A 57,338-nucleotide genomic window follows, 5' to 3' on the forward strand; every position below is an offset into this window, starting at 1 on the left:
GGACTCAGCCACCCGCTGCGCCGGGCGAGCGGCCCAGGCGCTCCAGCGCGGCGGTGAAGCTGTCATTCCACAGCCCGAGGTGCGGCCACGCGTCCCGCACTCTGGCCGTCGCCTCCGCCGCCGGCAGGCCCTCCGTCCGGCGCAGCCACGCCCGCAGCACCAGCCCGGTGCGGGACGCCCCGCCGTGGCAGTGCACGAGCACCGGCCGGCCCTCGGCTCGCAGCGCCGCCATGTCGTCGAGGACGTCGGCCAGCACGGCGTCCACCTCACTGTTCGCGTCGTCGTCGGTCAGGTAGGCGTACCGCTGCACCTCGTGCCCGAACGGCTCGCCGGTGCGGCACAGCGAGACGACCGCGAAGTCCCGAGCGCTGATCCGCGCACCGTCCAGGTCGGCGGCCCACACACCCGGCAGCACCTCGCGCGGCTCGATCCGCGGGCTGCGAGCCGCGACGTGCCGGTTGGTCGGGGTGCCGTCCAGGGTCATGGCGAGGGCGTGCAGGTCGGCCAGGTCCCAGCGCTCGTCGGCGTAGCCCGGCACCCGGCCGTGGACGACGGAGGTCCAGCGCATCGGGATGCCGGCGATGCCGAACACCGCACCGGCCAGCCCACCGGCGACGGCGGCCACCGTGTCGGTGTCGCCACCGAGGTCGATGACCAGCCGCAGCACCCCGGTGAAGTCGTCCGCGTGCCGCAGCGCCCACACCGCGGAGCCGAGCGTCGGCCACACCGCGCCGTTGCTCTCAGTCGCCTGGTCCGGCGTCCAGTTCGGTGCCAGCACGGTCGCCCAACGGTCGCGGTGCTCGGGCGCCACGAGCTCCAGGGCCGCGGGGATCGCCGCCAGCGGGTCGCCGCCGTCCAGCGCCACGCGCAGCAGCTCGTGGAAGACCGCGCAGCCCTCACCGGCCGACGGGTCGCCGTGGGTGAGGGCGGAGATCCGCCGGGCGGCGTCCATGGTGGCCGCGGTGCCGGACCGGGCGAACCAGATCGCGGCCGGCGTCGTCCGCATCAGCGAGCCGTTGCCGGCCGCGTGCCCGGAGCGGGCGAAGTGCTCAGCCGCGGCGACGTCCCACGGACGGCCGGAACCGAGGACGGCGCGGGTCTGCTTCCCGGCGTCCGGCGGGTCGGCGCGCAGCCAGGTGCGGAACCGGTCGAAGAGGTCGGCCTCGTCCAGACCGCCCCGCTCGACCAGGGACGCCGCCACGAGCAGCGCCATCTGGGTGTCGTCGGTGAACTCGCCCGGCTCCCGGTCCAGCGCTCCGCCGCCGCACATCTCGGTGGCCACCCCGCGGGCGTCGCTGGGGAAGCGAGCGGAGAACCGGCCGGCCGGGCCGAACTCGAACGGGGCGCCCAGTGCATCGCCGACGGCGGAACCGATCAGCGCGCCGGCGACACGGTGGTCGCGCGGCATGAGTCCGGACATCTGGCCTCCCTCCCGGTGGCACGGCGTGCAACCGGCTACGAGTCAGCCGCACACACGCCCTACGGTCAACGGGTGAGTGACCAGGCAGAGCAGGACCGTTCATCGGGGGGCCACCGACGCCCGTCCGTCGCGGTGGACACCGCCGTCCTGACGGTGGACGTGCGCAACGGCGCCCTCGGCGTCGTCCAGCACCAGCGCCGCGGGGAGTGGGCGCTGCCTGGCACCTTCCTGCACGAGGGAGAGACGCTGGCCGACGCCGTCCTCCGCTCGCTGGCGGAGGAGGTGGGCTTCCGCGGGACGCGCCCGCAGCAGCTGCACGTCTTCGAGGACACCGAACGCGATGACCGGGGCTGGGTCCTCTGCGTCGCGCACGTCGTCCTGCTGCTCGCCGAGGACGTCGACCCGGTGGTGGCGAGCCGGGACGACGTCCGGGTCCTGCCCGTGGACGACGCCGTGGGGCAGCCGTTCGACCACGAGGTGATCGTGCGCCTGGCCGTGGACCGGGTGCGGCAGGACTACGCGCTGCAGCCCGACCCCGCCGGCCTGCTCGGCGAGGCATTCCCGTTGAAGGCCCTGCAGGCGCTGCACGACGCGGTGGCGCCACAGCCCGGCCCGGGGGAGAGCCGGCCGTCCATCGACACGTTCCGGCGCTACATGGTCGGCAAGGGGCTCATCCAGCCCACCGGCGAGTTCGCTCGCAAGGAGCGGCCGGGCGCCATGGGCAAGCCCGCCGAGCTCTACCGTCGCGCCGGGGACAGCCGGGACGCGACCGACGTCCTCGGCATCCGCCCGGTGCGCCAGGAACGCAACCGGGCCGAGCGGCCGGTGGACGACGCGGGTCCGGCCCGGACGTTCGGCGAGCTGGGCGCGCAGAACGTCGCGCCGGCGATCCAGCGGCTCGTGGACGAGGTCGGTGCCCTGGTGCCGTTGACCCTCACGGTGATGCCGCACTACGTGGCCGTGCGGCTGGTGGGGGAGGAGCGGGTCGCTGCCTACGCCCGGCCGCAGACGCTCTCCGTCGGACTCGACCCGGACGCCGCGGTGACGGTCGCAGAGGACGACCCGGACTTCCGGCTCGAACGCACCTCAGCGGCGACGCACCACCTGCACGTGCCCGCTGCTGCCCTGGACGAGCCGGCGCGCCGGCAGGTGGCCCGCGCGGTGCTGGAGCAGGCACTGGCCCGCATCGCCGGTGCGCGCTGAGCCTCGGGGAACCCGTCGGGCGTGAGTCTCGCCGTCCTGGGGCACAGGTCCGAAGATGCGCGGCCAGCACCGGCCGCTTCACCAGAGGGAGACCACCATGGCAGGCATGATCCGCAAGCTCCTGATCTCCGGCGTCGCGTCGAAGGTCATCCAGGAAGCCCGCAAGCCGCAGAACCAGGCGAAGCTCAAGAAGGCGTTCGCGGACTTCCAGGCCAAGCGCAGTGGCAAGGGTTCGGGCGGCGGCAGCCGCTACTGAGTCCGCTCCCGGCCGTACCGGCACGAGCGGCTCGAGTGCAGGGCCGGCGCCGCCGACCACCGCGGCGTCCGGCACTGGACTGTGGTGACTGCGGCCCGTCGACCGGCGCAGCCAGCGGCGCCCGGGTGCGGGTCATCAGCTCGATGAGTTCTCGCACCGCGGCCCGTGTCATCAAGACGCGCACTGCGCCGAGGACCTTGCGCTCGTCGCTGGCGATGAGTGGGCAGGAACAGCCCCCCATCGGCGGATGACCGGCGAGGATGACGGTGTGCCAGCCGACCACCGTCCGGCGGTGCCGCCGCTCGCCGGCGAGGAGCACGTCTGCCGGTCGTGCCCGTTCTCCTACGCCGATCACGACGTCGACCGCGCGTCGGCAGTCATCGCGGCCATCCCAGCCCGAGCCTGGGCGCTGTTCGGCTCCCTCGACGAGGCGACGTGCCGGCAGCCCGGCCCGGACGGCGCGTGGTCCGCGGTGGAGTACCTGTGCCACCTGCGCGACGTCTACGCCGCCTCCACCATCCGGCTGCACCGGGCGCGCACCGAGGACGACCCGGCCCTCGAACCGATGCTCAACGACCTGCGGGCCCGCCGCTTCGGCTACCGCGACGCCGCCGTCGAGCCTGCGCTGGACCAACTGCAGGCCCACGTCACCGGCCTTCTGGCAGAGATCATGCGAGTCGGGCCGGAGGACTGGGGCCGACCGGTGCACCGTCTCCCGAACGAGCACCGCAGCGCACGGTGGCTGGTCCGGCAGGCAGCGCACGAAGGCGTTCACCACCTCCGTGACATCACCGAGGTCTCGCGGCAGCACTGACGGCCAGTGCGGACGACGGTGACCAGCGTTCGGCCACCGGGGTCAGCAGGCGCGGGGCGGCAGTTGACGGAGCGCTCCGGTCCCGTAGGGCTACCGGCGGCGCCGCGGCCACATCCCGGTCTTCCGGCGCCCCTCGGACGCCTCCCCGCCGCCACCTGCGCCGAGAGCGCCGGCGGCGAGCCGGGCGACCTCACCCGGCCAGCCGTCGTCCCCGGCCAGCACCAGGAAGTTGCGGGCCACGATCGCGGCGACCTCCTCGTCGGGAAATCCCGAGCGGAAGAGCACGTCCCGCAACGCCCAGCCCTGCCCCGCCAGCTCGCTGGCCGCCACGGTGACCGCCAGTTGTTCCACCTGCGCAGCTGCCAGCCGCTCCGCCGCCCAGGGCAGGGCCGACCGCACCACGGACGGCGGGGCGGAGCCAGCGAGGGTCAGGAACCAGTCGGGGTCTTCCAGCAGCAGGTGCCCGAGCAGCGAGGCGGAGCTCGCCGGCCACTCGTCGACTCCCGCCCACTCCCGCACCAGCGCCTCCCGCACCACCGGCCGGCCCGTGGCCAACCGCGCCAGTCCGGCGAGGTCATCGGTCAGTTCCAGCAGCGCCACGGGCTGGGGGAGCGTCACCGACTCCTCGACGAGCGCGGCCGCGGCCCCGCCGACCTCGGTCAGTCGGCGGCCGCGCGCCAATTCGGCGACGAAGGCCTCGCACAGCTCCGCCCGGGTCAGCCCGGTGAAGCCGGTCGGTACGGCCGCCTGGGCCGCGCCGCCGAAGACGGCGGTCAGCGCGGCGTCGAGCTCCCGGTCGCGCAGCCGGTCCCAGGCATCGGGGTGCTGGGCGAGCGCCGTCCGCAGCGCCGTTTCGACCTCCGGGGACGACGCAGCCACCGCGCAGGCGACGTCCACGGCGTCCGGGGAGGACAGCCACCACCCGGCCTTCTCCGACTCCAGCACCCCGACCAACTGGGGCGGGGTCAGCGACGCAGGGTCCATCCCGGTCCAGGTGTCGGTGAACAGCCACCGGTCGAGGGTCTCCAGCTTGCGCACGTTGTCCGAGCACAGCTCCTTCTTCGCCGCCGCCTCCAGCAGCGCCCGCGCCCGCGCGGTGTCCTGCCCGTCGGGCACGACGTCGTTGGGCACGTCCGACCCCACGTGCACCCGCACCGGAGCAGCATCACCCGAGGCGGACGCCGTCCCCACGTGCAGGGCGACGGCCGAGGCCAGCGCCCGCGGCAGCACGTCGAAGACCGCCTCGGCGACGTCGCGCCCCGACGCCGTCCGGGCCGGCAACCCGACCACCCCCGCACCGGCGGCCACCGCAGCGAGCACTAGGGCCACGCCGGGCATGAGGGCGTCGACGTCGTCGGCGGTCAGGGCCGACAGCGACCGGCGGGCCGACGGCACCTCCACCGCCGGCACCTCCCGGGAGGGCTCGGCGTCTCCGGGCAGCTCGTCGAGGAACCCGTCGCTGTTCCGGAACGTCAGCACGTCCCGAGGCGTGACCCGGCCGTCGCTGTCCCAGAGCAGGTGCACCAGGTAGTTGCCCGGCCGGCCGAACGCATCGGTCCCGGCCGGGACCTTGCGGTAGGCGATCCGCCCGCCGGCGGTGTGCAGCAGGCCGAAGGACTCCCCGGCCCCCAGCCCGATCAGCGGGCCGAGCGTCGCACGGCTGTCGCCGACCTCCGCGGGCCAGTCCGGGGACAGCTGGACGACGCCGAAGCCCGGTCCCTCCAGCGTCCGGCTCGCCGACGTGTAGACCAGCTGCGGGCAGGTGGTCATCGGCCCAGCCGATCACCGGCGGCGCGGGGAGATGCGTCGTCGTCCAGGCCCTCGCTGGGCAGGAGGCCGTGCCGGGCCAGCAGCACCAGCAGCGGTTCCAGGCAGCCCACCGGGCTGATCGAGGGGTAGGCGCCCTCGCTCGCCTCCGACCCGGTCGCCGAGACGGCGTGCACGGTCGGGTCCGGCAGCCGGGTCAGCAACGTGGTCAGCAGGTTGCTGCCGCCGTTGGCCTCCAGGAAGTCGACCAGGCGGGCGCTGTTGTCCCGCACGTCCTCGAACAGTCGCGGCAGTCCGCCGAGGCTGATCTCCGGGTTGCGCAGCGTGTCGGCCGGGAAGTCCGGCCGGGCGAGCAGCTTGTCGGCCTTGCTCAGGACCACCCCGGTGGAGACCCCCTGCAGGAAGCCGTCCGGGCGCAGCCCACGTGAGGAGCGCAGCAGGTCGGCCAGGTTGACCAGCATCTGCGTCGGCCGGGCCATGCCCAGCGCGCCCTCGCCGGGGTCGGCCACCGCCTGCAGCCGGGGGAACATGCCGGGGGAGAGGACGACGAGCACTGCGCTCGCCTCGTAGAGGAACTTGCTGAACCGGCCCAGGTCCTCCTTCCGGTACAGCTGCTCCCCGGAGGCGTCGAACAGGACGAGGTTCATCGCCCGCTCCGGACCGCCCTGCGTCGTCCGCCGCAGCACCAGCGTCAGCGGCTCCGGAGACTCGCCCTCCTCCAGCAGCGGCGGGGTCAGCGGCAGCTGCCGGTGGTCGACCAGCAGCGGCTGGTGGTAGTGCCGCTCGAACCGGTCGGCGCTGTACTCGTCGAGCTCGACCGAGATGCCCAACGGCGCGAGCGCCCCGGCGTGCAGCGCGTCGATCAGCACCGTCAGGAAGGTGCTCTTCGAGGCGCCGGTGAGCCCCACGACGCCGACGACGACGGTCGGCCGCGCGGCGTAGTCCGGCGGCAGGCGGTGACCGTTCGGGCAGACCGGTACGGCGTCGACCGCGTCGGAGGCCGCCGCCCTCGCCGGGGACGAGGGGCCCGGCGCCGGCTGGCCACCCCACCGTCCCTCGCCGAAGCGCTGCCACGCCGAGCGCCGCTGGACCGGCATCGGCTCGAGCCCGCCGCGGGGACTGCGCAGCAGCGGCACCGGGAAGGACTCCAGGCACCGCGGGCAGACGAGGTCCTTCTTCGCCACCTCAGCCCACCAGCGCGAGGTAGCCGAGCACCGTCGTGATGGCGAACACCAGCAGCAGCACCCGCTGCCGCTGCAGGTAGCGGTGACGGCGGGCCTCCAGCGCTTGCTGGGCCCTCGCCCGCTGGTACAGACCGGACACGACGCCTCCTCGGATCAGACGATGACGTAGGTGAGGCCGGCGAGGACCATCGCGGTCACCAGCCCGAGCAGGACGGCGACCCCGATCGCGGCCGCGAAGCCGGTGGGGGTGTCGGCGATCGCCCGCTCCAGCCGGGAGAGGTGGTAGCGGACCGCCTCCCGGACGGCGGCGGTCGACCGCAGGTCCTGCAGCGCCGACCGGGGAGCCGGGATCTCCGAGGGCTGCTCCAGCCAGCGGGTCTGCTGCTCGACCTCGCGGGCCAGCTCCGCGATCGAGGGCCGCCGCTCCGGCGCGACCCGCAGCGCGTGCGACACCGGGTCGAGCAGGTTGGGCGGGACGGCGGCGAGGTCGATCCGGCCGTGCTGCAGTTCCAGCCAGTAGTCGGCGGGGCGCAGTTCGTCGTCCGGGTCGACCGGGTGCCGGGCCGCCGCGGCGTAGGCGACCACCATGCCCCAGCTGAAGACGTCGCTGGCCTGGGTCAGTGGCAGCCCCTGCAGCTGCTCGGGGCTGGCGAACAGCTTCGAGCCCAGGCCGGCCAGCGTGGTGGTGACCGTGCCGGCGGGCCCCTCGGAGCCGAGGTAGCGGCTGATGCCGAAGTCGACGAGGACGACGTCCCGCTCGGTGATGATGATGTTGGCCGGCTTCACGTCGCGGTGGACGACCGAGGCCGCGTGCGCGTCCCGCAGTGCCCGGAGCAGCCCGATGGCGATCCGGCGCAGCTCCTCGGCGTTCAGCCCGCCCTCCCGGGAGGCGAGGAACTCGTCCAGCGGGGTGCCGGCGACGTACTCCTGCACGTAGTAGGGGCTGGCCGCGTCGAGGTCCTGGTCGACGATCTGGGCCACCCGGGGACTGCGGATGCGGGCGGCGTTCTCGACCTCGCGGGCGAACCGCCTCCGGACCAGCTCCCCGGCACCGGCCGGCAGGCACTTGACGACCACCATCGGGTCGGCGGCATCGCTCCGGCCGACGAAGACGTCGGCACCCTGCCCGCCGCGCGGCAGCCGGCACAACAGCCGGTAGGGCCCGATCTGCGCCGGGTCACCGGCTTCCAGCGGGTGCACGCGGCGGTGCCCGAACCCGTCGGCCAGCCCCTCGGTGGGGGACGAGGCGTCTGACATCGTGCCGCGCCCCTCCCGTCGTCGGATCGACCGCGGCCCACCGTAGAGCCCGTACCTGTGCCTGCACCATGAGTCCGGATCGCTCCGCCGTGGCCGAGGTGGCCGGCATCCCGGCCGACGCCCGGGGCCTCACCCTCCAGAGGTAGCGGAACCGGCCAGTCCCGCCCGCACCGTCAACTGCGTCCACCACCGGACCGACCAACACCTGGTGACCTGGTCGACGGCGCCTGCGGTGGCGACACCCCGGATGATGGCGCGCGTCCTCGCGACCTTCTACGTCGCGGCCGGCATCGCCGGCATGCTCGCCGTCTTCGGTCCGGACGCCGGCACCGAGGGGCGCTGGGCGATCTTCGGCCTGGCCATCGTCGTCCTGGCGTGCGGCGCCGTGGCGTTCCGCTGGGGCCCGCACTGGCCGCGCCGGGTGTTCCACTGGCCGGTCGCGTCGGCCGCCGGGCTGGTCGCCTGCGCGGTGACGGTCAGCCCGGACGCCGCCACCGCGATGGCTGCGGCCTCGATCATGGCCTTCGTCGCCGTCGACGCCTGCTTCTTCTTCAGCTTCCCGCTCGCCTGGTTGCACATGACGTTCGGGATCACCGCGGTGACCGCCGCCCTGCTCGCCCAGGGCGACGTCCCCGGGGCGATCGCGCTGGGCCTCGACGCGATCATCGTCGCGCTCGGCACCGTCGTCCGCGGCCTGGTCATCCGGGCGTCGAGCGCCAGCCGCGACCCGCTCACCGGCCTGGCCAACCGCCGCGGTTTCGACGACGCCCTGCACGAGCTGCGCACCGCGTCGTCCCGCACCGGGGAGTCGCTCTCCGCCGCTCTCGTCGACCTCGACCACTTCAAGCAGATCAACGACACCGCCGGCCACGAGGCCGGGGACCGGGTGCTCTGCCGGATCGCCGACGTGTGGCGCCGGGAACTGCCGCCGACCGCCGTCTTCGCCCGGCACGGCGGCGACGAGTTCGCGCTGCTGCTGCCCGGCGTCGGTGGTGCCGAGGCGCTCACCCTGGTGCGCCGCATCGCCGGCGAGCACCCGGAGATCGGGATCTCCTGCGGTGTCGCCGAGCACCGCTCCGACGAGGGCGCCGCCGAGCTGATGCGCCGGGCCGACCGTGCGCTCTACGACGCCAAGGCCGCCGGCCGCGGCCGGTGCGAGCTCGAGGGCGGCAACGGCTCCGCGCTGGCCCGCGACCTCGCGGCTGCGCTCGCCGCCGGTGAGGTGGCGGTGCACTACCAGCCGATCGTCGCCCTGCCGGACGGCGTCGTCGTCGGGGTCGAGGCGCTGGCCCGCTGGACCCACCCCGAGCGCGGCCCGGTGCCGCCGGAGGAGTTCGTCGCGGTCGCCGAGCAGAACGGGCTGATCTTCGCCCTCGGGGCGCACGTGCTGCGCACCGCGTGCACCGAGCTGGCCGGGGTCCGCGCCCCGGCCGGCGAACAGGTCACCGTCGGCGTCAACGTCTCCGGCCGCGAGCTCAACGACCCGGGCTGCGCGCAGCGCGTGCAGGACGTGCTCGCCGCGACCGGGTTCCCCGCCCGCCACCTCGTCGTCGAGGTGACCGAGAGCATGCTGGAGGGCGAGTCGCCCACCGCCGTCGCCACGCTGCACGCGCTGCGCGCCGTGGGGGTGGTGGTGTCCATCGACGACTTCGGCACCGGCTACTCCTCGCTCAGCCGGCTGGACACGCTGCCGGCCGACGTCCTCAAGCTCGACCGCTCGTTCGTCGAGACCGTCAGCTCCTCACCGCGCCGGGCACAGATGCTGCAGAGCCTGGTGACGATGTGCCGCGGGCTGGGCCTCGACGTCGTCGCCGAGGGGGTGGAGACCGCCGAGCAGGAGGCCGCGGTCCGCGCCATGGGGTGCACGTTCGCGCAGGGCTGGCGCTACGGCCGACCGGTCCCGCTGCCCGACCTGCTCGCCGGCCTCGCGGACGACGTCCTCCTGGAGACGGCCTAACGTGGGTGAGGCAGCTGCCCGCTCCGGAGCAGGTCCGAGCGGAGGAGGCGACCTCGTGCGGCAGGTCCGGTCCCGGGCACCCGAGGTGGCCACACCGCGGATGACGGCGCGCATCCTCGCCGTCTTCTACGCCTTCGGTGGCGTCGCCGGGCTGCTCGCCGCGCTGGGGGCGACGCCGCATCCCGAGCGGAACTGGGCCGTCACCGGGGTCGCCACCAGCGCGCTGCTCGGTGCGATCGTCCTCGCTCGCTGGGGCACGCGCTGGCCACGCGGTGCGTTCCACGTCCCGGTCGCCGGGGCGACCGCCCTCATCGGAGCAGCGGTGGCGCTGGCACCGGACCCGCTGACCTCGCTGGCCATCGCGTCGATCGTCTCCTTCGTCGCGGTCGACGCGTTCTTCTTCTTCCGTCCTGGGCCGGCGCTGCTGCACCTGGGCACGGCACTGGTCGGCACCAGCACGGTGCTCGTCCTGCGCGGGGACGTCCCGGTGGCCACCGCGCTGGCGCTGGTCACCGTGGTCGTGGCGCTGGGCACGGTCACCCGCGCCCTGGCCTGGCGGGCGTCGAGCGCCAGCCGCGACCCGCTCACCGGGCTGGCCAACCGGCGGGGCTTCGACGCATCGCTGCAGGAGCTGCTCTGCGCCGCGGCCCGCCGGGGTGAGCCGCTGTCCGCGGCGCTGCTGGACCTCGACCACTTCAAGCGGATCAACGACACCGACGGGCACGAGGCCGGTGATCGGGTGCTGGTCCGGGTCGCCGAGGCGTGGGGAGCCGAGCTCCCTCCCCACGCCGTGCTCGCCCGCCACGGTGGCGACGAGTTCGCGCTGCTGCTCCCGGGCCTGACCGGGCCGGTCGCGTTGGCGGAGTTGGAGCGGCTGACCGCGCTGCACCCGGGCATCGGTGTCTCCTGTGGGGTCGCCCAGCACGCCCCGGGGGAGAGCGGGGCCCAGCTGATGCGCCGGGCCGACGCCGCTCTCTACGTCGCCAAGGACGCCGGGCGGGACCGCTGTGCCCTCGATGGCGCCCGCGGCACCCAGTTGTCCACCGAGCTCGCGGCGGCCGTCGCCGCCGGGCAGCTCGGGGTGGCCTTCCAGCCGGTGGTCGAACTCGTCGGCAACCGGGTGATCGGCGTGGAGGCGCTGGCCCGGTGGGAGAGTCCCGGACGCGGCGCCGTCCCGCCGGACGAGTTCATCGCCCTCGCCGAGCAGCACGGTCTGATCGCCCCGCTCGGTGAGCTGGTGCTGCGCACGTCGCTGGTGCAGCTCACCGCGCTCCGCGAGACGACCGGCGTGCAGCTGGTCCTCGGCGTGAACGTGTCGGTGCGCGAGCTGGCCGACCCCGACTACCCGCAGCGGGTCGCCGCGCTGCTGACCGAGTTCGGCTGGCCGGCCGACCACGTCGTCGTCGAGGTCACCGAGACCCAGCTGGAGTCCGACGTCGCCGTCGTCCGGCAGAACCTCGAGACGCTGATGCGGCTGGGCCTGGTCGTCGCCGCCGACGACTTCGGCACCGGGTACTCGTCGCTGAGCCGGATCGACGTGCTGCCCGTCCAGCACCTCAAGCTCGACACGTCGTTCATCGCCTCGATCACCACCTCCCCGCGCCGCGCGCAGTTGCTGGCCAGCATCGTCGCGCTGGCCGACAACCTCGGCCTGGGGCTGGTCGCCGAGGGCGTCGAGACCGTCGAGCAGGACGCCGAGCTCCGCCGGCTCGGCGTCCTGCTCGCGCAGGGCTGGCTCTACGGCCGGCCGATGTCGGTCACCGAGCTGGCGGTGTGGCTGGCCGACCGGTCGGTCGACGGCGCGTTCTCCATCGCGGGCTGAGCGAGCGGGGCGGCGCCGGGGCGGTGGTGGACCCGGGTCAGTCCCCGGGGACGACGACGGCGCGGCCGCGGAGCGTGCCGTCGTGCAGCTTCCGGTAGGCCTCCGGCGCCTGGTCCATCGAGTACCGCTCGACCTCGACGTGGATCGACCCGTTGCGCGCGAGATCGAGCACCTCCATCAGCTCTGTGCGGGTGCCCCAGTACGGCGCCCGGACCGAGGCGCCGAACGGGGTGGAGAAGAAGCCGGTGGACAGCACCCCGCCGCCGATCCCGACGATCTGCACGACGCCGTCGATCGCCACGGTCTGCCGGGCGATCTCCAGCGTGGCCGGCGCGCCGACGATGTCGAACACCGCCTGGGCGCCCACCCCGCCGGTCAGCGTGCGGATCGACTCGACGGCTGAGGCGTCGGAGGGGATCGCGTGGTGCGCGCCCACCTCCTTGGCCAGCGTCAGCTTGTCCTCGTTCACGTCCAGGGCGATGACGGTCGCGCCGGTGATCGCCCGCAGGATCTGGATCGCGACGTGCCCCAGCCCGCCGGCGCCGATCACCACCGCCGTGCTCCCGGCCTGCAGCGCCCCCATGCTGGAGCGGATCGCGTGGTACGGCGTCAGGCCGGCGTCGGTGAGCGAGACCGACGCCACCGGGTCCAGGTCGCCCAACGGCACCAGGTGCCGGACGTCGTCCACGATCAGGTACTCGGCCAGCGCGCCGGGTGCACCCAGGCCGGGCGGTGCGATGCCCAGCGCCGCCGCCCGGGTGCAGTAGTTCTCCGCGCCACGGGCGCAGGCGTGGCACTGCCCGCAGCCCCACGGGCCGTAGACCGCCATCGACTCGCCGACGCTCACCCCGGTGACCCCGTCGCCGAGCGCGTCGACCACCCCGGCCCCCTCGTGGCCGAGGGTGAGCGGCAGGCCGTAGGTGTACTGCTCGGCCGGCAGGCTCATCACGAAGGAGTCGGAGTGGCAGAGGCCCGCGGCGGTCACCCGCAGCCGCACCTGGCCGGGGCCCGGCTCCGGGGTCGGGATCTCGACCACCTCGGGGCTCCCGCCGATCGTCCGGTACTGCACTGCGCGCATGCGCCCGCCCGCCTCTCCGTGGACGCCGACCGTCGACGTCCACGGCCGAGGCTAGGGCTCTCGCAGCGGTGTGTGCTGCGGTCCGTGGGCACCGCGAGATGGAGGCGGACGACCCTGGCAGGCGCCTGCCGGCGGGCTCCATGCGACGCCACCGGCCGACGGGTGGGTACGGGAGCGACGGGGGAGGCGTCTGGCGGTGAGTCTCGTCTCGGACGGCCGGATTCGACACGAGGACGCAACGCAGCCGTGGGACGGTGGTGGTCGTGTCTGCCGCGCCGTCTGAACCCCAAGACACCCCGACCCCTCGCAGTGCCGAGCACGCGCGACTGGCCGAGTCGGCCGACATGGCCGCGCCATGGCGGATGTGGGGGCCCTACCTGGCCGGCCGCCAGTGGGGGACCGTCCGCGAGGACTACTCCGCCGACGGCGACGCCTGGGCGTCCTTCACCTTCGACCACGCCGTCGCCCGCACCTACCGCTGGGGCGAGGACGGCCTGGGCGGCATCTGCGACCGCTACGGCTTCCTCAACTTCTCCGTGGCGATGTGGAACGGCAAGGACCCGGTCCTCAAGGAGCGGCTGTTCGGCCTGACCAACGGCGAGGGCAACCACGGTGAGGACGCCAAGGAGCACTGGTGGCCCACCGACGGCACGCCCACGCACTCCTGGATGCAGTGGCTCTACCGCTATCCGCAGGCCGAGTTCCCCTACGCACAGCTCCGTGAGGAGAACGCGAAGCGCACCCGGCTGGAGCGGGAGTACGAGCTCGCCGACACCGGGGTGCTCGACGAGGACCGGTTCTTCGACATCCAGATGACCTACGCCAAGGCCGGCCCGGACGACGTCTGCATCACCGTCACCGCCACCAACCACGGACCCGAGGCCGCACCGCTGCACCTGCTCCCACAGATCTGGTTCCGCAACACCTGGTCCTGGGGCCTCGACGACCGCAAGCCCACGCTCGCCGCCCAGGACGAGGAGGTCGCGGCGGTCGTCGCCGAGCACGGCTACCTCGGTCGCTGGGTGCTCGCCGCCGACGGTAGCCCCGACGTCCTGACCTGCGACAACGAGACCAACGCCGTCGCTCTGTTCGGCGCCGAGAGCAACGCCAGCGAGTACACCAAGGACGGCATCGACCGCCGCGTCGTCCACGAGGACAAGTGCGCGGTGAACCCCGACCGGACCGGCACGAAGGCCGCGTTCTGGTACCAGTGGGACGCCGTCGAGCCCGGCGAGACCGTCACCGTGAAGCTCCGGCTGACCCAGGCCGAGCCCGAGCAGCAGATGTTCGGTGCGCAGTTCGACGAGGTCCTCGGCCTCCGGAAGACCGAGGCCGACGAGTTCTACGCCGGCGTCATCCACCCTGACCTCTCCGACGACGACCGGCACGTGGCCCGCCGCGCCTATGCCGGTCTGCTCTGGACCAAGCAGCTGTACCGCTTCGACGTCGCCCGTTGGCTGGACGGTGACCCCGACGTCCCGGCGCCCGAAGGACGCCGGGCCAAGGGCCGGCGCAACACCAGCTGGCGGCACGTCGCGCTCGCGGACGTGATCTCCATGCCCGACGAGTGGGAGTACCCGTGGTTCGCCGCGTGGGACACCGCCTTCCACACCCTCCCGCTGGCGCACGTCGACCCCGACTTCGCCAAGGAGCAGCTCGTGCTCATGTGCCGCGAGTGGGCGATGCACCCCAACGGGCAGCTGCCGGCCTACGAGTGGGCGTTCGGTGACGTCAACCCGCCGGTGCACGCCTGGGCGGCCTGGCACGTCTACCGGCTCGACGGCTACCGCGACCAGCAGTTCCTCATCCGGGTGTTCACCAAGCTGCTGATGAACTTCTCCTGGTGGGTCAACCGCAAGGACGCCGACGGGTCGAACGTCTTCGAGGGCGGGTTCCTCGGGATGGACAACATCGCGCTGTTCGACAGGTCCGCACCGCTGCCGCCCGGCTACCGGCTGGAGCAGTCCGACGCGACCAGCTGGATGGCGTTCTACTGCCAGCAGATGCTCAAGATCGCCCTCGAGCTGTCGCAGTTCGACCGGGCGTGGGACGGCGTCGTCACCAAGTTCTTCGAGCACTTCCTCGCCATCTCCGAGGCGATGAACGCCTTCGGTTCGCACGAGGTGTCGTTGTGGCACGAGGACGACGGCTTCTTCTACGACGTCCTGGTCGCACCAGACGGGACGACGGAGTCCCTACGGGTGCGCTCGATGGTCGGGCTGCTGCCGATCCTGGGCGCCACCGAGATCCCGGCCTGGGTCGCCGAACGGTTGCCGGACGTCGCCGAGCGGGTGCGCTGGCTGCAGAAGCGCCGGCCGGAGCTGATGGGCCCGCTGCGCAGCCGGCGGGCGCCGGAGGGCCGCAGGCTGCTGCTCTCATTGGTCGGTAAGGAGCGGCTGCAGCGGATCCTGCAGCGGATGTTCGACACCGAGGAGTTCCTCTCCCCGTTCGGCATCCGGTCGCTGTCGAAGTCGACCGGCCAGGTGTTCGCCAACGTCGGTGGCCGGGACGTGTCGATCGAGTACGAGCCGGGGGAGTCGCGCACCGGGCTGTTCGGCGGCAACTCCAACTGGCGCGGGCCGGTCTGGTTCCCGGTGAACGTGCTGCTGGCGGACAAGCTGCGCACCCTCGGCCGGCACTACGGCGACTCGTTCACGATCGAGATCCCGACCGGCTCGGGCACGCAGTGCACCCTGGTGGAGGCTGCGGACCTGATCGACAACAGCCTCACCCGGCTGTTCCGCCCGGTGGACGGCAAGCGCCCGGCCGACGGCGATCGGATCGAGTCCAGCGACTCACCGCTGTGGCGCGAGCACCCGACCTTCAGCGAGTTCTTCGACGGCGACACCGGCGAGGGCCTGGGCGCCACCCACCAGACCGGCTGGACCGCGCTGGTCGCCCACCTCCTCAACCCCCGCCTCCCCGCCGACCCCCGCTGGGCCTGACGCCCGGAGGGGCCAAAGTCACGACTTTGGCCCCTCAGCCGGGTCCTGCCTCCGGCTAGTGCGCCAGCTGGCCCGGGTACGGGGACCCCATGGGCGGGATCACAGCGACGACGTCGGTGAGCGGGAGCGGCTGCCGGCTGGAGTCGAAGGTCGTGTGCTCCCACTTCCAGCTCTGGATCCGCGGCATGACCCAGAACAGGTAGATGCCGAAGGTGATGATCGAGAGCAACAGCCACTTCAACCAGCTGAGGAACAGGCCGGTGGCCGATCCGGTGAAGACGAGCTGGAAGCCGTCGATGTAGGAGTGCTTGGCCCGCCAGCGTTCGCGCAAGACGAGGGCGAAGGGGTAGCAGATCCCGAAGGTCGCAACGGTGATCACCAATGCCAGCAGTGCGGTCCCGACATAGGTGGCTGCGCCACCGTCGAACGTGAAGCGCCCCGATCGCGCCATTGCACATCTCCCCGTCAGTAGGTCTTGGTCTTCCGAGTCCTCATCGGCCGTTTCATGCGCGGCCCTGACCGGGCTGCTCCTGGGGCGTGGGGGTGCGAGCTGCGTTGAAGTCGCGGGTCGACGTCGCTGTCCAGCTCGGGGCTCAGCACGCGCCACGACCTCGGTCGGCGCAAGGCAGTCCTGTCGGTGGACCTTGGTCTACTCCGCCTCTGGTCGCCGCCGGTGCGACCACGAGGTGAGGAGGATCGTTGAGCGAATCGGTCGGTGTGCAGGTCGGGCAAGAGTCTCCGTCGTGTGGCCGGGAGGACTCCGTCCCGCTGATCTGGGGGCTGCCTGATGAAGAGGGCATGCTGCTCGCTGAACGTGGCCTGGTGGCGCTGGGCGGCTGCCTGGTCGGACCCGACGTACCGGCTCTCGCCTGCCGCGGCTGCGGGCTGGAGTGGGGACGGGCCGAGTGAACCGTCCATCGATGCAGTTCAGCTGCCACGCTGCTAATCTGCATGCATGCCTGTCTCGATGACGATCCGCGACGTCCCCGATGAGACGCGCGACGAGCTCGCGGCCCGGGCCGCCCGGGCCGGTCAGTCGCTCCAGGAGTACGTCCGGGCTCAGCTGACCGCGCTGGCGCACCGGCCCAGCCCCGAGGAGCTGTGGGACCGCGTGCAGCAGCGGGTGCAGGAGACCGGTACTGCACTGTCGGCCGAGGTCATCCTCGACCTGCGGGACGCCGACCGCCGGTGACGATCGTCGTCGACTCCTCGGTCGTCGTCGCCGCCCTGGTCGACAGCGGATCGGATGGCTCCTGGGCACGGGCCGGCCTGCGCGGGCAGGAACTCGCCGCGCCGTCCCACCTGTACGTCGAGGTGTCCAACGTCCTCCGCCGCGCCGTCATCACCGGGCGGCTCGGCCGTGAGGCCGGGGCCATGGCGCACGCCGACCTGGTCCGCATCCCCCTGGCCAGCTTTCCGTTCGAGCCACTGGCCGAGCGGGTGTGGGCACTGCACGGCGCCGTCACCTCCTACGACGCCGCTTTCGTCGCGCTCGCCGAAGAGCTCGAGGCGCCGCTGTGGACTCTCGACCGCAAGCTCGCCACCGCCTCCGGCCCGCGCTGCACCTTCCAGGTGCCCGACCGCTGAGAGTCGGGCGCATCGGAGTGCCTGGTCAGCCGCTCGTCGCTCGGGTGCGGGACCCCACCGGGTGCGCGGTGGTGACCCGCTCGGTCAGGTGGATCTCGACGGTGTCGCCGGCCTGCTTGCCGATCGCAGCGCGGAGCGCGGCCCGCACCGGCAGCTTGTGCGTCCCGTCGCCGAGCGCCATGAACGAACTCCGGAACGGGTGTCCGTCGATCGTCCCGCTGACCTTTACGAGCCCCCGGGTGCCGAAGAAGGTGACCGAGTCCGGCCACACCAGATACGTCCATCCGCCGTCCGCCGGGCTTTTCAGCAACCGGGCCGTGAACCGCTCGTCGAGGGCGGTCATCATGCACCTTCCACCAGCACCAGGACGTTGCCGTCCGGGTCGCGGACGGTGAACATCGGCGGGGCCATCTCGCCCATCCGCAGCACCTCGGCGTCGACGTCCACGCCCCGCCCGCGCAGCTGAGCGTGGGCGGCGTCCGCGTCGGCCGTGCCCAGCCGGATGCCCGGTGGGAAGCCGCTGTCCGCCACGATGAGAGCGATCGACGTCCCCCCGCCGGCCGGCGCCACCTCGACCCAGCGCATGCCCGGACCCATCTCCGTGTCGCGGACGACCTGCAGGCCCAGGTCGTCCACGTAGAAGTCCAGGGCCCGCTGCAGGTCCGACACCACCACGGTTGTCGTGGCGACCCGGGTGATGCCTGTCGTCGTCTCGCTCATGACGTTTCCTCTCCGACCGGCGCGCATCGCCAGGCAGAGATGAAGACCCGGCTCGTCCCCGGAAGTCATCGCCGAAGCCGGAGAGGGGCCAAAGTCGCGACTTCGGCCCCTCAGGGGATGGGGGCGCCGAGGAGGGCGTGCGGGGTCCAGGTCCCGAGGGCATCGGCGTGGCCAGCGTGGCGGAACGCCAAGGCGGCGGCGCCGATCCAGCCGGCCTCGCTGCCCAGCTCGGCCACCCGCACCGGCGGGGCGGAACGCCAGGCCAGGCCGGCGGCCAGGCCGGAGCGGAGCGGCTCGAGCAGGGCGTCGCCAGCGGCGGTGAAGCCGCCGCCCAGCACGATCGTGGTCGGGTCCAGCAACAGCGTCGCGGTGACCAAGCCCTGGGCCAGCACGGCCATCGCCTCGGCCCACACCCGGTCGGCGTCCGGGTCGGCGCCGAGCCGGGCCACCACGTCCTCTGCCGGCAGCGGGACGCCGGAGAGGGCGGCGTAACGCCGGGCCAGGCCGGCGCCGGAGGCATAGACCTCCAGGCAGCCGCGCTGCCCGCACGTGCACGCCTCGCCGCCGGGCACCATCGGGATGTGGCCGAGCTCGCCGGCCGCCCCGCCGTCCCCGGTCACCGGCCGCCCGTCCGTCACCAGCGCCGCGGCCACCCCGGTGCCGATGGTCACCAGCACGAAGTCCTCGACGCCGCGCGCCGCCCCGAGCAGTTGTTCGGCCAGCCCCGCCGTCCGCACGTCGTGGCCGGTCACCACAGGCAGCCCGGTCGCCTCGGCCAGCAGCGCCCGCAGCGGCACGTCCCGCCAGTCCAGGTTGGACGCGTAGACGACGGTGCCGCTCGCCTCGTCGAGCATCCCGGGGGTCACCACGCCGGCGCCGACCACGTCCAGGTCCTGCTCACGCGCGGCGCCGGCCAGCGAGCGCAGATGGCCGGCGATGGCGGCCACGATGTCCGTCGCCGGGTCGGTGGGCCAGCGCTCGACCACCACCGGACGCCCGTCCCGGGTGACGACCGCGCCCTTCATCGAGGTGCCGCCGACGTCGATCGCCAGCACCGCAGGAGTGGTCGTCACGAGGCGAGCGCCGCGAGCACGGCCCGGATCGGCTCGGCGGAGGTCGCCAGCCGCGGGACGGCGTAGTCGACGTCGGTGGCCGAGCCGGCGGCCGGGGAGACGACCGGCGAAGCCGCCCGCAGGTGCACCTCCGGCACCCCGGTCTCCGCGACCAGGGAGGCCACGTTCGACCCGCGCACCGACCCGCCGGCGAGCACGGTGATCCGGTCGCCCGCCAACTCCACCAACGAGCGGAGCACCGCGGCCCCAGCGGCAGCGGTCGGCTCGCCTCCGGAGGTGAGCACCCGGCTCACCCCCGCGGAGATGAGCGTGGGCAGTGCGGCGGGGAGGTCGGGCAGCGTGTCGAAGGCCCGGTGGAACGTCACCGGGCACGGCCCGGCGGCCTGGACCAGCCGGCGCAGCACGGCGGTGTCGAGCGCGCCGTCTGCAGTCAGCGGCCCGACCACGAACCCGACCTGCGCCGAGGCGGGCAGCGCTCGGACGGCGGCGATGTCGGCGAGCATCACGTCGACCTCGGCGGGGGAGTACACGAAGTCCCCGGCGCGGGGCCGGATCAGCACCTGCACCCCGATCCGCGACACCTCGGCGAGGATCGCCGACACCAGCCCGATCGACGGCGTCGTCCCACCCTCGGACAGCGCCGCGCACACCTCGACCCGGTCCGCGCCGCACTCCTCGGCGATCGTCGCGCCGGCGACGTCGTCGATGCAGATCTCGACCGCGGTCACCGGCGTTCCAGCCACGCCACGACGTCGGCACCCGGCTCGATCGCACCGACCGGCACCCCGCCGCCGAGCACCGGGAGAGCGGTCAGGGAAGCCGCAGCGGAGACGTCCACGCCCAGCCCACCGAGCACGGTCAGCGCCAGCAGCGTCGTCGCCCGCGGGTTGCCGTCCACGATCTTCATCGCCACCGCCTGGCCCTCCGGACCGGCCACGCCGATCACGCCCTCCGCGCCGCCCTTGGCCACCGCACCCGGCACGAGCTCCATCACCGCGGAGTTCTGGTGCCCGGTGCCGCCGATGAAGAACGGGTGCGTCCGCATCGCCGTGGCCACTTCAGCGCCCGGCCCGTCCGTCGCCAGCGACAGCGCACGGAAGGCGGTGGCCAGGCCGCGCACCGTGGTGCCGAACAGCGGGGCGCCGCAGCCGTCGATCGCGTCGTGTCGCACCGGCGCACCGGTCCACTCCGCCGTCACCGCGCGCACGTGCTGCTGCAGCGGGTGCCCCGGGTCCAGGTAGGAGGCGGTCGGCCAGCCGTTGACCGCGCAGGCCAGCAGCATCGCGGCGTGCTTGCCTGAACAGTTCATCCGCACCGCGCTCCGCTCGGCGCCGGCCCGGATGAGGGCGACGCGGGTCGGCTCGTCCTCGGGCCAGTCGACCGGGCACTGCAGCGCCGACTCGTCCAGCCCGGCCCGGTCCAGCAGCCGGCGCACGACGTCGACGTGCGCGTCCTCGCCGGTGTGGCTGCCGGCGGCGATCGCCAGCTCCGGCCCGGTCAGCGGGGCGCCGGCGGTCAGGCAGGCCAGCGCCTGCAGCGGCTTGGTGGTGGAGCGCGGCAGGATCGTGGCGTCGGGGTCGCCGAGCGACAGCGCGACGGAGCCGTCGGCGTCCAGGGCGAGCAGCGAGCCCAGGTGTCGGCTCTCCACCAGCCCCGAGCGGCGGACCACGGCCAGTTCAGCGGACAACGGGGGTCTCCAGTTCACGGTCGGCGGCCTGCTCGGCGGGCCCGGACGGCGGCGCCACCTGGCGGCGGACCCGGGTGCGCAGCCGTGCGGCCAGGTAGGACAGGGCGCCGTTGAACACCAGGTAGATCAGCGCCACCACGAGGAAGGTCTGGATGAGCAGCCGGTTGTAGGCGCTGAGCACCTGGGCCCGGTACAGCAGCTCGGTGAAGGCGACGACGTAGCCCAGCGAGGTGTCCTTGATCAGGCTCACCAGCTGCGTGACCAGGGACGGCGTCACGTGCCGCAGCGCCTGGGGCAGGACGACGAAGCGCATCGCCTGGCCGCGCCGGATGCCCAGGCTCAGCGCCGCCTCGGTCTGCCCGCGCGGCAGGGCGAGCACCCCGGCCCGGACGATCTCGGCGACCACCGCGGCGTTGGCGATGGTCAGCGGCACGACGAGCTTCCAGAGCACCGGCAGGTTGATCCCGTACGCCGGCAGCCCGAAAAGCATCAGGTAGATCAGCAGCAGCACCGGGATGGTGCGGGCCACCTCGATGTAGCCGGTGGACAGCCAGCGCAGCGGCCGGTTCTGCGACAGCCGGCCGACGGCCAGCAGCAGCCCGAACGCCCCGGCCAGGACGGCGACCAGCGCGGCCGCCAGCGCGGTGCCGCGCAGCCCGACCAGCAGGTAGGACCAGATCGGCCAGTCGAGGAACGGCGTCCACCGGTCGGCGTCCAGCTGCCCGGTCCGGCCGAACTGCACCAGCGCGAGCGCGAACACACCGGCCAGCACCAGGGCGCTGACCACCGAGCCGAGCAGGATGCGCCGCCGGGCACGGGGCCCGGGGGCGTCGTAGAGGAACGCACCGCTGTGGCTCATCGGTGGATCGCCACCTTCTTCTCGATCCGCCCGGCGGCCAGCCCGATGGCCAGCGCGAGCGCCATGTAGGTGAGGCCGGCGGCGGTGAAGATCGGGATCGGCTGGGCCGCGACCAGGTTCACCTTGTTCACCGCCGAGGTCAGCTCGACCACGCCGACCGTGGCGGCCAGTGCGGTGTTCATCAGCAGCGCGATCATCACGTTGCCCAGCGGCTGGACGACGGCGCGCACCGCCTGCGGGACGACGACGAACCGCAGCGTCTGCGACAGCCGCAGCCCCATCGCCCGGGCCGCCTCGACCTGGCCGGCGGCGACGGTGTTGATGCCGCTGCGCACCGCCTCCGCGACGTAGGCCGCCTCGTAGACGGTGAGCACCACGATCACCGTGGTGGTCAGCGGCATCAGCAGCCCGGCGTCGGGCAGTGCGAAGACGGCCAGCAGCAGCAGCGCCAGCAGGGGGATGTTGACGAACACCTGCACGTAGGCCCAGGCGGCCCCGCGCAGCACCGGGATGGGGCTCACCCGGGCCACGGTGATCAGCACCCCGAGCACCAGGGAGCCGGCCGCGGAGATCACCAGGATCAGCACGGTCGTCCCCAGCGCCCTCAGCAAGGGGTCCAGGTTCTCGATCACTGCAGTCACGTCGTCGTCCTCTGCTGGCGCTGTTGCTGCCTCAGGGGTGCCGGGTCAGGAGCCCGGCACCGAGCCGATCTCCGGCGGCGTCGGGGCGTCGCCCTCGACGACCGTCCCGAGGGTCGCCTCCCAGATCTCGGCCCACGAGCCGTCGTCCTCGATCTCCTCCAGCCAGGTGTTCACGAAGTCCTTGAACTCCGGGTCCTCCGGGGGGAGGCCGATGCCGTAGGGCTCCTCGGTGAACGGCTGGACGGCGATCTTGATGTCGTCGTTGGCGTCCGCCGCGGCCAGCAGCAGGGTGTAGTCCTGCACGTAGGCGTCCCCGCGACCCTGCACCAGCGCCTGCACCGCCTGCGGGTCGGTGGCGAAGCTGGTCACCTCGGCGCCGGGGGCCACCTCGGGCACCGCGGTGACCGCCGGGGTGTTGGCGCCGACGATGACGTTCTTGCCGTCGAGGTCCTCGATGCTGGAGATGTCCTCGTTGTCGGCGGCGACCGCCACCGCGAGGCCCGAGGTGAAGTACGGGCCGGCGAAGTTGATCTGCTCGGCCCGCTCCTCGGTGATCGTGTAGGTGTTGAAGACGACGTCGACGGTGCCGTTCTGCAGCAGCGCCTCCCGGGTCTCCGACGCCGGCGGCACGATCTCGATGTTGGGCTCGCCCAGGATGTAGATGGCCAGCATCTTCGCCAGGTCGATGTCGAAGCCCTCGACGTCCTCGGGGTTGCTCGGGTCCTGCTGGGAGAGCAGCGGCGCGTCCAGGGCGGCGGCGACGCGCAGCACGCCACGCTCCTTGATCTCGGCCATCGTGGACTCCGGGAGGATCAGCTCCTCGTCGGCGACCGGCGCGTCCTCGTAGACGGCGTCCAGGCCGGAGGCGGCGGTGTCGTCGCCTCCGCCTCCGGGGACGGCGTCGGAGGAGGAGTCGGACGAGCCGCACCCCGCGACCGCCACCGAGGCGGTGGCCAGCACGGCGGTGATCAGCGGGAAGCGGCGCCTGGGAAGGCGGATGTCACTCATGCCTTGCCTTTCTGATCAGCCCGGCCGGGGGAGCGGCGCCGGGCGTGGGGTGGGCGGGTCCGCCCGGGGTGCGCTCGGCCGTCAGTGGGCCAGCACGTTGGAGAGGAACGAGCGGGCGCGCTCGCTCCGGGTGGCGTCGAAGAACTCCGCCGGTGGGGCGACCTCGACGATCTGACCGGCGTCCATGAAGACGACGCGGTCGGCGGCGCGGCGGGCGAAGCCCATCTCGTGGGTCACCACGACCATCGTCATGCCGTCGGCGGCCAGCGAGGTCATCACCTCGAGGACCTCGTTGACCATCTCGGGGTCCAGTGCCGAGGTCGGCTCGTCGAAGAGCATCAGCTTCGGGTGCATCGCCAGCGAGCGGGCGATCGCCGCGCGCTGCTGCTGGCCGCCGGAGAGCTGGGCGGGGACGCGGTCGGCCTTGTCGGCGATGCCCACCCGCTCCAGCAGTGCCATCGCCTCGGCGCGGGCGGTGGCCTTGCTCGCCTTGCGCACCTTCAGCGGCGCCAGCATCACGTTGTCCAGCACGCTGAGGTGGCCGAAGAGGTTGAAGGACTGGAAGACCATGCCGACGTCGGCGCGGAGCTGGGCGAGCTGGGTGCCCTCCGCAGGCAGCAGCTGGCCGTCGACCCGGATCTCGCCGGAGTCGATCGGCTCGAGCCGGTTGATCGTGCGGCAGAGCGTCGACTTGCCCGACCCGGACGGCCCGATGACCACGACGACCTCTCGCGGGGCGACCTCCAGGTCGATCGAGCGGAGCACGTGCAGCTCGCCGAAGTGCTTGTCGACGCCGCGCAGGCTGACCATCGGCGTGGTCATGGTCGGGCTCCTCCCGGGTCGGCGCTGAACGATGGACGAAGGCTAAGTGACGATCGTTACAACCAGAAGTCCATCAAGTATTTCCACTTCCGGACTAAGTGGCCATTGCTTCGAACGACCGGCGTTGCTTCACTGACCGGCATGCCCACCCCTGCCGGTGATCGGTCGGCCACCTCCCCGAGCGAGGTCCTCTCCCTGGTCCGGCTCGGCCGCGCCACCTCGCGGGCCGACGTCGCCCGGGAGACGGGGCTCTCGGCGACCACCGCGGCCGCTCGGGTGGAGATGCTGATCCGGCGCGGCTGGCTGGTGGAGACCGGCACCGGGCCCTCGGCGGGCGGTCGGCCGCCGCGCCGGCTGGAGATGCGTGGCGCGGCCGGCCTGGTGGTCGCGGTCAGCCTGGGGGAGCGGCACGCGGCGATCGCCGTCCTGGACGCCGCCGGTCGGCAGGTCGCCGAACGGCACCTGCCCATCGCGGTCTCCGACGGCCCGGAGGCCGTGCTGCGCACCGTGGTGACCACGGTCGAGGAGTCCGTCGCCGGGCTGGACGACGCCCCGCCGCTGCTGGCGATGTGCGTCGGCGTGCCCGGGCCGGTCAGCGCGCGCACCGGCCTGGTCGTCTCCCCGGCCCGGATGCCCGGCTGGAACGGTGCCGACGTGGCCGCGATCGTGCGGCAGTGGCTGCCCGTGCCGGTGATCGTGCAGAACGACGCGAACCTGATGGCGCTCGGCGAGCACGCCGCCGGCGGGGCGCCGGCCGAGCAGATGGTGTTCGTGAAGGTCGGCTCCGGCATCGGCTGCGGCGTCGTCGCCGGCGGGGTGCTGCACCGGGGGAGCGGCGGGTTCGCCGGGGACATCAGCCACACCACCGTGCCCGGCGCCCCGCCGGTGCCCTGCTCCTGTGGGCGGGTCGGCTGCCTGGACGCGGTGGCCAGCGGCGCCGCCCTGGTCGAGCAGCTCGCCGAGCGCGGGGTCGACTCCTCAGGCACCGAGGGGATGCTCGACCTGGCCCGGGACGCCCACCCGCTGACCACCCAGCTGCTGCGCGAGGCCGGCGGCAGCACCGGCACCGTGCTCTCGACCATCCTCAACTTCTTCAACCCGGAGCGGCTGGTGATCGGCGGGCACCTGAGCAGCGCCGAGGCCTTCGTCGCCGGGGTGCGCTCGGCGATCTACGCCCAGTGCCCGCCGATGATCACCGACGGCCTGGAGATCGCGGTCAGCCGCGTCGGCCAGCACGCCGCCGTGCTCGGCGCCGCCCGGGAGGCCCTGGACCTGGCCTTCTCCCCGGAACAACTGGCCGCGCGCGCCGCCGCCCGCTGAGGTCCGCTCGGTCCACCCGGTGCTGCCTGCGTGAACACCTCGTGACCGCTGTCGACTTGTCGGCATCCCTCGTTACGTTGGCTCAGCAACCGCACAGCCGGCCCAGCAGGGGCGGCTGACGAGCTTGGGGGAGATCGCGTGCGCAGACGGACGACGGTGACGGTCGCGGCAGCGGTGCTGGCGATGAGCGTCGGGGCGGTGACCCCCGCGGCGGCCAGCCCGGGCGGTCACGACAACGGCCATGGGAACGGCCACGGTCACGGGAACGGCCATGGGAACGGTCACGGCAAGGGGCACGGCGGCGGGCACGGCAAGGGGCAGAGTCTCGAACTCACCATGCTGGCCACCACCGACGTCCACGGCCGCGCGCAGGACTGGGACTACTTCCGCGACGCGCCGTACACCGACAGCGCCGGTGACGCGACGGGCCTGGCCCGGATCTCCTCGGTGGTCGACTCGGTACGCGCCGAGAAGGGCGCGGACAGCGTCTTCGTCGTCGACAACGGCGACTTCCTGCAGGGCACGCCGCTCACCTACCTCGCCGCCCAGCAGCCGCCGGAGGCCGAGCACCCGATCGCGGCGGCCTACGACGTCATCGGCTACGACGCCCAGGTCGTCGGCAACCACGAGTTCAACTACGGCCTGGACACCCTCGCCGGCTACGTCGACGACGTCGACCACCCGGTGCTCGGCGCCAACGTCATCGACGTGGAGACCGGCGAGCCGTACCTGCCGCCGTACACGCTGGAACGGATGAAGGTGCGCGGCGCCAAGCCGGTCACCGTCGGCATCATCGGCCTCACCACACCGGGCTCGGCGATCTGGGACCGCAACAACGTCGAGGGCCAGCTCGAGTTCCGCGACATGGTGGAGACGGCGGAGGAGTGGGTGCCGGTCGTCGCCGAGCAGGCCGACGTCGTCGTCGTCCTGGCGCACGCCGGAGTCGGCGGGACGTCGTCCTACGACGACCCGGCCGTCGGCACGGAGAACCCCTCCGACGTCATCGCCCGCACGGTGCCCGGCATCGACGCGATGGTCGTCGGCCACACGCACCGCGACGCCCCGTCCCAGGTCGTGGTCAACGAGGTCACCGGCGAGGAGGTGCTGCTCACCCAGCCCTACCGCTGGGGCGCCACGGTCAGCCAGGTCGACTTCGAGCTGACCAAGACCCGTGGTCAGTGGGACGTCACCGAGGCCACGGCCACCGCACTGCGCACCAGGGACTACCCGGAGGACCCCGACGTCCTCGCCGTCACCGACGAGGCGCACCAGGCGACCGTCGACTACGTCAACCAGGTCGTGGCCACCTCCACCGAGGAGCTGACCACGCTCACCAGCCGGTACGAGGACACCCCGATCCTCGACTTCATCCAGCAGGTGCAGACCGAGACCGTCGACGCTGCGCTCGGGGGCACCGAGTGGGCCGACCTGCCGGTGCTGTCGATCGCCGCGCCGTTCAGCCGGGAGGCGGTCTTCCCGGAGGGCGAGGTCACCATCCGGGACATCGCCGGGCTCTACGTCTTCGACAACACCCTGGAGGCGGTGGAGATGACCGGCGCCCAGGTGCGCGACTACCTGGAGGAGTCGGCGAGCTACTTCACCCAGGTGCCGGCCACTGGGCCGGTCGACCCGGAGACGATCACCAACGCCGACGGCACGCCGGACTACAACTACGACGTGCTCTCCGGCGTCGAGTACGACCTGGACGTCTCCCGGCCGGTCGGCGAGCGGGTCACCCGGCTGGAGATCGACGGTGAGCCGGTGGCCGACGACGCCCGCTTCGTCGTCGCGGTGAACAACTACCGGCGCTCCGGCGGTGGCGGTTTCCCGCACATCTCCACGGCCCCGGTGGTCTACAACGAGCAGCTGGAGATCCGTCAGCTGCTCATCGAGTGGGCCCAGGAGCGCGGCGTGATCGACCCGGCCGACTTCTACGTGGAGAACTGGCAGCTCGTCCGCGACGGCGAGCCGCTGCTCGGCTGACCCTCGGAGGGGCCGGGGTCGCGACATCGGCCCCTCCGGCACGGCGAACGCCCCGCTCCCCGGTATGGGGAGCGGGGCGTTCGTCGTGCGACTGCCCTCGGGCGAGCGGGTCAGACCAGCCGGCGCGCGGAGTTGTAGCCCCACATGGTGTCGACGTTGATGGTGCGGACGACGTCCCCGGCGGTGGGGGCGTGCACCATCAGGCCGTTGCCGATGTAGATGCCGACGTGGCCCACCGGGTCGTAGAAGAAGACCAGGTCACCGGGCTGCAGGTCGGCGCGGGCCACGGGCACGCCCATCGTCGACTGCATGCGGGAGGAGTGCGGCAGCGTGATGCCGGCGGCCGCGAAGGAGAACTGCGTCAGCCCGGAGCAGTCGTAGACGTTCGGGCCGGCCCCGGCCCAGACGTAGGGCTTGCCCTGCTGGGCGAGCGCCGTGTCGACGATGATCTGGGCAGCTGCGTTGGGAGCCGCGACCGGGGCCACCGGTGCCGCGACGGGTGCTGGGGCGGCCGCGCCACCGCCGCCGACCGAGGCCTGGGCGGCCATCGGCGTGAGGGCGACGCCCGCGCTGGCGAACAGCGCGATCAGTGCCCGGCGACCGGAACGGGAGGGACGACGGGCAGGGGACGTGCGAGTGGTCGTCATGGACGACGGGTTCTCCTTGTTCTCCTCAACCGCCTACCGAGTTAGCTGACGGGTTCGGGCGGGGAACTCGCCCGGCGCTCCGGCACTCGCGTGCCGTTGCGCTTCACCCCAAGACTGCGGTGGGTCCCCGGTCCGGGCGTCCGCGGCGACGATGCGGCGGTTGCCCGGTTCGGCGGTGCTCGCCGGTGTCACCGTGTGTGGTGACTCAGGGCCGGCAGGCGCGGATGACGGTAGGGCTGTCATGGATTTGTCACAAAGTGCCGCGCGTTGCGGTTCCGACACCCCGTGGGGCTGCAACACGCCCGGCCGGCGGAGACGACTCGCCGAGCTGACGTCGAGCAACGCCGGAGCGGGTCGTCGGCGAGGTCGGCTCTCGCCGGCTGTTTCCGCCGGGAATCTGATTTCTGGTCGGACGGCGGGTGTGCACGTTTCGTGTTCGACGCGACACGGCCCGCTGCCTGAAGTGCCGCGTGATCGGCTCTCCCGTCGACCAAGTCCCAGCACGGCGCTGGTCGCTGGCCACGTGCGCCGCACGTGCGGCCGGGCCGATCGTCGACGGGCCACGATCGACCGCGTCAAGGGGCTGTCGGGATCTGTGGACAAGCCTCTGACCTGCGGATTCGCCTTGCCCGTAGCTGGTGACGGCGGTAGTATTCGTACACATGTTCGAATACGTCGGGAGGTGTCCGTGAGCGAGTTGATGTCGGCTCTGGACGCCTTGGCGGCCGACGATCTCCATTCGTTCACGGACGGTCAGGTGCTGGAGCGGACGGCGTTCCTGGTGCAGCTGGTCAACCGCGCGTCGGCTGAGTTGACCCGCACCGTTCGGCGCGCGGACACCACCCAGGCCGCCGAGCACGACGGGTTGAAGTCGATGCGGTCGTGGTTGATCGGGCACACCCGGTTGTCCGCGAGTGACGCGTCGCGGATCCTGCGGTCGGGTCGGGCGTTGGAGCACTTCCCGGCGCTGGCGGCGGGGTTCGCTGAGGGTGCGGTGACGGCGGCGCAGATGGACGTGGTCGCCGCTGCGGTGGGGGAGCGGGAGCGGGCTCGAGCCGCCGAGCAGGGCATCGACCTGGCTCCCTTCGATCGGGTGTGGGCGCAGGTGGCGGCCGTATCGCCGCACCAGTCGCTGGTGGCTGCGGTGCAGGCGTTCGAGGACGCGCTGGACCCGGACGGCCCGGAGCCTGATCCGACGGAGGGCCGCCGGTTGACGATCGCGAAGCACTCCGATGGCAGCGTCACCGGTCGGTTCGACCTGGATGCCGTGGGTGGGGAGAAGGTGCAGGCGGCGATCGAGTCGATCGTGCAGGCCGACCGCCCCAGGGGTGATGAGCGGACCCGTGCGCAGCAGAACGCCGACGCGCTCGTGCAGCTGTGTGACAACCAGTTGGCCTCCGGTGATCTGCCGATCCTGCGCACCGTCAAGCCGCATGTGGTGGTCGGCGTCGATCTCGATGACCTCGTCGATCCGGCCACCGGCGCGGGTGCGGCGGAGCTGGGCTTCGGGGCGACGATCTCGGCAGCGCGGGCCCGCTACCTGGCCTGTGACGGCAGCATCTCCCGCATCGTCATGGGCCCCGACGGGGTCCCGCTGGACCTGGGCCGGGACCACCGGGTGGTCACCCCTGGCCTGCGCAAGGCGGTGGAGCGGCGCGACAAGTCCTGCGTGTTCGCCGGCTGCGGCGCCCCGTCCTGGTGGTGCGACGTCCACCACCTGATCCACTGGCTGCACGGCGGCGAGACCTCGCTGCAGAACTCAGCGTTGTTGTGCGAACGCCATCACAACAAGGTGCATCACGGGTTCCGGGTCGAACGACGACCGGACGGACGATGGCGCACCTACCGCCCCGACGACACCGAGATCCTCATCGGTCCGCTGCTGTAGCGCGGCAGGGATCGCGGGCCCCGCCGTCAGCAGGACGGCGGTTCCGCAGGCTGCGCAGGTCCGGGCCGATGTCCCGCCGACATCGGAGGCGGCCGGAGCAGCTCCTCAGCCCTCGTCGGTTCCCGGCCTGATCACCCTGCGGCGGGCTGGTCCAGGTGTTCCCGCACCACCGTGCTCGGCGGGACGGGCGGGGTGGGGACCGCGTGCAGGTCCGCGTCGCCGTCCGCCACCGCGGTCAGCCACTGACCGGCGCTCTGCCGGGTGATCCGGCCGGCCCGCACCGCCTGGGCCAGCGCCAGCTCCAGCGGCGGCATCAGCACCGGGTGCCGGCGGCGGTGCCCGAACACCGCCAGCGTCTGCTGGAACAGGTCGTCGCGGGTCATCCCGGCCACCGACCGGCACAGCGCCACCATCGCGTTGCCGATCTCCTCCGGCGGCACGTGCTCCAGCGCCCGGTCGGTGCTCGCCGCCTGGCGCCGGAACGTCGTCCACCCCGCCGGGTCCAGCGGCGTCCGGTCCGACGTCGCCGGCCACAGGAACTCCGCACCCGGCTCCGGCAGCAGCGCCAGGATCGACGCCATCCGTGCCGCGTTCACCCGCGGCACCCCGAACGCCGACGCGGTCAGCCGGGCCAGCCGCTCCCGGTGGATCGGCCCCTCCGCCCGGATCCCCGCCGCCAGCACCCGCCGCACCAGCCGGGCCGCCTCCGGGTTCGCCAGCTGCCGCAGCATCTGCGGCTCGCCCACCGGCTTCGGCGTCCACGCCCGGAACGGCACCTCACCCGCCAGCAGTGCCGGCGTCACCACCGGGTGCGCCGCGCAGCGCACCGGCTCCGCCGTCGACACCTCGTCCTCCACGTCGGGGGCGTCCGGGTCGAACGGGTCGATCTCCTCCTGCGGCTCGGCGACCTCGGCGACCGGGGCCGGCAGCGGCGGCAGCAACGGCGCCACCGGAGCAGCACCCGCCACCGCCGCGACCAGCCGGTCGAGCACCGTCTCCTCCTCGGCCAGCCACTCCGGCAGCCACACCCGCTCCACCGCCGGCCAGCCGCGCAGCTCCGCCAGCTCCAGGTAGGCCAGCTCGCGATCCACCGGCGCCCGCTCCGCCCACGCCGGGCCGTCCAGCAGCACCGCCAGCACCGGCCGCGCCGGCGCCTCCGCCCGGGCGACGGTCAGGTCGACCCGGAACGGGGAGAGCCCGACGTCGGTGCGCACCACGAGCCCGCGCCCCCGCAGCGCGGCGGCGACCTCCTCCCGGTGCGGGTCCGGCACCGCCCCGGAGCGCCGCGGGACCGTGTCCGTGCCGTGCACCGCCTGCTCCAGGTAGGTCCGCAGCCGACGCACCCCCGGCTGGGTCGTCGTCACCGGCCGCAGCAGCGACAGCCGGAACGACGCGAACACCACGACCTGCCGGCGGGCCCGGCTCACCGCGACGGTCAGCCGTCGCTCACCGCCGGCCCGGTTCAGCGGCCCGAGGTCCAGCGGCAGGCAGCCGCGCTCGTCGGCCGCGCACCCCAGCGACAGCAGGACGACGTCAGCCTCCTCGCCCTGCGCGGCCTCCACCTCTCGCACCCGCAGCTCGCCCCGATCCAGCGCCTCCGCCGCCCGGTCCCGGCCCACCCGCAGCAGGCCCTCGATCAGCCGGCGCTGCGGCCCGTGCAGCGTCACCACGGCCACCGAGGGCACCGATTCCGCCGACGCCGCGAACCGCTGTCGCAGCTCGGCGACCACCGCCTCCGCCTCGGCCGGGTTGGTGCCCCGCTGCTCGCCCGCCCGCAGGAAGACGCCGTCCACCTGCACCAGCGAGATCGCCGGCCCGGCCGGCGGGCCGGGCACCGTCGTCAGCCGGGAGCCGTAGGCCGCGACGTCGGCGAACGCGACCAGCGACTCGTCGGCGCTGCGGTGGTGCCAGGTCAGCTCCCGCCGCGGCACCCCGGCGCGCACGCAGGCGTCGAGCAGCCCCTCGTCCGGGACCTCGTCGACCGCAGCACGCGGCGGCAGCTGCTGGCGGTCGCCGACCACCACCGCCGCGCTCGCCCGGCCCAGTGCACCGAGTGCGTCGGTGACCCGCAGCGACGACGCGTCCTCGATCACCACCAGGTCGAACGAGCCGGCGGTCGGGGGGAGGAAGCGGGCGACGGCGTCCGGGGTGGCCAGCACCGCCCGGGTCCGGTCGCCCTCGGCGAGGGCCGCAGCCGCCTGGGTCCGGGCAGCCGCCGACGCCGCGAGCGCCCGGTGGACCGCCTGCTCCGCCGCCCGCGCGTCGGCGGCGCCGAGCCCGCCGGCCGCCGAGCGCTCGGCGAACGACGCCTCGGCCACCCCGCGGTCGAAGGCGGCGACGGCGTCGTCGGCGGGCACCGCTCCGGACAGCAGTGCGGCGCGCGCCTCGGCGAGCCCGGCGGCCTCCAGCAGGTGCAGGTGCCGCAGCAGGTCCAGCCAGTGCCCGAGTGACGGGACGCCGAACTGCTCGACGGCCCGCTCATCCTGGGTCGTGTCCCACAGCCGCACCAGGCCGGTGTCCCCGGCCCACGCGACGAGCTGGTCCAGCGAGCCCAGACAGGCCACCGGCAGGGCGGTCAGCGCGGCCCGCAGCTTCCGGACCGCCACCGCCCGGGCCGGGTCCGGTGCCGGCGAGGTGTCCAGGAAGCGGCGCATTGGGGGAGTGAAGGTCGGGTCGCCGTCCAGTGCGGAGCCGAGCCGGCGCAGGGCGGCGACCTGCCGTTCGACCAGCTGCGGGTCGGTCAGCGGGTTCCAGTTCCACGGCACCGCGAGCCCCGCCACGTCCGAGCAGCGCAGGGTCAGCTCGCGGGCCGCTCCCTGCACCTGGAGCAGCTCCGCGGTCAGCACCGGGACGTCGGTCGGCTCCACGTGCGCGTCCGGCCGCAGCGACGGGGTGAGCTCGGTGAGCACCGCCGCCAGCCGCTTGGCCCGGCCGAACCGCCCGGACACCGCCGCCTGCTCGGCGTCCTCGGCGATCCCGGCCAGCGGCAGGTCCAGCGCCTCGGGCAGGGCGACGTCGAGCCCGGGATGCGCCGCGGTGACGAACGCGGAGATCTCGGCGAGCAGCACGGCGACGTCCTCCGCCCACTCCGGGGTGCGGACGGCGTCCACCGCGGCGAGCGGAACGTCCGGGCCGGCCAGCACGGTGGCGACCGCGTCGAGGTCCTCCGGGGTCCGCGCCGCGGCGATCACCCGCGCCAGCGGCCCGGCGGGCGGCAGCGCGCGCAGCGCCGTGTCGACGGCGAGCACCGCGGCGTGCACCGCCACCGGGTCGGCGTCGGCGGAGTCGAGGAACCCCCACGGGTGCCGCGGCCGCGGCCGGGTGCGCGCGGCGACCTCGGGGAGGGTGGTGAGCAGCTGGTGGACCTTGGCGGTGGTGCGCGCCGACGCGGTGGCGACGAAGGTCGTCGCCAGCGGCAGCGCCGGGGTGCCGGGCACCGCGGAGAGCACGCCGGCGCGGGCGGCGTACAGCGACAGGCCGGCGGAGTTGGGGGCGTGCAGCCGTTCGGCGTAGCCGGCCAGCTCGCGCCGCGCCGTCCGCAGCTCGTCGGGGAACGCAGGGAGGGCGGCGAACGCCGGGAGGTCCCCGGCATCGGGCGGGACGGCGGCGGGACGGCGCAGGCCGGTGACCAGCCCGCCGAGCCCCACGCCGTCGAGCCGCCGGGACACCGCGTCCAGCGCGGACTGCTGGGCGGCGAGGACCAGCACCCGCTGACCGCCGGCCGCGGCCGCGGCGACCAGGTTGGCGACCGTCTGCGACTTGCCGGTGCCGGGTGCACCCTCGAGCACGAAGGTCCGCCCGGCGGTGGCGTCGGTGATCGCCTGCAGCTGGTCGGTGTCGGCGGGCAGCGGCAGGGTCGCGGCGAGCTCGGCGAGGTCGGTGGCCAACGCGCTGCCGGGTGCCGGCACGGGGTCGACGAAGGGCTGGCCGGGGCGCAGCAGCACCGGCACCAGCGGGTTGCGCAGGGCGGCCGCGCCGAGCTGGTCGACGTCCTGCCGGATCCGGGCCGACGCCGCGGGCAGGACCGCCAGATCGGCGGTCGGCTCGACCCGGTGCGGCAGTCCGCGCTGGGCCAGCTCCTGCCGCAGCGCCGGCAGGACGACGGCCAGGTCGGGGTCACCGCCGTCGTCCAGGGCCGGCACGGCGACGCCGGTACGGCGATGCAGCTCGGCCAGCAGGTGCCCGTTCGGGCCGATCGCCCCCGCCGGGTCGGCGGTCAGCCGGTAGGCGCCGGTGCTCGCCACCCGGGAGAGGAGGACCGGCACCAGCACCAGCGGCGAGCGCACCGGCCGGCCGTCGAGCTCCCAGGTCACCGACCCCAGCGCCAGGTACAGGTCGCCGGTGCCAGTCTCCTCGACCAGCGCGGCCGCCCGGTCGGCGAGCCCGGCCAGCCGGCGCGCGTAGTCGACCGAGCCCAGCTCGGCGTACAGCCCGCCGTGCTCGACGAGCAGCTCGCCGAGCTGGTGCGGTGGCAGGTCCCGGGCCGACCGGATGCCACGCCGCCGGGCCGCGGCACCGAGCTGGTCGGTGGGCACCAGGGTGAGCGCGGCGTCGGCGGCCAGCCGCTCGGCGAGGACGGTCAGCCGCCCGGGCGGCACGGTGAGCGGCACGACGCCGCCGTCGGCCCGGTCCAGGTCCAGCAGCGCGGCCGCCGTCCCCGTCGGTCGGGCTCCCGTGCGGGTCGGGCTCCCGGTCGGGCGGCGGTCGGGCAGCCCCGGCAGCGGGAGCGGGTCGACGCCGTCCAGCCGTGCGCGGTGCACGTCGGTGACCCCGAGCACCCGGTGCAGGTCACCGGCGAGCCAGGCGGCGGCTGCCGTGCGGTGCAGGTCGCCGAAGGTCGCCGGCTCCGCGGCGATCCCCAGCATCGTGGTCTCCACCAGGGCGATCGCGCCCTGCTCGACCAGCTCGGCGAGCCCGGAGACCTCGGTGGTGGCCGCGCTCTCGGCGCAGCGTTCGACCCGCCAGTAGCCGAGGAAGGCGTGCCCGGGGCAGGTGGCGCCGTCGGCGGCGATCCACAGCAGCGGGCGGATCCCGGCGTGCTCCAGCGCGGCGGCCAGGGTGAGCACGGTGTCCAGGCTGGTGCCGGCCCGGTCGTCGAGCACCTGGTCGGGGGTGCGCACCCGCTGTGGGACGTCGGCCCAGCTCGCGAGCGCGGGGCGCGGCCGGATCGCCCGGCGCCGCATGGCCTCCACGATCGCCGCGGCCGTCTCGTCGATGCGCGTCCCGTCGAGGCGTGCGGTGCCGTCGATGCGTGCGCTGCCGGTCGGGTGCCCGCCGACCGTGGGGTCACCGGTGCGCAGGCGAAGCAGGTCGGCGGCCGCGCCGACCAGCCCGGCCACCGCGGGGGAGCCCGGCTGCACGTGCGCGGCCAGCAGTTCCAGGGCCAGCGGCGTCGGCGCGGCCAGCCACTGCCCGGAGGCGAGCACCCGCACGGCGGTGCGGGTGCAGCCCAGCAGCTGCCCGTCGCGCTCGACCCGAGCCTCGACGGTGGCCGTGCCCGGTTCGGCGACGCCGGCCAGGACGGCCGGGTCCAGCCGCAGGTCGAGGTCGGTGAAGACCGTCGTCCGGCCGGGCTCGACGTCGACGGTCAGCTCGACCGGGTCGCCCAGCGGGCCGTCGGAGGAGGCGATCGTGACGACCACCCGCGCGCCGGGCACCGGCTCGCCGGCGCCGGTCAGCGTGAGGCCGGCGACGACGGACACGCCGGCGCGGGCCAGCGCCTCGCCGACCACGGGCACGCAGTCGAGGGCCACGGAGAGCTGGAGATCGGCTGCCGCGGTGTGCTGCGGGCACGGGGAGACGCCCATGGAGTCGTTCTACCTCCGCAGGGCCCCCGGATCGGGGAGCCCGGGCGGAGGTGTGACAACTGGGGCGGGAGGGTCGCCCCGCGAGGTGCTCAGCCCGGCGACCAGGGCGTTGCGCCCAGCACCTGGACCAGCGTGGTGGTGGTGGCTCGGGCCGGCGGGCGCCAGGCGGCCCAGGTGACGACGGCGAGGTCGCGACCGGTGGCGTCCCGCTCCATGAACGGCACCCACCGCCAGCCCGACAGGTTGCGCCGGGCCGACGCCTCGGTCATCAGCGCCGCCTCGACCTTCGAGCTGACCGCGATCAGCTCGCTGTGCACGGAGAACCGCCGGAACATCCAGTGGGTGTGCACGCCGGCGGCGGCCGACGCCGACCGGAGCCGGGCCTCCTCGCTGGTGATCTCCCCGGAGGCGTGTGCCATCACCCGGCGCCCGTCGAGGTCGGCGAAGCGGATGGACGGGCGGTCGCCCAGGGGGGAGTCCGGTGGCACGGCGACGCCCAGTTCCTGGGTGAGCACCGGGGCGCAGCCGAGGTCCGGCGGCTGGACGTGCAGCAGGCCGACGTCGATCAGCCCGTTGCGCAGCAGGTTCTGTTGCTCGTCGCTGCTGGCCTCGACCAGGGAGAGCGCGACGTGCGGCAGGGAGGCCTCCAGCGCGGCGATGACCGCCAGGAACCACTCGTGCGGCACCCCCGGTGGGAGCCCCAGGCGGACGATCTCCTGCCCGGCCCCGAAGGTGCGCACCACCTCGGGGATCCGCTCGAGCTGGGCGAACACCACCGCGACGTGCTCGTGCAGGCCCCGGCCGGCTGCGGTGAGCACCATCCCGTCGGCCGTCCGCTCGAACAACCGGTGCCCCAGTTCCCGCTCCAGGTCGGCGATCTGCCGGCTCAGCGAGGGCTGGGTCATGTGCAGCATCGCCGCGGCACCGCTCACCGACCCGGCCTCGGCGACACGGGCGAAGTAGGTCAGATGCCGCAGCTCCACGGGGGCAGCCTATGCCTGACAGGCATCGCACTACTGCGGAACAGGCATTTGCGGTCTACCCCGACCGCGGACAACATCAATAGGGCGCAGTGAGCCGCACCACAGTGCGGGCCGGCGCGACCTGGAGCGAGGAGCGCGCGAGCGCCCGAGCGCGCCGGCCGCCGAGCGCACCAACCCAGACGAGAGGCGAGACGTGGACTTCGACGTGGTTGTGGTCGGCGGAGGAGCGGCCGGCATCGGCGCCGCCGTCAGTGCAGCCGATGCCGGCGCGACGGTCTGCCTGATCGAGCAGTACGGCTTCCTCGGTGGCGCGGCCACCGCCAGCTCGGTGCTGACGCACTGCGGCTTCTTCGACCAGACCCGCACCCAGGTGGTCGGCGGCGTGGGCCAGCAGGTGCTCGACCGGCTGGAAGCCCGTGACCTGTACCAGACCGAGACCTTCCCGGCGACGGGCAACACCGTCGTCCTGCTGGACCTGGAGACGACCAAGAGCGTCTACGACGACCTGGTCACCGACGCCGGCGTCACGCTGCTGCTGCACAGTCGGGTCATCGCCGCGTCGGTGGCGGGCGGGCGGGTCACGGACGTGACCATCGACCACCGGGGTGGCCGCGAGACGATCACCGGCCGCTCCTTCGTCGACTGCAGCGGCGACGGCGTGCTGCTGGTCGCCGCCGGCGCCGGGGTGCAGGTCTCCGACGTCGCCGCTCGACAGGCCAGCACCCTGGTGATGCGGGTGGGCGGCGTGGCCGAGGACGCCGACCTCTCCGCGGGCGCGCTGAGCACCGCGGTGCTCGCCTACCGGGAGCGGAGCGGCGCGCAGCTGGCACGGGAGAGCGGCGTCGCCGTCCGGATGCCGCTGTCCCGGGAGGTCATGCTCCTGCTGGCCGACCAGCACCGCGACGTCCTCGACGTCCACGAGATCACCGCCGCCGAGACCAACGCCCGTCGGCTGAGCTGGCAGTACCTGCACGCCTTCCAGCAGGGCCTGACCGGCTGGCAGGACAGCTACCTGGCTGCCACCGGCCCGCAGATCGGCATCCGCGAGTCCCGCCGGCTGGCCGGTGTGGAGACCGTCGTCGCCGACGACGTGACCTCCGGGCGACGCCGCCCCGAGGACGGCGTCGCCCGGTGCGGATGGCCGATGGAGGACCACGCCACCCCGGGCCTCACCGTCTACGGCGGGATCAAGGACAAGGGCTGGTACGACATCCCCTACGGCGCGCTGTGCTCGGCGGACACCGACAACCTCTGGGCAGGGGGGCGGCTGGTCAGCTCCGACCCGCGGGCCTACTCCTCGCTGCGGGTCATGGGCACCTCGTTCGCCACCGGGCAGGCCTGCGGGGCCGCCGCCGTGGTGCACGCCGACCTGGACCGGCACGACACCGCCGCCGTCCGGGAGCTCCTCACCAAGCAGGGAGCGCTGCTGTGAGCGCCCCGCTGCGGATCGCCGTGACCGGCGCCGCCGGCAGCCTGGCCACCGACGTCCTCCCCGGTCTGCTCGAGCTGGGGCACGAGCTGGTCTGCATCGACCTGCGGCTGCCCGCGGAGCCACTGTCCGGGTGCACCTGGGTGCGCGCCGAGGTCACCGACCGGGACCAGCTCGCCGCGGCGATGGCCGGCTGCGACGCCGTCGTCCACCTCGCCGGCATCCCACTGGAGTACGACTGGCCGGCCCTGCTCAGTGCCAACGTCGACGGCACCCAGGCGGTGCTGGAGACCGCTCGCCGGCTCGGCATCGGCAAGGCCGTGCTCGCCAGCTCCATCCACGCGGCGGGCTTCGTGCCGGTGCCGCCGGCCGGCGCGATGGTGCCTGACGACGTCCCGGTGCGCCCGAACACCTTCTACGGGGTGACCAAGGCGGCGGTCGAGGCGCTCGGCAGCCTCTATGCCGACCGGTACGGCCTGGACGTGGTCTGCCTGCGGATCGCCTCCCGCACCGACCGGCCCACGGACTCCCGGATGCTCAGCACGTGGCTCTCGCCGGCCGACGCCGTTCGGCTGCTCGCCGCATCCCTCGACCCGAGCACCACCGGGTTCCGCGTCGTGTGGGGGGTCTCGGCCAACACCCGCGGCTACCTCTCCCCGGCGGGGGGCCGGGCCATCGGCTTCCAGCCCCGGGACGACGCCGAACCGTACGCCGCCGACGTCCTCGCCTCTCCCGGCGCGGACGAGGAGTGGAACCGGAGCTCCATCGGCGGGGTGTTCAGCTCGCCCGCCCCGCCCACGTTCACCCCTCCCGGCGCGCCCGTGGACGGCGGCCGGTGACGGGCGGCAGAACGGGCCAGGCACCATCACCCCGCCAGACCCGCACAGAGGAGCAGTCATGACCCAGACGACGACGACGTCGGCCGACGTCGGCCGCCCCGCGTTCACCACCCGCGGCGTCTCCAAGGCGTTCGTGGGCCGACACGGCAACGTCCACGCGCTCAGCGACATCAACCTGGAGTTCCGTACCGGCTCCTTCACCTGCATCGTCGGTCCGTCCGGCTGCGGGAAGTCCACGCTGTTGCGGATCCTCGGCGGGCTGGAGACGCCGACCTCCGGTGAGGTGACCGACCACCTCGAGGCCGGCGCGGTGCCCAAGTCGGCCTTCGTCTTCCAGGAGCACGGTGTGTTCCCGTGGCTCAACGTGCTGCAGAACGTGGCCTTCGGCGAGCACATGGCCAACGTCGGCAAGAAGGAGCGCGACGAGCACGCCCGGCACTGGATCGCCGAGGTGGGCCTGACCGGCTTCGAGCAGGCCTACCCGCACCAGCTCTCCGGCGGCATGCGGCAGCGCATCGCCATCGCCCGGGCCTTCGCCACGGGTTCACCCTCGCTGCTGATGGACGAGCCGCTCGGTGCGCTGGACGCGCAGACCCGGATGCTCATGCAGGAGCTGCTGGTGCGGCTGTGGGAGGCCGAGCGCAAGACCGTCGTGCTCGTCACCCACGCGATCGAGGAGGCCCTGCTGCTGGGCGACCAGATCGTGATGATGTCGGCCCGCCCCGGGCGGGTGAAGGAGGTCATCGACGTCCCGTTCAGCCGGCCGCGGGACGTCGCCATCGAGGGCACCTCGGAGTTCGCCCAGGCCCGGCAGTCCATCTGGGAGTCGCTCCGCGACGAGGTCCAGCTCTCTGTGAGGTACGCATGACCACCACCACGCCCCGTCCCGTCGGCGCCTCCGCGGTGGCCGACCCGAACGCCGCGGGAGCCGCCGAGCTCGACCGGGCGATGCAGCGGGACTTCCGCCGGGAACGGCGGCTCAAGGCTCGCGACCTGCTGCTGGCGGTGCTCACGCCGATCGCCCTGCTGCTGCTCTGGGAGGTCGCCGCCCGCACCGGTGTCCTGGACGCGCGGCTGTTCACGCCGCCGACCCAGATCGCCCAGCGCGGCTGGGAGATGCTGCTCAGCGGTGAGCTGTGGACGCACACCGTCGCCACGGTCGGCCGGCTGGTCGCCGGGTTGGTGCTGGGCTCGGTGTTCGGTGTCATCGCCGGCCTGCTGATGGGCGTCTGGCGCCCGCTGCGCGCCGCCCTCGGCCCGACGTTCACCGCGCTCTACGCGCTGCCCAAGATCGCCATCCTGCCGCTGCTGCTGCTGATCTTCGGGCTCACCGAGACGCCGAAGGTCCTGTCGGTCGCGATCTCGGTGTTCTTCGTCGTCCAGATCAACACCCTCGCCGGCATCGTCCAGATCGACGCGCGGATCATCGAGGCCGCCCGTGCCTACCGGGCCAGCGGCTGGAAGTTGTTCCGGTACGTCCTGCTGCCCGGTGCGCTGCCCAGCATCATGACCGGCCTGCGCGTCTCGGCGGGCATGGCGGTCATCGTCATCACCGCCGTCGAGTTCGTCGCGTCCAACGACGGCCTGGGCTACCTGATCTGGAACTCCTGGCAGCTCTTCCAGCCGGAGAAGATGTTCGTCGGCCTCATCGCCGTCTCCCTCCTCGGTGCGATCGCCACCGGTCTGATCATCCTGCTCGAGAAGGCGCTGCTCCCCTGGAAGCACGCTGGCGGGTCCAAGAGAAAGGCAACGAAGCCATGAGGAACACCAAGCTGCTCGCGCTCACCGCGACCGTCGGGATCGCGCTGACCGCCTGCTCGTCGGGGGAGGCCGACACCGACACCGATGCCGCGGCCGGCGGCGAGGGTGGTGAGCTGCAGACGGTCGACGTCGGGTACGTGCAGCTGCCGATCTTCGCTCCGCTGTACGTCGCCGACGCCAAGGGCTACTTCGCCGACGAGGGCATCGACATCAACCTGCAGACGGTGAAGTCGGGTCAGGACGCCGTGCCGCTGGCGTCGGCCGGCCAGCTCGACGTCGTCGCCGCCGGCTTCTCGGCCGGCATGTTCTCCGCCATCCAGAGCGGCCTGAACGTCAAGGTCGTGGGCTCGATGGGCGTCTCGGACGGCAGCGCGGAGTCGCCCACCGACCTCGTCGCCGCCACCTCGCTCGTCGAGTCCGGCGAGGTCACCGACGCCGGCGACCTGGCCGGCCGGGAGATCGGCGCGGCCGGCGGTGCGGGCGGCACCGGCGCCTACCTGCTGGCCCTCGCGCTGGAGGAGGAGGGGCTGTCGCTCGGGGACGTCAACCTGGTCAACCTCGGCAACCCGGACATGCCGACCGCCGTGGCCAACGGCAGCATCGCTGCCGGCCTGATCAGTGCCCCGTTCTCCACGATGGCCATCGAGGACGGCACCGGCACGTCGCTGTGGGTGCCGCCGTCGGGCACCTCGGGCACCGGCGTGATCTACGGCGAGGAGTTCGCCGAGTCCGACCTGGCCCAGCCGTTCTTCGACGCGCTCGCCCGCGCCGCCAAGGACCTCCAGGGCGAGGACCGGTACTCCGAGGAGAACCTCGGGATCATCGGGGAGGCGACCGGGCAGACCGCCGAGGAGGTCGCTGCCGTCCCGCTCTACACCTGGCTGCCCGACCTGGCCCCGCTGCCCGACCAGCTCACCGCCATGGAGCGGATCTGGATGGAGGGCGGCGCGCTGGAGTACGAGGAGGCGCTGCCGGAGAGCGACTACATCGACGCCTCGTTCGCCGAGGCCGCCGAGTAGCAGCGGTCGGCCGGCGGAGCGCCGGCCGACCACGACGTACGCCCCGCCCCGGGGACGATCCGGGGCGGGGCGTACGTCTGTCTGCGGGCCGGTCAGGCGGCGGCGTCGCGCTCCAGTGCCCGCATCGCCAGCTCGGCGTGCAGCAGGGCGCCGTCGGCGAGCACCTCGTCGCTGAACTGTGCCCGCGGGCTGTGGTTGTTCGGGGCGTCGGCGTGGTCCTCGCCCACGGCGGCGCCCAGGAACAGGTAGCAGCCGGGCACCTCCGCCAGCACCCGGGAGAAGTCCTCGGACCCCGACTGCGGGAACAGCTTCGGCGCGTACCGCTCCTCGCCGAAGACCTCCTGCGCCACCCCGGCCGCGAACGCCGTGTGCGCCGGGTCGTTGACCGTCACCGGGTACTCCTCCAGGTACAGCGCCTCGGCCTCCAGCCCGTAGCCGGCCGCGACCGACTCGCACAGCCGCACGGAGGCGATCCGCATCCGCTCCCGGGCCTCGGCGGAGAAGGTGCGCACGGTCGCCTGGAAGGTCGCCTCGTCGGGGATGATGTTGCGCTTCGTGCCGGCGGAGAACAGCCCGACGGTGAGCACCACCGGGTCGAAGACGTCGAACTGGCGGGTGATCATCGTCTGCAGGTCGCCGATCAGCTGCGCGGCCACCGAGATCGGGTCGCGCGCCAGGTGCGGGGCCGAGCCGTGGCCGCCGCTGCCGCGCACGGTCACCCGCAGCTCGTCGCTGGCCGCCATCAGCGTGCCCGGGCGGGTGGTGAACTCCCCGCGGGGGTTCATCGCCGACATCACGTGCATCCCGTAGGCGGAGGTGACCCGGGACCCGGCGGCGTCCAGCACGCCCTCGCGGAGCATGTACCCGGCGCCGTCCCAGCCCTCCTCGCCCGGCTGGAACATCAGGACGACGTCGCCGGCGAGGGACTCCCGGTGCGCACTCAGCAGCCGTGCGGCGCCGACCAGCATCGCGGTGTGCAGGTCGTGCCCGCAGGCGTGCATCGTGCCGTCGACCTGGCTGGTGAACTCCACCCCGGTCTGCTCCTGCACGGGGAGGGCGTCCATGTCACCGCGCAGCAGCACCGCCGGGCCGGGCCGGCCGCCGCGCAGCACCGCCGTCACCGAGGTGAGCGCGGTGCCCGTGCTGACCTCCAGGCCCAGGCCGTCGAGGGCGGTCAGCACGGTCTCCTGGGTCCAGGGCAGCTGCAGCCCCACCTCGGGCCGCCGGTGCAGCGCGTGCCGCAACTGGACCAGTTCGTCCTGCATCGCTCGGGCGTCCTCGCGCAGCGCGCTTGACCGGATCACGTGCCCTCCTCGGATCGGTGGGCGGGACGTTAGGAGTTCGGCAGGTTCTCCGACAGGATTTGCAGTCATCCGTCACGAGAGGCGCCTGAAGTGACTCGATCAGTTGTGCTGGACGAGGACGACCTCGCCCTCGTCGAGGCGTTGCAGCGTGACCCGCGCGCCCCGTGGACGGAGGTGGCGGCGATGGTCGGCACCAACGCGGTCACCGCGTCCCGGCGGTGGGACCGGTTGCGCGCAGCCGGCGCCGCCTGGGTCACCGGCACGCCCGGCCCGGGGTCGCACCACGCCCAGGTGCTGGCCTACGTCGACGTGACCTGCCTGCCGAGTGAGAAGACCCGGGTCGCCAACGAGCTGGCCGGCGACGCCCACGCCCTGTCGGTGGACATCACCGCCGGTGGCCGGGACCTGATGCTGACCGTGGCCGCGGTCGACCTGCCCACCCTGGGCCGCTACCTGCTGGAGCGGCTGGACCGGGTGCCCGGGGTCACCGGCACCCGGGCGCGGATCGCCACCCGGCTCTACGCCGAGGGCAGCACCTGGCGGCTGGGCGTGCTGTCCTCGGCCGGGGCCAGTGGCGGGCCGCCGCAGCTGATTCGCCCCACCGTGCTCGACGAGGTCGACCGGGAGCTGATGTCGGCGCTGGGGGAGGACGGCCGGGCGTCCTACGCCGCCCTCGCCGCGGCGACCGGGATCAGCCAGCCGACCGCGCGCCGCCGGGTGGACCGCTTGATCAGCTCCGGCGCGGTGCTGCTGCGCACCGAGGTGGCCGCGCCGCTGGCCGGGCTGCCGGTGATGGTCGTGCTGTCGGCCGACGCCCCGGCCGGGCGGCTGGACGACGCCGCGGCCCGGCTGGGCCGGCTGCGCCAGGTGCGGCTGTCGACGACGCTGGCCGGCACGCCGAGCCTGCTCGTGGTGGCCTGGCTGGCCTCGCTGGAGGAGGTGCACCGCTTCGAGCAGGAGCTCTCCCACGTGGTGCCCGACGTCGTCGTGGTGGACCGGCTGGTTGTGCTGCGGGCGGTCAAGCGGATGGGCCACCTGCTCGACGTCGAGGGGCGCGCGACCGGCACGGTGCGGATGGACGTCTGGTCCGATCCGGTGGCCGGCGAGCAGTAGGCTGCCCCCTTCGGCACACAGAGTGTGAGGCCAGTCACACGGAACGCATGGACTCACCGTCGTGACATGACCGTCACCCAAACCCGGTCGCAGTGATCTAGCTTTCAGCCACTGATCGGTCGAGGAGGCGCTGTTTGTGAGCAGTCCTGTTCTCTCCGTCCGGGGCCTGACGACGGAATTCGTCACCCCCGCCGGCGTCGTGAAGGCCGTCAACGACGTCAGCTGGGACCTGTTCCCCGGCGAGACCCTCGGCGTCGTCGGCGAGTCCGGCTCCGGCAAGAGCGTCACCGCGATGTCGATCCTCGGCCTGATCCAGAGCCCGCCGGGGCGGATCACCGGCGGCGAGATCCTCTTCGAGGGTCGCGACCTGCTGACCATGCCGACCAAGGAGCTGCGGCGGCTGCGCGGCAGCGAGATCGGGATGATCTTCCAGGACCCGATGACCAGCCTGAACCCGGTGCTGACCGTCGGGGCCCAGATCTCCGAGGCGCTCCGGCTGCACGACAAGAAGCTGAGCAAGGACGCCGCCCGCGCCCGGGCGGTCGAGCTGCTGACGATGGTCGGCGTCCCCAACCCCGAGGGCCGCTTCGACCAGTACCCGCACGAGCACTCGGGCGGGATGCGGCAGCGGGCGATGATCGCGATGGCGATCGCCAACGACCCGAAGGTGCTCATCGCCGACGAGCCCACCACCGCCCTGGACGTGACGATCCAGGCCCAGGTGCTCGACGTGCTGAAGACGGCGAAGGAACGCACCAACGCCGCCACCATCCTCATCACCCACGACCTCGGCCTGATCGCCGAGCACGCCGACCGGGTGGTGGTGATGTACGGCGGCAAGGTGGTCGAGGTCGCCGACGTCTTCTCGATCTTCGCCGCCCCGCGGCACCCGTACACGCTCGGCCTGATGAGCAGCCTGCCCCGGCTGGACGTCGACCTGGCCCGGCTGGACCCCATCCCGGGGGCCCCGCCGAACCTGATCGACCTCCCTCCCGGCTGCTCCTTCCACCCGCGCTGCCGGGTGTCCAAGGGCCGTGAGCTGTGCCGCACCGAGGTGCCACCGCTCTACGACACCGGCAACGGCGCGCGCGCCGCCTGCCACTTCTCCGAGGAGGTCCCTGCCGAGATGGCCGTCGTGTCCCGTGAGATGGGTGCCCGGCTGGGGAGCGGCGGCGCATGAGCTCCGTGGCCACGCCGACCGGCGCCTCCCAGGACCTGCACACCCGCGCCGCGCACGGCACCGAGATCCTCCGGGTCACCGACCTCAAGACGCACTTCCCGATCCGCGGTGGGGTCACCCGGCGGCAGGTCGGCACGGTCTACGCCGTCGACGGGGTGAGCTTCACGCTGACCGCGGGGGAGACCCTCGGCCTGGTCGGGGAGTCCGGCTGCGGGAAGACCACCACCGGCCGCACCCTGGTCAAGCTGCTGGAGCCGACGTCGGGCTCGGTGCACTTCAAGGGCGTGGACATCACCGGCTTCGGCCGGGCCCAGATGAAGGCGGTCCGCCGGGAGATGCAGTTCGTCTTCCAGGACCCCTACACCTCGCTGAACCCGCGGATGACGGTGCGCGGCATCGTCGCCGAGCCGCTGCAGATCCACGGCCTGGCCTCCGGCAGCGAGCTGCGCGCCAAGGTCGACGACCTGCTGGAGTCCGTCGGGCTCAGCGCCGAGCAGGCCAGCCGGTACCCGCACGAGTTCTCCGGCGGGCAGCGGCAGCGGATCGGCATCGCCCGGGCGCTGGCGCTGGACCCCCAGGTCCTCGTGCTCGACGAGCCGGTCTCGGCCCTCGACGTCTCGATCCAGGCCCAGGTGGTCAACCTGCTCCAGGAACTGCAGGACCGGCTCGGCCTGGCCTACGTCTTCATCGCCCACGACCTGTCGGTGGTGCGGCACATCTCCACCCGGGTCGCGGTGATGTACCTGGGCAAGGTCGTCGAGATCGGCGACCGGGCCGACATCTACGCCCGCCCCACGCACCCGTACACGCAGGCGCTGCTGTCGGCGGTGCCGATCCCGGACCCGACCAAGCGCGGCAGCCGGGAGCGGATGATCCTCACCGGCGACGTGCCCAGCCCGGCGAACCCGCCGTCGGGCTGCAACTTCCGGACCCGGTGCCCCAAGGCCCAGCAGATCTGCGCCGAGGAGGAGCCGGCGCTGATCGACCGCGCCGGTTCCGGCCACCCCAGTGCCTGTCACTTCGCCGAGGTCAAGCCGGTGATCGCGTGACCGGTCCCGCCTCCCCACCAGCCCCGTCGTCGCCGACGACACCGTCCCACCGTCCGTCCCGTTGCGTGTCACCTCGTCAGAGCGGAAGCCGATGAACACGACCCGAGCACGTCGCAGCCCCTCCCGGATCAGGTCCCTGGCCGCCGCCGCGGCGCTGGGCCTGCTGCTCAGCGCCTGCAGCGTCAGCGACCCGGAAGCGCCCGCGGCCGACGGGGAGGGTGGGGACGCCACCTTCTCCATCGCCGTGGGCATCGACCCGGACACGTTCGACCCGGCCGGGCAGACCACGACGACCGTGTCGAACATGGTCGACTACGTCGTCGAGACGCTGGTGGAGATCGACGACGAGGGGGAGATCGCCGGGGTCCTCGCCGAGTCCTACGAGGTCTCCGAGGACGGCCTGACGCTCACCTTCGAGCTGCGTGAGGGCGTCACGTTCCAGGACGGGACGCCGTTCGACGCCGAGGCCGTCGTCTACAACCTCGAGCGGATCACCGACCCGGAGCTGACCGTGCCGCAGGGCGCGGCGTTCGCGGCGTTCGAGTCGGCCACCGCCGTCGACGAGAACACCGTCGAGGTCAGCCTCAGCCAGCCCTCGCCCGGCTTCGTCAGCGCGCTGTCTGCGACGGTCGCCGGGATCATCTCCCCGACCTCGGTCGACGCGGAGGGCAACAGCTACCAGGAGTACACCCGGCCGGTCGGGACCGGGCCGTACGAGTTCGGCGAGTACACCGCCGGGGAGAGCCTCACCGTCACCAAGTACGACGACTACTGGGGCGAGGAGCCCTACTACGAGACCGTCGTCTTCCGGGTGGTCCCCGAGGCGGCGACCCGGGAGAGCCTGCTGCTCGCCGGCCAGGTCGACATGATCATCCTGCCGCCGGTCTCGGACATCGAGGCGCTGCAAGCCAACGAGGACGTCGAGGTGCTGCTCGCCGAGAGCGACCGCACCATCTTCATCGCGCTGGACAACACCGACCCGGTGATGCAGGACCCCCGGGTGCGCCAGGCGCTGAACTACGCGGTCGACAAGCAGGCGATCATCGACAACGTGCTCTTCGGCGCCGCCGAGGTGCTCGACGCACCGATGGCCCCGAGCCTGTTCGGCTACTGCGAGACCGGCTCCTACGAGTACGACCCGGAGCAGGCGCGGCAGCTGCTGGAGGAGGCCGGCGCGGTCGGGGCGAGCATCGAGCTGCTCACCCCCAGCGGCCGCTACGTGCAGGACGCCCAGGCGGCCGAGGCGATCGCCGGCTACCTGCGCGAGGCCGGTCTGGACGTCAGCGTCTCCACCAGCGACTTCCCGTCGTTCCTCGCCCGGGTGAACGCACCGGTCACGGAGAACACGCCGGAGGCGCACCTGCTCGGCTGGGCCCCGGCCTACCTGGACGCCGACTTCCAGATGCAGATGTTCCGCCAGGCGACCCACCCGCCGGCCGGTCTGGGGACGTCGTTCTACACCAACCCCGAGGTCGAGGCGCTGCTCGCCCAGGCGGACGTGGAGACCGACCGGGACACCCGTGAGCAGCTGTACTGCGACGCCTCGCAGATCATCTGGGATGACGCCCCGTGGATCTTCCTCTGGACCCAGTCGTTCCCGATCGTCTACGACGCGGACATCACCGGTGTGAGCGCCACCCCGGTCGAGAAGTTCGACGCCATGTACGCCCGGCCGGCGAACTGACCACCATCGGACGGCCGCCCCTGCCTGCGGGCAGGGGCGGCCATCGCCCGGCGGTGCACGCGAGCCGCCGGTCCGGGTACGGGAGAGGACGGGGATGAAGGGCACCGCGGCGCACATCGTGCGCACCCTGCTGCTGTCGTTGATCACCCTGTTCGGGGTGTCGATCCTGATCTTCCTGATGCTGCGCGTGCTGCCCGGCGACCCCGCGCGGGTGCTGGCCGGGCTGAACGCCAGCGAGGACCAGGTCGCCCGGCTCCGGGCGGAGCTGGGGCTCGACCAGTCGCTGCTGACCCAGTACTGGTCGTTCATCACCGGCGTGCTGACCGGTGACCTGGGCACCTCGGCGCGCACCTCGGCACCGGTGTCCAGCGAGATCGCGGTCCGGCTGCCGGCGACGCTGATCCTGGCGGTCGTGGCGACGATCATCGGCACCATCGCCGGGGTCACCGCCGGGGTGGTGGCCGCCGTCCGCCGCAACTCGATCGTCGACCACGTGATCTCCAGCGTGGCGATGATGGGCGTGTCCATGCCGGTCTACTGGCTGGGCCTGCTGCTCATCCTGCTCTTCGCGGTCACCCTCGGCTGGCTGCCGGCCGCGGGCAGCGGGGAGCCGCTGAGCATCGTGCTGCCGGCGGTGACGCTGGCGGCCTTCTCCACGGCGCTGATCTCCCGGATGACCCGGGCCAGCATGCTCGAGGTGCTCGGTCAGGACTACGTCCGCACCGCCGAGGCCAAGGGCGCCCCGCCGACCACGGTGATCATCCGGCACGGGCTGCGGAACGCGTTCATCCCGATCCTGACGGTCATCAGCCTGCAGTTCGGCGCCCTGCTCGGCGGCGCGGTGCTGACCGAGACGGTGTTCGGCTGGCCCGGCATCGGGCGGCTGCTCGTCGACTCGATCGGTGCCCGCGACTTCGCCGTCGTCCAGGGGATCGTCCTGGTCTACGCCGCGGCGTTCATCCTGCTCAACGTGATCGTCGACGTGCTCTACGTCGTCGTCGACCCGCGGATCCGGTACTGATGAGGGAGAGGGTCCGATGAGGGCTTGGGGCCGGTTCCGGCACCACACGCCGGCGATGATCGGGCTGGGCATCATCGTCACGTTCGTCGTGCTGGCGATCTTCGCCCCGCTGATCTCGCCGTACGACCCGAATGCGCAGAACCTGTCGGTCGCCATCCAGGGGCCGTCGGCCGAGCACTGGCTGGGCACCGACCAGCTGGGCCGGGACATCGCCACCCGGCTGATGTTCGGCGCCCGCATCTCGCTGCTGATCGGCGTCCTGGCCGTCTCGATCGGCCTGGTCATCGGCGTCCCGCTGGGGATGATCGCCGGCTACTACGGCGGCTGGGCGGACCTGGCGATCTCCCGGTTCGCCGACATGATGTTCGCCTTCACCTCCATCCTGCTGGCCCTCACGCTGGTCGCCGTCCTGGGCGTCAGCCTGCAGAACGTGATCATCGCGGTCGGGATCAGCGTGATCCCGGTGATCATCCGGCTGGTGCGCTCCTCGGTGCTCAGCCTGCGCGAGGAGCCCTACGTCGAGGCGGCCCGGGCGCTGGGTGCCAGCAACCTGCGGATCATCACCCGGCACGTGTTCCGCAACTCGCTGACCCCCGTGCTGGTGCACGGCACGCTCAGCATCGGGGTGAGCATCCTGCTCGCCGCCGGCCTGGGTTTCCTCGGGCTGGGCGTGCAGTCACCCACTGCCGAGTGGGGCACGATGCTGGGGGAGGGGCGGCAGTTCATCTTCAGCGCCCCGCACCTCACCACGTTCCCCGGGATCGCGATCTTCCTGGCCATCCTCGCGTTCAACCTGCTCGGCGACGGCCTGCGCGACGCCCTGGACCCGCGGATGCGGACCGTCGACGGGCCGGCCGGGTGACCGCCGATCTGGGCACGGCTCCGCTGGTCACCCTGGACGACGTCCGGGCGGCGGCGGCGCGGCTCACCGACCGGGTGCACCGCACCCCGGTGCTCCGCTCCACCAGCCTCGGTGAGCTGTGGGGGGTGCGGCTGGACCTCAAGGCCGAGGTGTTCCAGCGGACCGGCAGCTTCAAGGCCCGCGGGGCGCTGAACAAGGTGCTGTCGCTGCCTCCCGACGAGCGCGCCCGCGGGGTGATCACGCTGTCCGCGGGCAACGCCGGGGCCGCGGTCGCCTACGCGGCCGCCAGTGTCGGGGTGCCCGGCACGGTGGTCATGCCGGCGACCGCGGTGCCGGCGAAGATCGCCGCCTGCCGCGGGTACGGGGCCGACGTCGTCCTCACCGACGGCGACCTGCTGGAGACCTATGCCGCCACCGTCGCCGAGACCGGCCGGGTGCCGGTGCACCCGTTCGACGACCCCGCGGTCGTCGCCGGCACCGGCACCGTCGGCCTCGAGATCGCCGAGGACGTGCCCGACGCCGAGGTGGTGCTGGTGCCGGTCGGCGGGGGCGGGCTGATCTCCGGGGTCGCCGCGGCGCTGGCCCGGTTGGCGCCGGGGGTCCGGGTGATAGGCGTGGAGCCGGAGACCGCCGACGTGATGACCCGCAGCCTGGCCGCCGGGGGGCCGGTGCGGCTCCCCACCGCCCGCAGCGTCGCCGACGGCCTGGCCGCGCCGATGAGCGGGCAGGTCACCGTCGACCACGTGCAGGCCTTCGTCGAGCAGGTGGTGACGGTCAGCGACGAGGACATCCTGCGGGCGCTGCCGCTGGCGGTCTCCCGCACCAAGCTGCTGCTGGAGCCCTCGGCCGCCGCCCCGCTGGCGGTGCTGATGACCGGTGTCCTCGACCTGCCCCCGGGCACCCGGGTCGTCTCGATCGCCAGCGGCGGCAACGTCGACCTGACCCTGTTCGGCCGCCTGACCACCTGACCGGAAGGCACCGCATGACCCCCGCCAGCTTCCTGCTCCGCAACGTCACCGTCGTCGACGGCACCGGCTCCGCGCCCGTCCCCGAGCAGGCGCTGGTGGTCGAGGGCCGCCGGATCGTCTGGATCGGCCCGGCCGCCGACGCGCCGAGCACCGCCCCGGAGAACGTCATCGACGGCGGCGGCCGCACCGTGCTGCCCGGTCTGATCAACTGCCACGTGCACCTGACCGCCGACGGTGCCCCGGACCTGATGGCGCAGACCGCCGGCGACACGGTGCCGCTGGCCACCCTCCGGGCGGCCGCCGGGGCGGTGGAGACGCTGATGTCCGGCGTTACCACCGTGCGCGACTGCGGGGCCGCCGACGACGTGGTGGTGGAGCTGGCCAAGGCGATCGACCGCGGGCTGGTGCCCGGGCCGCGGGTGCAGGCGGCCGGCCGGGTGATCACCATGACCGGCGGGCACGGGCACTTCATCGGCCGCGAGGCCGACGGCTCCGACGAGGTGCGCAAGGCCACCCGCGCGGAGATCAAGGCCGGCGCCGCGGTGATCAAGGTGATGGCCACCGGTGGCGTGCTCACCCCGGGCGTCTCACCGACCCAGACCGCGCTGCTGCCCGAGGAGCTGGCGGTCGTCGCCCAGGAGGCGCACAACTCCGGCCGCCGGGTGACCACGCACGCCATCGGCCGGTCCGGCATCCACAACGCGCTGATCTCCGGCATCGACTCCATCGAGCACGGCTTCTACCTCGACGACGAGCTGCTGGACATCGCCGTCGCCCAGGGGACGTTCCTGGTGCCGACGATCCTCGCCGTCGACGGGATCATCCGGAACGGCATGGCCGCCGGCATCCCCGAGTGGGTGGTGGACAAGGCCGAGCGGGAGGCGGCCAAGCAGCGGGAGAGCTTCGCGGCCGCGGTCGCCTCCGGGATGAAGATCGCCGCGGGCACGGACGCCGGCACGCCGTTCAACCCGCACGGCGACCTGTCCCGCGAGCTGGCGCTGATGGTGGAGCACGGCCTGACGTCGATGCAGACGATCATCGCCGCCACCCGCGGGGCCGCGGAGAACCTCGGGCTGGCGCACGAGCTCGGCACCCTGGAGGTCGGCAAGCTCGCCGACCTGGTCGTGGTCGACGGTGACCCGGTCGCCGACATCACCGCGACCGGCCGGGTGGTCCTGGTGGTCAAGGACGGCGTCGTCCACCGCGACGAGCTCCCCGACACCGGCCCCGCCGTCCCCACCGCCTGAAGCCGGGAGGGGCCAGAGTCGCGACTTTGGCCCCTCCCGGGATCACCAGGCGAGTCGGTGGAGGGCGGTGGCCAGGACGGAGGCGCCGCGGGCGCAGTCGGCCGGTGAGGTGTACTCCGCCGGGGTGTGCGAGCGGCCCTCGACGCTGGGCACGAAGACCATCGCCGTCGGCACCCGGGAGGCCATCAGCTGGCTGTCGTGCCCGGCGCCGCTGGGCATCCGCCGCCAGCTGGCGCCGCACTCCTCGGCGGAGCCGCGGAGCACGTCCAGCAGGTCGGCGTCCATCGTCGCCGGCTCCTCGTCCTTGTCCCGGACGACGTCCACCTCGACCCCGTGCCGCTCGGCCACGGCCGTGCAGATCCGGTGCACCGTGTCCAGCAGCCGGTCCCGGACCCCGAGGTCGGGGTGCCGGAGGTCGACGGAGAACCGGGCCAGCCCCGGCACGATGCTCGGCTGCCCGGGCTCGACGGTCCAGCGCCCGGTGGTGACCACGGCCGGCCGGCCCTCCTGCTCGACCGCGGTGGTGATCTCCCGGGCCATCTGCGCCGCCGCCTGGAGGGCGTCCCGGCGCAGGTCCATCGGGGTGGCGCCGGCGTGGTCCTGCCGGCCGCGCACGGTGATCGTCTCCCAGGCGATGCCCGGGATGACCTCCACCAGGCCCACGTCGACGCCCTCGTCGGCGAGCACCCGGCCCTGCTCGATGTGCAGCTCCAGGAAGGCACGGAGGTCGTGCCGCTCCGCGCTCGCCGCCGCCGCCGGGTCCAGGCCCGCCTGCCGCATGGCGTCGGCCAGCAGCACGCCGTCCCGGTCGCGGAGCCGGTCGGGCTCGTCGGGGGAGATCAGGCCGAGCATCCCGCGGGTGCCGAAGAAGTTGGCCGGGAAGCGGCTGCTCTCCTCCTCGCACAGGGCGACCACCTCCAGCGTGCGCACCGGGGTGCCGTGCTGGGCGCGCAGCGCGGCCAGCGCCGCCAGCCCACCGACCACGCCGAGCGCGCCGTCGTACTTCCCGCCGGAGGGCACCGTGTCGACGTGCGAGCCGGTGAGGACGACGCCGTCGCCGGAGCCCGGCAACCGCCCGAACACGTTGCCCACCGCGTCGACCCGGCCCTCCAGGCCGGCGTCGTCGATCCACCGCAGCAGGGCGTCCCGCGCCTGTTGCCAGGCCTCGTCGTACATGAACCGGTACATGCCGTCCGGGGTCTCGCCGAGGGCGCCCAGCTCGGTGACGTAGGTGTCCAGCAGCTGCTCGTCGACGTGCACGGCGGTCACGGGGCCTCGACCCCCAGCACCAGCTGGACCTCGACCGGGATGTCCAGCGGCAGCACCGGGGCGGCGACGGCAGTGCGGGCGTGCCGGCCCCGCTCGCCGAGCGCCTCGATCAGCAGGTCGCTGGCGCCGTTGGCCACCAGGTGCTGCTCGGTGAAGTCGGGGGTGCTGGCGACGAAGACGGTGACCTGCACGACCGAGACGCCGGCCAGCGACCCGAGGTGCGCGTCGGCCACGGCGAGCCCGTTGAGCGCCGCCAGCCGGGCCAGCTTCGCGGCCTCGGGAACGTCGACGGTGTCGCCGACCTTGCCGGTGCGCGGCAGCCGCCCGTCGACGAAGGGCAGCTGGCCGGCGATGAAGAGCAGGTCGCCGTGCCGGCGGGCCGGGACGTAGTTCGCCCCCGGCGGGGGTGGGGTGGGCAGGGAGATCGTGGGCGTGTCGGTCATGTCGTCCTCTCCGGGATGTCGACCAGCCGGCCGCCGAGGACGACGGTGCGGACGTCGGTCAGGGCGGTCACGTCGTCCAGCGGGTCGGCGCCGGTGACCACGACGTGTCCGGGGGCGCCGACCGACAGGTGCCCCAGGTCCGGCCGCAGCAGGCAGCGGGCGGCGGTGGCGGTGACCGCCCGCAGCGCCTGCGCCGTCGTCAGCCCGATGTCGGCGACCAGCAGCGCCGCCTCCTCGGCCACCCCGCCGTGCGGGTTGAACGGGGTGCCGGCGTCGGTGGCGCCGGCGATCGGGATGCCGGCCCGCGCCGCGCGCCGCAGCGAGGTGATGGCCACGTCCTTGATCTCCTCGGCTCGGGCCACCACGGCCGGGTCGACCAGGTGCCGGTTGCGCAGCATCCGGGCCACCGCGACCTGGGTGGTCACCAGCACCGCACCGGTCGTGGCCATCAGCTCGACCGTCTCGTCGTCGAGGAGGTAGCCGTGCTCGACGCTGGTCGCCCCGGCGCGCAGCGCCCGCTTGGTGCCCTCGTGCCCGATGGCATGGGCGGCGACCCACCGGCCCTGCTCGCGAGCGACCGCGGCCGCGGCGGCCAGCTCGTCCTCGGCGAAGGGCGCGTTGCCGAGGGCCGCTCCGGGGGTGAGGACGCCGCCGGTGGCGACCAGCTTGATGCCGCCGGTGCCGGCGGCCAGCTCGGTGCGGGCCGCCGCCGCCAGCTGGTCGACGCCCTGCACCTCGATGCCGAGGTAGGGGATGTGGCCGCCGGGGGCGGTCAGCGCCCGGCCGGCCGCGGTGACCTCCGGACCGGGTACTCGGCCGGCGGCGATCTGCTGCCCGAGGGAGATCGCGATCCCGTCGGGGGCGCCCAGGTCGCGCACCGCGACGGTGCCGGCGGCCAGGGTGCGCCGGGCGTTGGCCGCGGCCCGCTCCGCCAGCTGCTCGGTACTCGACCGCAGCACCGAACCCGCGAAGTCGGCGGCGCCGTCGGCGACCAGGTGCACGTGGGCGTCGACCAGCCCCGGGACCACCGCACCGTCGCCGGCGTCGACCTCGGTCACCTCCCCGGTCAGGCGCGGGGCCCGACTCATGGGGCCGACGTAGGTGATCACGCCGTCCTCGATGACGACGGCGCCGTCCTGGATCGGGTCGGCCAGGACCGGCAGCACCCGGCCGCGCAGCAGCACCGGCACGTCAGACCCCCGTCTCGGGCAGCACCGACCAGGACGCCGGATCGAGGTTCGCCCCGCACACCACGACGCCCACCCGGTCCCCGGCAGCGGCGACGTGCGCGCCGGACAGCAGGGCGGCCAGCGCGGTGGCCCCGCCGGGTTCGGCGAGCACCCGCAGCTCCTCCCAGAGCAGCCGCTGGGCCTCCCGGATCGCGTCGTCGGGCACCAGGACGGCGTCGTCGACGTACCGGTCGGCGACCTCGGCGGCGATGCTGCCCAGCCGGCGGGCGCCCAGCGCGTCGGCGGCCCGCCCACCCACCTCGACGTCCACCGGGTGCCCGGCGGCCCGGGCGGCGTGCAGCGTCGGCGCCCGCTCCGGCTCCACCCCGACCACCCGCAGGCTGTCGGTGTACCAGCTGGCGCAGCCGGCGATCAGCCCGCCGCCGCCGACGGCGATGAGCACCGTGTCCAGGTCGGGCGCCTGCTCGCTCAGCTCGTGGGCGACGGTGCCCTGCCCGGCGACCACCTCCGGCTGGTCGTAGGCGTGCACCCGCAGCGCGCCGGTGCGGCCCTCCTCCTCGACGCTGGCCCGGTGCGCCTCGGCGTAGTCGCGGCCGACGGCCACCACGTCGGCGCCGTAACGCCGGATCCGCTCCAGCTTGGCCGCCGGTGCGGCGGCGGGGACGAAGATCGTGGCCCGGTGCCCGAGCCGCTGGGCGGCGTACGCGACGGCGGCGCCGTGGTTGCCTCCGGAGGCGGCGATGACCCCCGTCGCCGGGACGTCGGCGGACAGCAGCGTGTTGAACGCCCCCCGCGCCTTGAACGACCCGGAGTGCTGGAGCTGCTCGAGCTTGACGACGACGTCGTGCGGCAGCCCCAGGCCCGCACCGGCCAGGACGACGACCGGTGTCCGCCGGACGAACGGTGCGATCCGGGCGGCCGCCTGCCGGACGTCGGACCGGGTGATCGTCATGCGGTGTCCTCCTCCGGCCGTCCAGGACGACGGCTCCCGCACGTTATGCCACCCGGCCCCCGGCCACGACCGGGCCGGACGCCACAGCGGGGCCGGACGCGACAGCGGGGCCGGACACCAGCTGGTGTCCGGCCCCGCGGATGGAGCGGGAGCGATCAGGCAGCTGCGCTGTGGCCCCGGTCGCCTCCGTTCCCGTGCCCGCGGTCGAGGCCCTTGCCCTTGCCCTTCCCCTTGCCCGGGTGGTTGTCGGTCAGGTCGAGCGGCGTCGGGTCCTGGGCGAGCGACAGGGTGGCGAAGGCGATCGCCTGGCTGTTGATCCCCAGTGCGGTCAGGTCGACGTTGCTGAGGTCGTCGGCGGGGGAGTGGTAGTTCGGGTCGTGCGGGATCCCGGCGGTGCCGCCGAAGAGCGCGACCTCCTCCTCGGTCTTGATGTCGTCCGCGCCGGTGAACAGCCCGGTGGCCGGGATGCCGTACTCGATGAAGCCCTGGTAGTCCGACCGCCCGGAGAACTCGGTGTCGACCCACGGCTGGCGGGTGCGGTCGAAGTAGCCGGTGAACACCTGCTCCAGCGACGCCGAGCCCTCCGGCACCGCGACCGGTGCGGTGTACGTCGACTGGTCGGCGTCGTAGACCCCGATGATGTGGTTCGGCGACCCGATCATGTCGAAGTTCAGGTAGCCGGCGATCTGGGCGCGCTCGGCCTCGGTCAGCGACTCCACGTACTCCCAGGAGCCGACCAGCCCCGACTCCTCGGCACCCCACCAGGCGAACCGCACGGCGTTGGTCGTCGGCTTGATCTCGGCGAGCTCGAGCGCCGTCTGCAGGATGCCGGCGGAACCGGTGGCGTTGTCGTTGATCCCCGGGCCGTCGGCGACCGAGTCCAGGTGCGCGCCGAGCATGATCACCTGATCCGTGTCGCCGTGGGGGGTCTGGGCGATGACGTTGGAGGTGGTGGTCTCGGTGACCTCGACCTGGATGTCGAGGGTGGCCAGCTGCCCGACCTGGCCGAGCAGCGCCTGCCCGGCCGCCTGGGTGAGCCCGCCGGCCGGGGCGCCGGGGACGGCCTCGCCCAGGGTGCCGTTCAGCGGCTCGTCGGCGACGTTGTTGTAGACCAGGACGCCCACCGCGCCGGCCGCGGTGGCCAGCTGCTGCTTGACGGTGAAGGAGCAGGCGCCGCGGGAGACCAGGACGACGGTGCCGGCCACCGTCCCCGGGTAGTCGGCGGCCTCGCAGCCCGGCGTCGCGTCGTCGGCGGCCAGCGCCGAGAGCGGACCGGTGAC

The 57,338-nt window shown here is 73.5% G+C and carries 50 protein-coding genes and 1 riboswitch (1 of these 51 only partly in view); of the genes, 25 read left to right on the plus strand and 25 right to left on the minus strand.

Going from position 1 to position 57,338, the window contains the following annotated elements:
* Positions 1 to 4 precede the first annotated feature (4 nt).
* Positions 5 to 1,420: an ADP-ribosylglycohydrolase family protein gene (locus tag O2W15_RS20620; protein WP_269180775.1), complete on the minus strand. Its 1,416-nt coding sequence runs from the start codon at positions 1,418 to 1,420 to the stop codon at positions 5 to 7.
* A 72-nt stretch (positions 1,421 to 1,492) separates the two neighbouring features.
* Here O2W15_RS20620 and O2W15_RS20625 point away from each other — a divergent pair, with 72 nt between their 5' ends.
* From O2W15_RS20625 to O2W15_RS20635, 3 genes are all read left to right on the plus strand, one after another.
* A complete protein-coding gene (locus tag O2W15_RS20625) occupies positions 1,493 to 2,623 on the plus strand; it encodes an NUDIX hydrolase (RefSeq protein WP_269180776.1) in 1,131 nt (376 codons plus the stop codon).
* A gap of 106 nt (positions 2,624 to 2,729) precedes the next feature.
* A complete protein-coding gene (locus O2W15_RS20630; protein WP_269163711.1) occupies positions 2,730 to 2,879 on the plus strand; it encodes a hypothetical protein in 150 nt (49 codons plus the stop codon).
* Positions 2,880 to 3,147: 268 nt separating this feature from the next.
* Positions 3,148 to 3,693 carry a DinB family protein gene (locus O2W15_RS20635; protein ID WP_269180777.1) on the plus strand — a complete coding sequence of 182 codons (546 nt, stop codon included), beginning with the start codon at positions 3,148 to 3,150 and terminating at the stop codon, positions 3,691 to 3,693.
* A 90-nt stretch (positions 3,694 to 3,783) separates the two neighbouring features.
* On the opposite strand, the gene O2W15_RS20640 is transcribed toward O2W15_RS20635, so the two are convergent.
* Genes O2W15_RS20640 through O2W15_RS20655 form a run of 4 tightly spaced genes read right to left on the minus strand, consistent with a single transcriptional unit; the run spans position 3,784 to position 7,901 of the window.
* Entirely contained in the window at positions 3,784 to 5,463 is a 1,680-nt protein-coding gene (locus O2W15_RS20640; RefSeq protein ID WP_269180778.1) for a GAP1-N2 domain-containing protein, read from the minus strand.
* On the minus strand, positions 5,460 to 6,644 hold the full coding sequence (locus O2W15_RS20645; protein WP_269180779.1) for a TRAFAC clade GTPase domain-containing protein: 1,185 nt from the start codon (positions 6,642 to 6,644) through the stop codon (positions 5,460 to 5,462). Before O2W15_RS20645 ends, O2W15_RS20640 begins: the two co-directional genes overlap by 4 nt.
* Before the next feature lies 1 nt (position 6,645).
* A complete protein-coding gene (locus tag O2W15_RS20650; RefSeq protein WP_269163716.1) occupies positions 6,646 to 6,783 on the minus strand; it encodes a hypothetical protein in 138 nt (45 codons plus the stop codon).
* Between the two features lie 14 nt (positions 6,784 to 6,797).
* Positions 6,798 to 7,901 carry a serine/threonine-protein kinase gene (locus O2W15_RS20655; protein ID WP_269180780.1) on the minus strand — a complete coding sequence of 368 codons (1,104 nt, stop codon included), beginning with the start codon at positions 7,899 to 7,901 and terminating at the stop codon, positions 6,798 to 6,800.
* A gap of 208 nt (positions 7,902 to 8,109) precedes the next feature.
* Between O2W15_RS20655 and O2W15_RS20660 the strand changes: the two genes are divergently transcribed.
* Positions 8,110 to 9,858 carry a putative bifunctional diguanylate cyclase/phosphodiesterase gene (locus tag O2W15_RS20660; RefSeq protein WP_269180781.1) on the plus strand — a complete coding sequence of 583 codons (1,749 nt, stop codon included), beginning with the start codon at positions 8,110 to 8,112 and terminating at the stop codon, positions 9,856 to 9,858.
* Positions 9,859 to 9,913: 55 nt separating this feature from the next.
* Positions 9,914 to 11,680, plus strand: a complete 1,767-nt coding sequence (locus O2W15_RS20665) for a putative bifunctional diguanylate cyclase/phosphodiesterase (protein WP_269180782.1) — start codon at positions 9,914 to 9,916, stop codon at positions 11,678 to 11,680.
* 37 nt (positions 11,681 to 11,717) lie between these two features.
* Here O2W15_RS20665 and O2W15_RS20670 read toward each other — a convergent pair whose 3' ends face one another.
* Entirely contained in the window at positions 11,718 to 12,758 is a 1,041-nt protein-coding gene (locus O2W15_RS20670; protein WP_269180783.1) for an NAD(P)-dependent alcohol dehydrogenase, read from the minus strand.
* A gap of 344 nt (positions 12,759 to 13,102) precedes the next feature.
* On the opposite strand from O2W15_RS20670, the gene O2W15_RS20675 reads away from it, so the two are divergent.
* Positions 13,103 to 15,703, plus strand: a complete 2,601-nt coding sequence (locus O2W15_RS20675) for an MGH1-like glycoside hydrolase domain-containing protein (RefSeq protein WP_269180784.1) — start codon at positions 13,103 to 13,105, stop codon at positions 15,701 to 15,703.
* Positions 15,704 to 15,758: 55 nt separating this feature from the next.
* On the opposite strand, the gene O2W15_RS20680 is transcribed toward O2W15_RS20675, so the two are convergent.
* On the minus strand, positions 15,759 to 16,154 hold the full coding sequence (locus tag O2W15_RS20680) for a DUF898 family protein (RefSeq protein ID WP_269180785.1): 396 nt from the start codon (positions 16,152 to 16,154) through the stop codon (positions 15,759 to 15,761).
* 248 nt (positions 16,155 to 16,402) lie between these two features.
* Between O2W15_RS20680 and O2W15_RS20685 the strand changes: the two genes are divergently transcribed.
* Genes O2W15_RS20685 through O2W15_RS20695 form a run of 3 tightly spaced genes read left to right on the plus strand, consistent with a single transcriptional unit; the run spans position 16,403 to position 17,290 of the window.
* Entirely contained in the window at positions 16,403 to 16,612 is a 210-nt protein-coding gene (locus O2W15_RS20685) for a hypothetical protein (RefSeq protein WP_269180786.1), read from the plus strand.
* A gap of 46 nt (positions 16,613 to 16,658) precedes the next feature.
* Positions 16,659 to 16,895: a FitA-like ribbon-helix-helix domain-containing protein gene (locus O2W15_RS20690; protein ID WP_269180787.1), complete on the plus strand. Its 237-nt coding sequence runs from the start codon at positions 16,659 to 16,661 to the stop codon at positions 16,893 to 16,895.
* On the plus strand, positions 16,892 to 17,290 hold the full coding sequence (locus O2W15_RS20695; RefSeq protein ID WP_269163725.1) for a type II toxin-antitoxin system VapC family toxin: 399 nt from the start codon (positions 16,892 to 16,894) through the stop codon (positions 17,288 to 17,290). Before O2W15_RS20690 ends, O2W15_RS20695 begins: the two co-directional genes overlap by 4 nt.
* Before the next feature lie 25 nt (positions 17,291 to 17,315).
* Here O2W15_RS20695 and O2W15_RS20700 read toward each other — a convergent pair whose 3' ends face one another.
* The 9 genes from O2W15_RS20700 to O2W15_RS20740 form a co-directional block, all read right to left on the minus strand.
* The gene (locus tag O2W15_RS20700; RefSeq protein WP_269163726.1) at positions 17,316 to 17,633 is read right to left on the minus strand and encodes a DUF1905 domain-containing protein; all 318 of its coding nucleotides are present in this window, start codon (positions 17,631 to 17,633) and stop codon (positions 17,316 to 17,318) included.
* Positions 17,633 to 18,010, minus strand: coding sequence for a VOC family protein (locus O2W15_RS20705; protein ID WP_269180788.1), 378 nt, complete (start codon positions 18,008 to 18,010; stop codon positions 17,633 to 17,635). Before O2W15_RS20705 ends, O2W15_RS20700 begins: the two co-directional genes overlap by 1 nt.
* Before the next feature lie 110 nt (positions 18,011 to 18,120).
* Positions 18,121 to 19,083 (minus strand): ROK family protein, encoded by a 963-nt coding sequence (locus O2W15_RS20710; protein WP_269180789.1) that lies wholly within the window; start codon positions 19,081 to 19,083, stop codon positions 18,121 to 18,123.
* Complete coding sequence (locus O2W15_RS20715) at positions 19,080 to 19,811, minus strand: copper homeostasis protein CutC (protein WP_269180790.1); 732 nt, start codon at positions 19,809 to 19,811, stop codon at positions 19,080 to 19,082. Before O2W15_RS20715 ends, O2W15_RS20710 begins: the two co-directional genes overlap by 4 nt.
* Complete coding sequence (locus O2W15_RS20720) at positions 19,808 to 20,770, minus strand: asparaginase (protein WP_269180791.1); 963 nt, start codon at positions 20,768 to 20,770, stop codon at positions 19,808 to 19,810. Before O2W15_RS20720 ends, O2W15_RS20715 begins: the two co-directional genes overlap by 4 nt.
* Complete coding sequence (locus tag O2W15_RS20725; RefSeq protein ID WP_269180792.1) at positions 20,760 to 21,629, minus strand: amino acid ABC transporter permease; 870 nt, start codon at positions 21,627 to 21,629, stop codon at positions 20,760 to 20,762. The genes O2W15_RS20720 and O2W15_RS20725 overlap by 11 nt, the downstream gene beginning before the upstream one ends.
* Complete coding sequence (locus O2W15_RS20730) at positions 21,626 to 22,270, minus strand: amino acid ABC transporter permease (protein WP_269163732.1); 645 nt, start codon at positions 22,268 to 22,270, stop codon at positions 21,626 to 21,628. The genes O2W15_RS20725 and O2W15_RS20730 overlap by 4 nt, the downstream gene beginning before the upstream one ends.
* 45 nt (positions 22,271 to 22,315) lie before the next feature.
* Positions 22,316 to 23,278 (minus strand): glutamate ABC transporter substrate-binding protein, encoded by a 963-nt coding sequence (locus O2W15_RS20735; protein ID WP_269180793.1) that lies wholly within the window; start codon positions 23,276 to 23,278, stop codon positions 22,316 to 22,318.
* An 81-nt stretch (positions 23,279 to 23,359) separates the two neighbouring features.
* Positions 23,360 to 24,100 carry an amino acid ABC transporter ATP-binding protein gene (locus tag O2W15_RS20740; RefSeq protein ID WP_269180794.1) on the minus strand — a complete coding sequence of 247 codons (741 nt, stop codon included), beginning with the start codon at positions 24,098 to 24,100 and terminating at the stop codon, positions 23,360 to 23,362.
* 141 nt (positions 24,101 to 24,241) lie between these two features.
* Between O2W15_RS20740 and O2W15_RS20745 the strand changes: the two genes are divergently transcribed.
* Both O2W15_RS20745 and O2W15_RS20750 read left to right on the plus strand, forming a co-directional pair.
* Positions 24,242 to 25,420, plus strand: coding sequence for an ROK family transcriptional regulator (locus O2W15_RS20745; RefSeq protein ID WP_269163734.1), 1,179 nt, complete (start codon positions 24,242 to 24,244; stop codon positions 25,418 to 25,420).
* 138 nt (positions 25,421 to 25,558) lie between these two features.
* The gene (locus tag O2W15_RS20750; protein WP_269180795.1) at positions 25,559 to 27,403 is read left to right on the plus strand and encodes a bifunctional metallophosphatase/5'-nucleotidase; all 1,845 of its coding nucleotides are present in this window, start codon (positions 25,559 to 25,561) and stop codon (positions 27,401 to 27,403) included.
* Positions 27,404 to 27,513: 110 nt separating this feature from the next.
* Here O2W15_RS20750 and O2W15_RS20755 read toward each other — a convergent pair whose 3' ends face one another.
* Positions 27,514 to 28,050 (minus strand): C40 family peptidase, encoded by a 537-nt coding sequence (locus tag O2W15_RS20755; protein ID WP_331253885.1) that lies wholly within the window; start codon positions 28,048 to 28,050, stop codon positions 27,514 to 27,516.
* A 16-nt stretch (positions 28,051 to 28,066) separates the two neighbouring features.
* Positions 28,067 to 28,219, minus strand: a riboswitch (cyclic di-AMP (ydaO/yuaA leader).
* A gap of 72 nt (positions 28,220 to 28,291) precedes the next feature.
* Here O2W15_RS20755 and O2W15_RS20760 point away from each other — a divergent pair.
* Entirely contained in the window at positions 28,292 to 29,938 is a 1,647-nt protein-coding gene (locus O2W15_RS20760; protein WP_331253886.1) for an HNH endonuclease signature motif containing protein, read from the plus strand.
* Between the two features lie 131 nt (positions 29,939 to 30,069).
* Here O2W15_RS20760 and O2W15_RS20765 read toward each other — a convergent pair whose 3' ends face one another.
* Complete coding sequence (locus tag O2W15_RS20765; RefSeq protein ID WP_269180796.1) at positions 30,070 to 35,745, minus strand: DUF4011 domain-containing protein; 5,676 nt, start codon at positions 35,743 to 35,745, stop codon at positions 30,070 to 30,072.
* Positions 35,746 to 35,834: 89 nt separating this feature from the next.
* A complete protein-coding gene (locus O2W15_RS20770; RefSeq protein ID WP_036337117.1) occupies positions 35,835 to 36,728 on the minus strand; it encodes a LysR family transcriptional regulator in 894 nt (297 codons plus the stop codon).
* A gap of 193 nt (positions 36,729 to 36,921) precedes the next feature.
* Here O2W15_RS20770 and O2W15_RS20775 point away from each other — a divergent pair, with 193 nt between their 5' ends.
* The 5 genes from O2W15_RS20775 to O2W15_RS20795 are packed head-to-tail and all read left to right on the plus strand — an operon-like array spanning position 36,922 to position 41,776.
* The gene (locus O2W15_RS20775) at positions 36,922 to 38,160 is read left to right on the plus strand and encodes an FAD-dependent oxidoreductase (RefSeq protein WP_269163738.1); all 1,239 of its coding nucleotides are present in this window, start codon (positions 36,922 to 36,924) and stop codon (positions 38,158 to 38,160) included.
* Entirely contained in the window at positions 38,157 to 38,996 is an 840-nt protein-coding gene (locus O2W15_RS20780) for an NAD-dependent epimerase/dehydratase family protein (RefSeq protein ID WP_269180797.1), read from the plus strand. The genes O2W15_RS20775 and O2W15_RS20780 overlap by 4 nt, the downstream gene beginning before the upstream one ends.
* A gap of 58 nt (positions 38,997 to 39,054) precedes the next feature.
* Positions 39,055 to 39,864: an ABC transporter ATP-binding protein gene (locus tag O2W15_RS20785; protein ID WP_269180798.1), complete on the plus strand. Its 810-nt coding sequence runs from the start codon at positions 39,055 to 39,057 to the stop codon at positions 39,862 to 39,864.
* Positions 39,861 to 40,757 (plus strand): ABC transporter permease, encoded by an 897-nt coding sequence (locus O2W15_RS20790; RefSeq protein WP_269180799.1) that lies wholly within the window; start codon positions 39,861 to 39,863, stop codon positions 40,755 to 40,757. The genes O2W15_RS20785 and O2W15_RS20790 overlap by 4 nt, the downstream gene beginning before the upstream one ends.
* Positions 40,754 to 41,776, plus strand: a complete 1,023-nt coding sequence (locus tag O2W15_RS20795; protein WP_269163742.1) for an ABC transporter substrate-binding protein — start codon at positions 40,754 to 40,756, stop codon at positions 41,774 to 41,776. The genes O2W15_RS20790 and O2W15_RS20795 overlap by 4 nt, the downstream gene beginning before the upstream one ends.
* A gap of 92 nt (positions 41,777 to 41,868) precedes the next feature.
* On the opposite strand, the gene O2W15_RS20800 is transcribed toward O2W15_RS20795, so the two are convergent.
* Positions 41,869 to 43,080 carry a M20 metallopeptidase family protein gene (locus O2W15_RS20800; RefSeq protein ID WP_269163743.1) on the minus strand — a complete coding sequence of 404 codons (1,212 nt, stop codon included), beginning with the start codon at positions 43,078 to 43,080 and terminating at the stop codon, positions 41,869 to 41,871.
* A 90-nt stretch (positions 43,081 to 43,170) separates the two neighbouring features.
* Between O2W15_RS20800 and O2W15_RS20805 the strand changes: the two genes are divergently transcribed.
* The 8 genes from O2W15_RS20805 to O2W15_RS20840 all read left to right on the plus strand — a co-directional run bounded on the left by O2W15_RS20805 (position 43,171) and on the right by O2W15_RS20840 (position 52,204).
* On the plus strand, positions 43,171 to 44,193 hold the full coding sequence (locus O2W15_RS20805; protein WP_269163744.1) for an Lrp/AsnC family transcriptional regulator: 1,023 nt from the start codon (positions 43,171 to 43,173) through the stop codon (positions 44,191 to 44,193).
* A gap of 136 nt (positions 44,194 to 44,329) precedes the next feature.
* Entirely contained in the window at positions 44,330 to 45,373 is a 1,044-nt protein-coding gene (locus tag O2W15_RS20810) for an ABC transporter ATP-binding protein (RefSeq protein ID WP_269180800.1), read from the plus strand.
* Positions 45,370 to 46,422 (plus strand): ABC transporter ATP-binding protein, encoded by a 1,053-nt coding sequence (locus O2W15_RS20815; protein WP_269180801.1) that lies wholly within the window; start codon positions 45,370 to 45,372, stop codon positions 46,420 to 46,422. The genes O2W15_RS20810 and O2W15_RS20815 overlap by 4 nt, the downstream gene beginning before the upstream one ends.
* 91 nt (positions 46,423 to 46,513) lie before the next feature.
* The gene (locus O2W15_RS20820) at positions 46,514 to 48,106 is read left to right on the plus strand and encodes an ABC transporter substrate-binding protein (RefSeq protein WP_269180802.1); all 1,593 of its coding nucleotides are present in this window, start codon (positions 46,514 to 46,516) and stop codon (positions 48,104 to 48,106) included.
* 94 nt (positions 48,107 to 48,200) lie between these two features.
* Positions 48,201 to 49,127, plus strand: coding sequence for an ABC transporter permease (locus O2W15_RS20825; protein ID WP_036337105.1), 927 nt, complete (start codon positions 48,201 to 48,203; stop codon positions 49,125 to 49,127).
* Positions 49,128 to 49,143: 16 nt separating this feature from the next.
* The gene (locus tag O2W15_RS20830) at positions 49,144 to 49,989 is read left to right on the plus strand and encodes an ABC transporter permease (protein WP_269163748.1); all 846 of its coding nucleotides are present in this window, start codon (positions 49,144 to 49,146) and stop codon (positions 49,987 to 49,989) included.
* Positions 49,986 to 50,957: a threonine/serine dehydratase gene (locus tag O2W15_RS20835; RefSeq protein ID WP_269180803.1), complete on the plus strand. Its 972-nt coding sequence runs from the start codon at positions 49,986 to 49,988 to the stop codon at positions 50,955 to 50,957. Before O2W15_RS20830 ends, O2W15_RS20835 begins: the two co-directional genes overlap by 4 nt.
* A 14-nt stretch (positions 50,958 to 50,971) precedes the next feature.
* Positions 50,972 to 52,204 carry a metal-dependent hydrolase family protein gene (locus O2W15_RS20840; RefSeq protein WP_269180804.1) on the plus strand — a complete coding sequence of 411 codons (1,233 nt, stop codon included), beginning with the start codon at positions 50,972 to 50,974 and terminating at the stop codon, positions 52,202 to 52,204.
* Positions 52,205 to 52,246: 42 nt separating this feature from the next.
* Here O2W15_RS20840 and O2W15_RS20845 read toward each other — a convergent pair whose 3' ends face one another.
* The 5 genes from O2W15_RS20845 to O2W15_RS20865 all read right to left on the minus strand — a co-directional run.
* Positions 52,247 to 53,473 carry a M20 family metallo-hydrolase gene (locus tag O2W15_RS20845; protein ID WP_269180805.1) on the minus strand — a complete coding sequence of 409 codons (1,227 nt, stop codon included), beginning with the start codon at positions 53,471 to 53,473 and terminating at the stop codon, positions 52,247 to 52,249.
* A complete protein-coding gene (locus O2W15_RS20850; protein ID WP_269180806.1) occupies positions 53,470 to 53,916 on the minus strand; it encodes a RidA family protein in 447 nt (148 codons plus the stop codon). Before O2W15_RS20850 ends, O2W15_RS20845 begins: the two co-directional genes overlap by 4 nt.
* Entirely contained in the window at positions 53,913 to 55,106 is a 1,194-nt protein-coding gene (locus O2W15_RS20855) for an amidohydrolase family protein (RefSeq protein WP_269180807.1), read from the minus strand. The genes O2W15_RS20850 and O2W15_RS20855 overlap by 4 nt, the downstream gene beginning before the upstream one ends.
* Position 55,107: 1 nt before the next feature.
* Complete coding sequence (locus tag O2W15_RS20860; protein WP_269180808.1) at positions 55,108 to 56,058, minus strand: threonine/serine dehydratase; 951 nt, start codon at positions 56,056 to 56,058, stop codon at positions 55,108 to 55,110.
* A 155-nt stretch (positions 56,059 to 56,213) separates the two neighbouring features.
* Positions 56,214 to 57,338: the 3' portion of a M28 family peptidase gene (locus O2W15_RS20865; protein WP_269180809.1), read on the minus strand. Its footprint extends 384 nt past the window's final position; only the last 1,125 of its 1,509 coding nucleotides appear in the window; its start codon lies off the right edge, out of view; it ends in the stop codon at positions 56,214 to 56,216.

It is taken from the genome of Modestobacter sp. VKM Ac-2979, from assembly GCF_026967995.1.
GTDB lineage: Bacteria > Actinomycetota > Actinomycetes > Mycobacteriales > Geodermatophilaceae > Modestobacter.

Coding starts and splice junctions, on each gene's coding strand:
- O2W15_RS20755 (WP_331253885.1), bottom strand. CDS start 28,050: ATGACGACCACTCGCACGTCCCCTGCCCGTCGTCCCTCCCGTTCCGGT.
- O2W15_RS20815 (WP_269180801.1), top strand. CDS start 45,370: ATGAGCTCCGTGGCCACGCCGACCGGCGCCTCCCAGGACCTGCACACC.
- O2W15_RS20765 (WP_269180796.1), bottom strand. CDS start 35,745: ATGGGCGTCTCCCCGTGCCCGCAGCACACCGCGGCAGCCGATCTCCAG.
- O2W15_RS20705 (WP_269180788.1), bottom strand. CDS start 18,010: ATGAGCGAGACGACGACAGGCATCACCCGGGTCGCCACGACAACCGTG.
- O2W15_RS20760 (WP_331253886.1), top strand. CDS start 28,292: ATGGATTTGTCACAAAGTGCCGCGCGTTGCGGTTCCGACACCCCGTGG.
- O2W15_RS20740 (WP_269180794.1), bottom strand. CDS start 24,100: ATGACCACGCCGATGGTCAGCCTGCGCGGCGTCGACAAGCACTTCGGC.
- O2W15_RS20850 (WP_269180806.1), bottom strand. CDS start 53,916: ATGACCGACACGCCCACGATCTCCCTGCCCACCCCACCCCCGCCGGGG.
- O2W15_RS20820 (WP_269180802.1), top strand. CDS start 46,514: ATGAACACGACCCGAGCACGTCGCAGCCCCTCCCGGATCAGGTCCCTG.
- O2W15_RS20630 (WP_269163711.1), top strand. CDS start 2,730: ATGATCCGCAAGCTCCTGATCTCCGGCGTCGCGTCGAAGGTCATCCAG.
- O2W15_RS20725 (WP_269180792.1), bottom strand. CDS start 21,629: ATGAGCCACAGCGGTGCGTTCCTCTACGACGCCCCCGGGCCCCGTGCC.
- O2W15_RS20860 (WP_269180808.1), bottom strand. CDS start 56,058: ATGACGATCACCCGGTCCGACGTCCGGCAGGCGGCCGCCCGGATCGCA.
- O2W15_RS20745 (WP_269163734.1), top strand. CDS start 24,242: ATGCCCACCCCTGCCGGTGATCGGTCGGCCACCTCCCCGAGCGAGGTC.
- O2W15_RS20655 (WP_269180780.1), bottom strand. CDS start 7,901: ATGTCAGACGCCTCGTCCCCCACCGAGGGGCTGGCCGACGGGTTCGGG.
- O2W15_RS20790 (WP_269180799.1), top strand. CDS start 39,861: ATGACCACCACCACGCCCCGTCCCGTCGGCGCCTCCGCGGTGGCCGAC.
- O2W15_RS20825 (WP_036337105.1), top strand. CDS start 48,201: ATGAAGGGCACCGCGGCGCACATCGTGCGCACCCTGCTGCTGTCGTTG.
- O2W15_RS20675 (WP_269180784.1), top strand. CDS start 13,103: ATGGCCGCGCCATGGCGGATGTGGGGGCCCTACCTGGCCGGCCGCCAG.
- O2W15_RS20620 (WP_269180775.1), bottom strand. CDS start 1,420: ATGTCCGGACTCATGCCGCGCGACCACCGTGTCGCCGGCGCGCTGATC.
- O2W15_RS20690 (WP_269180787.1), top strand. CDS start 16,659: ATGCCTGTCTCGATGACGATCCGCGACGTCCCCGATGAGACGCGCGAC.
- O2W15_RS20830 (WP_269163748.1), top strand. CDS start 49,144: ATGAGGGCTTGGGGCCGGTTCCGGCACCACACGCCGGCGATGATCGGG.
- O2W15_RS20640 (WP_269180778.1), bottom strand. CDS start 5,463: ATGACCACCTGCCCGCAGCTGGTCTACACGTCGGCGAGCCGGACGCTG.
- O2W15_RS20670 (WP_269180783.1), bottom strand. CDS start 12,758: ATGCGCGCAGTGCAGTACCGGACGATCGGCGGGAGCCCCGAGGTGGTC.
- O2W15_RS20795 (WP_269163742.1), top strand. CDS start 40,754: ATGAGGAACACCAAGCTGCTCGCGCTCACCGCGACCGTCGGGATCGCG.
- O2W15_RS20680 (WP_269180785.1), bottom strand. CDS start 16,154: ATGGCGCGATCGGGGCGCTTCACGTTCGACGGTGGCGCAGCCACCTAT.
- O2W15_RS20735 (WP_269180793.1), bottom strand. CDS start 23,278: ATGAGTGACATCCGCCTTCCCAGGCGCCGCTTCCCGCTGATCACCGCC.
- O2W15_RS20840 (WP_269180804.1), top strand. CDS start 50,972: ATGACCCCCGCCAGCTTCCTGCTCCGCAACGTCACCGTCGTCGACGGC.
- O2W15_RS20785 (WP_269180798.1), top strand. CDS start 39,055: ATGACCCAGACGACGACGACGTCGGCCGACGTCGGCCGCCCCGCGTTC.
- O2W15_RS20700 (WP_269163726.1), bottom strand. CDS start 17,633: ATGACCGCCCTCGACGAGCGGTTCACGGCCCGGTTGCTGAAAAGCCCG.